The following is a 52,930-nucleotide window of genomic DNA, read 5'->3' as shown; positions in this document are numbered from 1 at the left end:
GCACCAGCGGCGGCGGCACCAGCGGCGGCGGCACCAGCGGTGGCGGCACCAGCGGTGGCGGTACCAGCGGTGGCGGCACCAGCGGTGGTGGCTCCGGCAGTGACCCTAGCTACAGCACTAAGGTCATCGTCGACAGCGATTGGCAAGCTGGCTATTGCGAGCGCGTACAAGTCACCAACAACGGCGGCACCGCCGGCAACTGGTCATTGACTCAGACGATCAGCGGCACGGTCAACAACCTGTGGAATGCCACTTGGACGCAGTCCGGTAGCACGCTCAGCACCAGTGGCCTGGATTCGAACAAGACCCTGGCGCCCGGTGCCATGACCGAGTTCGGCTTCTGTGCCAATCGCTGATGTCATGCGGTAACACCGTCACCGTGTGAATGACACGGTGACTTGCCAACGGCAGCGTCGCAAGACGCTGCCGTTGACGTTTCTGGTGATCGCAACGCATGGGCACCCGTTACAGCCACCGATCATCAGGGGCGTAGCGGTGCAGCCATGCCGGTCTGCATCCAGCGCAATGCGCGCGCGCTGACACCAGCCGTCACCGATATCACGCATCACTGGCAATCGTTGGCCAAGACTTGCAGTGAGACGCCCGCGCCGTGCGATCCGGTGATATTCCTCAATCGCGTCCCTGGCCTCTATGATGAAGCACTTCCATCATCGGACTATGCGCATGCTCCGACCACGATCGTTATTGATCTGCAGCATTCTCGCCCTCAGCACTGCCGGCATGCCCGCTGCGGCCATGGCCGCCGCCCCAGCACCGAGCTTGCCGGACATCGCCTACACTCGCTTCACTCTGCCCAACGGCCTGACCGTGGTGGTACACGAGGATCACAAGGCGCCGATCGTGGCGGTGAGCATCTGGTATCACATCGGTTCCGGCGACGAGCCAACCGGCAAGACCGGCTTTGCGCACTTGTTCGAGCACTTGATGTTCTCCGGCTCAGAGCACCACAAAGGCACCTATTTCCAACCGTTCGAGAAAGTCGGCGGCACCGACATCAATGGCACCACTTGGTTCGACCGCACCAACTACTTCGAAACCGTACCGACCACCGCGCTGGATACGGCACTGTGGATGGAATCGGACCGCATGGGGCACCTGCTCGGCGCAATCGGGCAAAAGGAACTGGATACCCAGCGCGGCGTGGTCGAGAACGAAAAACGCCAGGGCGAAAATCAACCCTACGGCCGTGTGGAAGAAAACATACTGGCGCACATCTTCCCGGCCAATCATCCCTACCAGCACACCACCATCGGCTCAATGGCCGACATCGATGCGGCCTCGCTGGACGACGTCAAACGCTGGTTCCACGACAACTACGGCGCCGCCAACACGACCTTGGTGCTGGCCGGCGACATCACCGTGGACCAGGCACGCGCCAAAGTCGAACGCTATTTCGGCGATATCCCGGCGGGCCGGCCGGTGCCGCACCAGCAGCCATGGATCACACCATTGGCCAAGCAAACCCGCGGCGTGCAGCACGACCACGTCGCGCAACCGCGCATCTACCGCACTTGGGTGGCACCGCAACTAGGCACCGATGACGCTGTGCAACTGGATCTGGCAACGACCATGCTCGGCGGCGGCAAAACCAGCCGTCTGTATCAGCGCCTGGTCTATCGCGACAAGCTGGTCGATGACGTCTCCGCCGACGTGGAGACGTTCGCGCTGGCGAGTCAGCTGCAGATCACTGCCGACGTGAAGGACGGCGTGGACCCTGCCAAGGTCGAAGCCGCCATCGCCGAGGAATTGCAAAAGTTCAGCGCCGAAGGCCCCAGCGCCGACGAACTGCAACGCGCCAAGATTCGCTATCGCGCCGGCTTCGTGCGCGCCCTGGAAAAAGTCGGCGGCTCAGGCGGCAAGGCTACGATCCTGGCCGAGGGCCAGGTCTACCGCAACGATCCAGGTGCCTACCGGCAGGATCTACAACGCGCGCAAGCCGCTACTATCGACAGTGTGCGCAAGGCCGCTGCCACCTGGTTCGGCAAAGGCGACTATGTGCTGACCGTGCTGCCAGCACCAGAAGGTTTCGATGAGGCCGCCGAGGACAAGGCGGTCACGCCATTACCCACTGCGTCGGGCAAGCCCGCGACCAAGCTCCCGCCCAAAGCCACCTACAGCGTCGGCAAGAGCCAGGTCGATCGCGCCGCTGGCGTACCCAACATCACCGAGTTCCCTGGCTTGCGTTTCCCGCAGTTACAGCGCGGCAAACTCAAGAACGGTATCGAGGTGGTGCTGGCCGAGCGCCACACCATTCCGGTCACTCAGATCGAACTGCTGTTCGACGCCGGCTACGCGACCGACCAAGGCCACAAGCTCGGCACCGCCAACTTCACTGCGGCGCTGATGAACGAGAGCACACCTACCCTGGATTCGGTGGAAGTGGCGCAACGCCGCCAGCGCCTGGGTGCAATGACCAGCGTGTCCTGCGGACTGGACAGCTGCGACGCCTCACTGAATGCGCTCAACGACCAATTGGCACCGTCGCTGGAACTATTCGCCGACATCGTGCGTCACCCAGCATTCAAAGCAGAGGATATCGCACGCATCCGCAACCAATGGCTGGCCTCCATCGCGCAGGAAAAAACCCAACCAGAGGGGCTGGCGCTACGTATCCTGCCACCGCTGCTGTACGGTCCACAGCATCCCTACGGCGTGCCGCTCACCGGCACCGGGACCGAAGCGGCGATCAAGGACTTGAATGCCGCCGACTTGCGCGCCTTCCAGAACAACTGGCTACGTCCGGACAACCTGCGCATCCTGGTCGCCGGCGATACGACGCTGGCGCAGATCATTCCGCAGTTGGACACGGTCTTCGGCGACTGGCAGCCACCGAAGAGCAAGCGCCCAACCAAGTCATTGCCGCAGGTCGCCGCACAACCCAAGCCACGGGTGTTCCTGATCAAGCACGAGAACGCGCCGCAATCGTTGATCATGGCCGGCCTGCTAGCCCCCTCGACCAAGGCGCCGAACAATCTGGCCATCAGCGTGGCCAACGATGCGTTCGGTGGAAGCTTCACCTCGCGCTTGAACATGAACCTGCGCGAAGACAAGCGTTGGGCCTATGGTGCCAACAGCTTCATGCTCGATGCACAGGGCCAGCGTCCCTTCCTGCTCTTCGCACCAGTGCAGACCGATAAGACCGCCGAGTCCGCCGCCGAGATCCTGAAGGAATCCAAGGCGGTGATCGGCGAAAAGCCTTTGACCAGCGAGGAAATCACCAAAATCAAAAACCAACGCATCCGTGCCCTGCCAGGTCGCTTCGAAACCACCAGCGCGGTGCTCGGCGCGATGGAGAGCATCGTTCAATACGGGCGTGCGGATGATTACGTGCAGACCTTGAAGAAGCGCCTGGAAGCGGTCGATCAACCCGCTGCGGAAGCGGCGATCAAGGAAATCGTCGCACCACAGGCGATGACCTGGGTCATCGTCGGCGACCTCAAACAGATCCAAGCTCCAGTGCGCGCACTGAAACTAGGCGATGTGCAGGTATTGGACAGCGACGGCCAACCGATCAAGCATTGATCCACGACCACGTGCGCCGCGCCTGCGCGCAAATCGCAGCGCGGACACAGCGCCCGTGGAGATGGCGACAACCACGGAGCAATACATGGCGGGTGCAACATCACGACTGCGGGACGTCTATGACGTGCCGCAGTCGTGTGGGTTATCGTATGGTGTGTTACGCGATCTTTACCAAAATCGATGAACACCAGCGCCATGACCGACGAAGCAATGCGCCAGCAGGTGCTCGACCGTTATCGCATCGTCGGCAGCCCGCCCGAGGAGGCCTACCAGGACATCGTGCAGATCGCCGCGTCGCTATGCGATGCGCCTATCGCCCTGATCTCGCTGCTGGACCGCAACCGGCAGTGGTTCAAGGCACGGGTGGGCCTGGAAACACAGCAGACCGAACGCAGCCAGGCGGTGTGCGATCACGCCATCCGTCACCCCGGACAATTGCTGGAAATCCCCAACCTCGCCGAGGATGCGCGCTTCGCCGACATGCCTTTGGTGAGCGGCGACATCGGCGCACGCTTCTATGCTGGCATGCCGCTGGTCACCGGCGAAGGCATCACGCTAGGCACGGTGTGTGTATTGGATATCGCACCGCGCCGACTCAACGATACCCAGCGTGAGGGCCTGCACGCACTGGGACGCATGACCATGCGCCTGCTGGACGAGCGGCTGCACGCACTGCAACGTGAGCGCGAAGCGATCCTGCAATCGCACCAGCCAACCGATGTCCAGCACACCGACACCGATGGTCGTTACTGGGTGGTGATCCTGGAAGTGCAGGAGCTGGCAGCCCTGGTCGATCAGCAAAGCGAACGTCTGCTGGGTAGTGCCCTGCAACAGCTCGACCGCACCCTCACCAGCTACGTGCAAGACGGCGGAACCGACAGCGTGGATCGCGCGACCGAGAATGCAGAGTTCATCGTCATGCTGCACGGTGCAGATGCCGAGCGGAAATTGCACGGCTTACGCCAGATCGCAGCACGGCAGCGTGCACTGGGGCTGACCGTGCTGGTGGGTGATGCCGAAGCCACCTGTGCAGACGAACCAATCGGCCAAGTCTTTATCCGCGCCGAAGCCGCGCTCAGTGGCGAAAAGGACCGCTATCAGCAAGACACGACCTAGGCATTGGCCCCCCATCCGCAGATGCGGCGACGGCATTGGACTGCCGCAGGTATGAGGCCATCGGCCGCAAACGGCACATTTCTTGCATGCGATTCTGTCATAGGCCAGTGATCGGCCTGCATCCGTTCGTGCTCACATTTTGCTTCGGTCGTTTACCATGCCTCATGCATCCTGCTCTGAACCCGACATGAGCCATGCTGCTCCTGCTTCCTGTACACCGTTGCTGAGCTTGTCGCTCGGCCTGCTACTCGGCAACTGCGACGCGACTGCCGAAAAGGCCGTGCCGGTGCTCACACAGACCATGCAGGAACCGCCGCAAACGCCGGATCTGGCCTATCCGGAACTTTTCCAGGACGTGCAGGAACAGGCCCTGTTCGACGACCAGAAACACTTCGTCGATGCGACACCACGACGTGATCCCGCGCTCATCAATCACGACTATTTGGCGCAGCGCCAAAAACCCGACTTCGATCTGCACCACTTCATCGCTGCCAACTTCGAGGAGTCCGACCCGGCGCCGCCCGAGCCGATCCACCAAGACAGCGACCTGCGCACGCACATTGACGCACTGTGGCCAATGCTGGTGCGGCAGCAAACGCAAGTGCCGGCCCACAGCAGTCTGCTGGCATTGCCACACCCATACGTCGTGCCAGGCGGACGCTTCCGCGAGATCTACTACTGGGACTCTTACTTCACCATGCTCGGCCTGGTGCACAGCGGCCAGAGCGAACTTAGCCGGCAGATGCTGGACAACTTCGCCTATCTGATCGACACCTACGGACACATTCCCAACGGCAACCGCACTTACTACCTGAGCCGTTCGCAGCCCCCCTTCTTCTCGCACATGGTGCAATTGCAGGCACAGGTGGAAGGCGATGCGGCTTATGCGCGCTATCTGCCGCAGTTGCAGAAGGAATACGCGTACTGGATGGACGGCGCGCAGACACTGACTCCGGGCAGCGCACAGGCGCACGTGGTGCGGCTGGCCGACGGTAGCCTGCTCAACCGCTACTGGGATGCGCGTGACACCCCACGTCCAGAAGCCTGGCTACACGATGTCCGCACCGCCGCCGCCGCCAAGCACCGTGTCGCCGCGGAGGTCTACCGCGATCTGCGCGCCGGCGCCGAAAGCGGCTGGGACTATTCGAGCCGCTGGCTGGGCGACCGCAAGACACTCGCCAGCATCCGTACCACAGCCATCGTCCCAATCGATCTCAACAGCCTGCTGTATCACTTGGAACGCACGCTGGCCCTGGCCTGCGCGAAGAATCCAGGTGCTGCCGGCTGCGACACCGACTACGCAGCCCTGGCCTGCGCACGCAAGACCGCAATCGACAAGCATCTGTGGAGCAGCGCTGGCTACTACGCCGACTACGATTGGCAAAAGCGCCAGTTGCGCGAGCAGGTCACCGCAGCGGCACTGTATCCATTGTTTGTGGGCCTCGCCTCACAGGACCGGGCCAAACGCAGCGCCGACACCTTGCAGGCGCAATTGCTGCGCCCCGGCGGCCTGGCCACCACCCGCTTGCATACCGGCCAACAATGGGACGAACCCAACGGCTGGGCACCGTTGCAGTGGATCGCAGTGGATGGCCTGCGCCGCTACGGCCAGGACGCCATCGCTCAACGCATCGGCAGCCGCTTTCTGGCACGAGTGCAAGCACTCTTCGCGCAGCGGCATACGCTGGTGGAAAAGTACGCAATGGATGGCCAGACCAACGGCGGCGGTGGCGGCGAATACGCCCTACAGGATGGCTTCGGCTGGACCAACGGCGTGACCTTGTTACTGCTGGATCTGTACGCGCCAGGCAGTGATACATCGCCACAGACGCAGCACCGATCGATGTCCGAAGCGATGCTGGAACCGGCCATGCTCTGAGCACACACGCATACTGCGGCAGCACAGCTACATCGCGGTGCTGCTCATGCTCGATCAGCAACTGACGGATCAAGCGCCTTATCTCCCCACCCAACTCAGGCGCTTTCTCAAACCCAACCGACGAGGCCTTACAAGCATCGTCATTGGTATCGCTGCCGAGTTGGCTGCGCTCAAGGTCGCTTTGGAAAGCACGTCCGCAGACTGCATCGCTATCGCGCAGAAACCCGCTAAGGTAGTCCGCGTCGGCCGCACAATCGCCAGCGAATCGTCAGCGCGCACAGACATCCGCATGCCATCGAGGAGAATCCCATGACACGAGGCCTCGCCGTCGGCCTACTCGGCACCGTCCTCGCGCTGCCCCTACACGCCAGCCCGTCGCATCTGGATAACATCATGCACCGTGGCACGTTACGCGTATGCACCACGGGCGACTATGCGCCATACAGCGTGCTGCGCGCGGACGGCGGCTACGAAGGCATCGACATCACCCTGGCACAGTCGTTGGCGGCCAGCCTGGAGGTACGGGTGCAATGGGTACGCACACGCTGGCCGACGTTGCTGCCGGACCTGCTCGCCGACCGCTGCGACATCGCGGTCGGCGGCATCTCGGTGTCGTTATCGCGGCAGCGCCAGGCATGGTTCAGCGCCGTACTCGAAATCGACGGGAAGATCCCGCTTTTGCGTTGCAGCGACCGCGAACGCTACCGTACCGTCGCCGAGATCGACCAACCCAAGGTCCGCGTGATCGAACCGCGCGGCGGTACCAACGAAGCGTTCGCGCGCCGTGCATTGCCACACGCGCAACTGACCCTGTCCGACGACAACCCCGCGATCTTCCGCGAACTGCGCGAAGGCCAAGCCGACGTGATGATCACCGATGCCTCGGAAGCCCGCTTCCAGCAGCGACGCACGCCCGGGCTATGCGCGGTGAACCCGCAGCAGCCACTGCAGTATGGCGAGAAAGCGTTCCTACTGCCGCGCGACGACGTCGCCTGGAAAGCCTACGTCGATCAGTGGTTGCACCTGAGCAAGGCCAGCGGTACCTACGCACGAATCGTGGCCGCTTGGCTAGGGGAAACAGACACCTCGCCGGCCAAGCCAGCAACGCTCACGCCGCAAGAGTGAGTAAAAGAATGCCGAGATAATCAATCGGCATGCAACAGCCGATCATGCTGCATTCGCGCTGACCTACGCGCTCGTCGTGCCCCGTCGCCGTCGAACCGACCAGCCCCATCGCGTGCGACAAGCCACCCCGCTCGCCGCCCCGCGCCGCGCTCAGATCCAACCGCGGCGACGGAACCATGCCAGCGGCAACAACATGCTCAAGACAATCACGCCCAGAGCCCAGTAGTACGCGTTGTGCCATTTCAGTTCGGGCATGTGCGCGAAATTCATACCCCAAATACCCACCAGCACCGTCGGCGGAATGCCCACCACCGACGCCACCGCCATCACCTTCATCACATTGTTCTGGTCCACGTTGATCATGCCCAGCACGCTGTCGAGCAGGAATTCGATGCGGTCGTTCAATTGCTGCTCGAATTCGCTGAGCGTCACCAGATCTTTGCGCAGCAGGCCGATACGTTTGGCCGCGTCCGCGCCGAACCACTCCGGCGCGGCATCGTCCAGGTACGTGGTCAGGCGCAGCAATCCATGACCGGCGTTGTGCATCCCGCCAAGCCGCCGGCCCATGTCGCCGACATCGCGCAGCATTCGCTCCAGATGGCGCGCTTTGTGCCGCGCATGCGGTTTGTCGAATGCTAAACGCGTGGTCTCGGTGATCTGCACCTCCAGCGCTTCCAGTCGGTCGGCCAAGCGTCCGACGAGTTGATCGAGTAGACGCAGCAGCAGGTCGTCGCTGCTGCGGCACGGGCTGCGCTGCAACTGCGCGGCCACCGCCTCCAGCGAGCCCATCGGCTGCTCGCGCTGAGTCACCAGTACCCGTGGCGACACGGCAAAGCCGAGCGGCGCAGTCGGGCCGTCGTCGTCCTGGAAGCGCGGCACATTGAGGAACACCACATCGCCTTCGATCCGCACGCGGCTACTGAATTCGATCTCGCTGATCGCCGCACGCGTAGGCACGGCAAAGCCGACCTTGCGATCGACTTCTGCCAACTCCTCGGTACTGGGCTGGCACAGATCCACCCAGCACAGTGGTGCGTCGGTCGTTCCGCCAATGCGGTGGATCGTCATCATCGGGCGCGGCTCGCAGACGGCAAGAACGCGAGCATCCGCTGCCGGGCGCGCAGCGTCAACGGCAACCGCACGCGCACGGCCTCAAGCAGCCTCGTTGCGACACTTGAGCGCATACCCCACGCCGAGGATCAGGAACCACACCGGACTGGCCAGTAATGCCTGACGGGTATCGGCCTGCAGAGTCAACAACCCCACGACGAAGGCGAAGAACGCCAGGCAGACGTAACACATCACCACGCCACCGGGCATCTTGAAGGCGGACGCCGCATGCAACTGCGGACGCTTGCGTCGGTAGGCAATGTACGCGCACAGGATCAGCGACCAGACAAACATAAACAACACCGCCGCCAACGTCGTGACCAAGGTGAAGGCGGTGACCAGATTCGGGATCAGATACATCAACAGCGTGCCGCCGAGCAGGCATGCGCACGAAAACAGCAACCCACGCGCCGGCACCGCCGCGTGCGAAAGCCGAGCAAAACCACGCGGCGCATGCCGCTCTTCGGCCAGGCCATAGAGCATGCGGCTGGTGGAAAAGATGCCACTATTGGCTGAAGAGGTAGCGGAGGTCAGCACCACGAAGTTGATCAGACTGGCGGCGGCGGGCACACCGGCGAGCACGAACAATTCCACGAACGGGCTCTTGCCCGGCACCACCTGGCGCCACGGCGTCACCGCCATGATCGCCACCAATGCCAACACATAAAACACCAGGATCCGCACCGGAATCGAATTGATCGCCTTGGGCAGGTTGCGGCGTGGGTCGGCGGTCTCGGCGGCGGTGGTGCCGACCAGTTCGATGCCGACAAAAGCGAACACCGCGATCTGGAAACCAGCGAAGAAACCATCCAGCCCCTTCGGGAACAGACCACCATCGTTCCACAGGTTCGCCAACGAGGCCACGTGCCCGGACGGCGTGTGGAAACCCCAGGCGACCAAGCCAGCGCCGGTGAGGATGAGCGCGCAGATGGCGACGAGCTTGATCAACGCGAACCAGAATTCCATTTCGCCGAACAGCTTCACCGTCACCAGATTCAAGCTCAACAGCAACAACACGCACACCATCGCCGGAATCCACGGTGCCAGCGTCGGGAACCAGAACTGCGCGTAGGCGGCGATCGCGATCACGTCAGCGATGGCGGTGATGATCCAGCAGAACCAGTAGGTCCAGCCACAGAAGAACCCAGCCCACGGACCAAGCAGATCGGTGGAGAAATCGATGAACGACTTGTATTCCAAGTTCGACAGCAGCAGTTCACCCATCGCCCGCATCACGAAGAACAGCATCACCCCGATGATCAGGTACACGAACAGGATCGACGGCCCGGCCAGGCTGATGGTCTTGCCCGAGCCCATGAACAGGCCGGTGCCGATCGCGCCGCCGATCGCGATCAACTGCAAGTGACGGTTGGACAGGCTGCGCTGCAGGTGGTCGGGCTGAGCGGATGGATCAGTCATGGGCACAGGCCATCGCGAGGGAATGGCCTACCAACATAAAAGATGCCGACAGTGTTCGCCAGCGACACAGGCGAACACTGTGCCTCAGGCATCCCCAACGGCGTCGCCACCGGGAATGCTGAGGCAATCCGAATCAGGTCGGCGCACCACCCTGCCCGATCACCACGAAAGTGAAATCGCGGTCGGATTGGTTGCCAGCACCATCGCCGGTCTTGAGCAGCAACTGCGTCGCATCCGCCAGGATGATGACCGCGTTGTCGCACGTATTGCCGTCTGCGCCGTCGATCTGTGTGACCGAGGCGCCTTGCAGTGCCTGCAACGGCGGTTGAAAATTCACTCGGCAATGTCCGGTACTGACATGTGTCACCGAGAATCCGGACCCGTGACGCACCACGGCGTCCGCGCCAACCACACTCGCCACCGCACGCACATGGGTCATGGCCCATGTGTCGCATCGAGCAATTGCGCCATCGCATTGTTGCTCATCACACGCTGCTGTTCGATAGAAGGAAATCCATCCGATGGTCGTGACGGTCAGCAGACACGACGACCGTGCCGCAGCGCCGATGCCGCCGGCCCGATGCCGTGCCTCGCATGTGCCGCTGCCGCACTTCATCCTTGAATGCACAGCATCGACGTGCTGCGCATACGGACATATCGGCGATCCTGATCCAGGCCGGCCTGACGGCGGACATGCCCGCCCGTGTGCAGGCCCCGCATTGGCGCGCTCGAAGCGGTGAGACGATTCGCTTACACGATCTTGGTCCGCCGCCACCATTGGGTGACTTTTTCCTCACGCACGAGCGTGAACAACCCGGCACCCAGGATCAATGCAATCCCCACCGCCATCGGCCAATCCAGATGATCGTGAAACACCCAGTAGCCGAAGCCGATGGCCCATAGCATCTGGCTGTACTGGGTCGGCGCGACCGCGCTGACCGGCGCGGCGTGCGAAGCACGCATCATGAAGATCGCCGCCAGGCCGGCCAACGAACCGTAGCCGATCAACAACCCCCATTGCGTCAGCGTCGGCCAGACGAAGTGCGGCAACATCAACAACGCACCCATCAGCAACGGCCCAAACACGCTGGCACCGTAGAGAGTCAACCGCTTCTCGCCAGGCCCGGCCATACGCAGGCTGATGACCGATACCGCGCCCACCAATCCGCAGACGATGGCCGCGACATGCCCCTCACTCAGGTGCCGGAACCCTGGGCGCAACACGATCAGCACACCGATGAAACCCACGATCACCGCCAGCCAGCGCCGCCAATGCACTTCCTCCTTGAGCAGCAGCACCGACAATACGGTGACGAAGATCGGCATCAGGAAGATCAACGCGAACGCCTCGGCCATCGGCAACAAGGTAAACGCGGTGACCGCCGAGAGATTGCCAGCGGCACCGGTGAACGCACGCAGCAACCAGATACTTGGCCGCTGCGCCACCACCACTTCGCGCCAGCGGTCGCTCGGCTTTTTCAGGAACGGCAGCGCCGTGAGCATCAGCAGCGCACCGAAAAACACCACTTCATAGGCCGGCAGCGTACCGTCCAGGCCTTTCACGAACGCATCGCTGATCGAATAGGCCGCATAACAAGAGAAACCGAGCAGCACACCTTTGAGCATCAATGACCTTGGCCGCCGCGATACCGCGAGGCCCTGCAGATGGAGGAGCTGCAGTATCCCTCTTTTGCTGCGCGCCTGCCGCCACGGCTGTGGATACGAGTGCGTGGGCGGAACGGAATCGACCATCGCCGCCACCTGAAACACTCGCCTGAGTGGACGATCCCGGTGAAGTCGGCCTCGCCTGGAATCCTGATCGCGCACAAAGCGGTAGCAGCACGGTGACATGCCGATCGCGACCGCTGCGACGATGCCACGGACGCAGACGCATCGGTTACGATGCGCTCCCGCTTCCGAACAGCATGCCGCGCCGTCCGCGTCGGCAGATCCGACGTGACCCATTATTGCGGCCCCCTGCTGACCAAACCTCTCGCTGCGGCGCTACTGGCCGCGCGCGATATCGGCGCCGTCCTCTGGTCAGGATCGCTGGATCTGCAGCGCAGCGAACAACAAGCACAGCTCGCCGACGACCACTGGCAGTGGCGCGGGCACAACTATCCCTACCCACCCAAGCTCAAAGACCGCACGCTTTACTATTGGGATGGCGAGGACTTCGCAGCGGTCTCGCGTTTCGGCGACGCGCTGATCAAGCTGGTGCCGACCGAATGGGGGGCACCCACATTCGAGATCGATGGCATCAAGATGCTGCCCAGCGCGCAGTTGTCGCCGTTCGAAGATGCACGGCACAAAGTCGCACTGATCGAACCACGCGGCAAGCAAGTGCTCGACACCTGCGGCGGGCTGGGCTACTTCGCCGCCTGCGCGCTGGAGGCGGATGTGGCGCGGATGCACTCGTTCGAAAAGAACGCCGACGTACTGTGGCTACGCACGCTCAATCCATGGTCGCCTGACCCCGCCACGAGCGACGGTCGCCTACAACTGACCCATGCCGATATCGTTGAGGCGATCAGCGGGATCGCCGATGCCGCGATGGACGCGATCCTGCACGACCCGCCACGTTTCGGCATCGCCGGCGAACTCTACGCGCAGACATTCTACGATCAACTCGCGCGCGTGCTGCGTCGCGGCGGCCGCTTGTTCCACTACACCGGCAGCCCGAACAAGCTCACCAGTGGCCGCGACGTGCCGAGAGAAGTAGCCAAGCGCCTGGAGAAAGCCGGATTCACCACGCAACTGGCGCTGGATGGCGTGCTGGCGACACGCCGCTAAGCTCGCGGCACAGGGCATGGCGGTCTGAACGTGCAAGCGCAACACGTCAGTTGAATCGAGTGATCTCTTCTTCCAGCGCCTGATTTGGCGTATTCCAGCCGAGCGTGCGACGTGGTCGAGCGTTCATCAGGTCAACAAGGTTGTTGAGATATTCCTGACTTGCCTGGGAAAGTCCCGACCCTTTGGCATCAACCGGCGCAGCAGTCCGTTGATATTCTCATTGCTCCCCGTTGCCATGATGCATGCGGATCGGCGAATCAAAGGCGATGTTCAGTCGCTTCATCAGCTCTGGATAACCATTATCTCAGTACCAAGATCGCAGGTCAGGCTACCAAGCAGAAAATGAGGCAGTTTCTTCAATCTGTCGCGTAAAACCCTCCAACACAAGCGCTAGGATACTGCCGATAGCGCTTTGCCACGAGACTGGCAGTGTACACAGGCTCGTTCTGGCGTATCACTTCACGCGACAACGTGGATGCGCTTCGTCCGAGTCGGCGCGCAATGGGGCGGATGCTCGCACCGTTGCCGAGCTCGATCTGCAGCAACGCGCGTTCCTCGAAACTCATATCGCGATATTTTTCTCCCATACATACACCCTACGTGATTGCGGTGATTACGCGGCGTTGCTCTTGGAAGTTGAGTTTAAGCATGCATTGCGTAGCATCCCATGGTGCGCCTCTTGGCAGGCAGGAACAATGCGGCTGCACCTGGAAACCGTTGCAGCAGGTGCTTCACAATATATTTGTGAAGCTTACTCCAAATTTCCTATAAATATTTACTTTGCGGTAGACGCAATGGCAAGTAATTTAATAATAATTACCAGCACGTTTCATTAGTGCAGTGTCCCCAACAGTTGACAAACAAGCAGCATTCCCCCATCAAATTGAGCGCAATCATCATGACAACATATTCTGCCACTCGTCATTTCCGCAAAGCCGCGCTGTGCACCGTGTTCGCACTGGCGGCAAGTGCCTCCACATCGGCTAGCGCACAAGCTGTGCAGGTTCATATAAAAAACGACAACTCCAACGTGAAAGGCGTTTGGATACAAAACGAAAATAATCCTAACGGATGGGCGTGTATACCCGTGAAAAGCCCCGGTGAAAGCGATGGCCCAGCAATATTATACAACTATTATTACAGTGTGTATGCCTTGAGCTCAACCGACTGCACAGGAGGTGGCCAGCGTATAAACAACCTGTCCTCGCATTATTACAAAGTGCCTAACAAGAATATTACTAGTACAACTATTCATATTACCAACACAATGCTAAACATCTATCCGTAAAGTTAAAGACAACAACCGTTAATACGCGCGACTGCCAATCGCGTCACGGGCTGCCGCGTTGCCGATGTCAGTGCCACTACGCAGAATCCAACCGGCGGCGCAGTTTTGCTGTGCATGACGCGATTGGCATGCATGCATTACGTGATTGCGCGGCGTTGCACTTGGTGGAAGTTGAGTCTAAGCATGCGGATGACACAGACACAGCGCGGGCGGCAGGATCGCCCGCGCTGATGTCTGCGCTTGGTTCGCCAGCGCGGTAGGCAGCGCCGTGCGGCTAGGGTTCTGCAGCGCTGCGACATCCACGTCCAGCGCACGCAAGACTCACCGCCACGCCGGTGTGCACGCGCCCCCCCCCATCTCCCGCAACGCTGCGGACGAGCCCACGAGCTTGGCGCATGCTTAGCGGCCCTGCTCCATTACCGCCACGTCGTCAGGGTCCAGACGCACCACCTCGCTGGCGGCGTCCGCATGCAACAGCGAGCGCATCGGTACCGGCAGGCGCACCGTCTGCGCAACCGTACCGTGATTGATCAGCACCACGATACGGCGCGCGCCAGCGCTACGCACGCCCACCTCCACTTCCGCCGGCACATCCGCCAGCGGCGCACGCACCTGCGCCTGACGCAACCACGCAGCGGTGAGGCGATCCTGCGTGGCCTCGTCGAACCAAGCCCCGACATAGGTGATACGGCCCTTGCCGACACGCCGCGTCAACAGCGCCGGAGCACCATCCAACCAACCGTTGGCCGTGCCGTAGTGCATCGGTGCATCGGTGTCGGACCGGGTCGCCTGCAACTGTTCCGCCCAGATCTTGGCGTTGCCATCGGCGCCGTCGCCGACAACCGGAATCGCTGTCTCCAAGGCGTAGAACTGCTGCACACGGCCACCGAGCAACGTCGCCAGCGGACCGGGCTGGCGCTGCGGATACAGGCCGTTGTCGCTGTTTTTCATGCCGCTGCGCGGCCCCAACACCAAATGCCCACCGTGTTCGACATAGGCCTTGAGCCGCTCTATCTGCACTTGGCTGAGTACGTTGAGCGAAGGCGCCACCACCAGTTTGTAGCCATCCAGCGGTGCCAGTGCCGAAACCACGTCGACCACCTGCGCCTGCTCGCGCAGCGGACGATAAAACGCTTTCATCTGCGCGACCGGATCGAAATCGGCCGCATGCTTCTGGAAACCGATTGCCCAACGGCTGTCGAAGTCGTTGATCAAGGCCACCTGCGCCTGCGGTGTGGTCCCCGCCAGCGCGGCGCCGGCCTTGGCGAACTCGGCACCGATCTGCTGGATCTCGGCATACACCGGCACCGGCTCGCCATCGGCGCCGACCAGCGTGCCATGGTATTCCTCCTGCCCGTTGGGCGCGGAGCGCCACTGCCAGTACGACACCGCATCGGCGCCATGCGCCACCGCCTGCCATGCCATCGCCCGCACTTCGCCCTTGTGCAAGGCCATGTTGGTCGGACGCCAGTTGACGAAACCCGGCTGGGTTTCCATCACCCAGAAATTGCGCCGCTTGTAACCACGGGCGAGGTCGTGACGCACGGCATTGTCCACCCAATCGTAGCGCTCGCCAGCGACGTAATCGTCCCAGGCGGCAATATCGAGCGGAGCATGCACGGTGTAGGCATCGAAACCAGCGAACCAGCCCATGGTATTGGTGGTGATGAACTGGCGCGGATCGGCATGCGGACGGATCGCATCGATCTGGTTGCGCGAATAATCGGCCCAGGTGTCGCTGACGAAGCGCTTCCAGTCCAGCAGCAAGGCCGGGTTCTCCTCGTTTTCGCGCACCGGAATCTGCCCGAAATCGTTGTAAGTCTGGCTCCAATACGCGGTCGCCCAGCGCTGGTTCAATGCGTCGATGCTGCCGTACTTGCGTTGCAGCCACGCGTGGAACTGCGCCTTGGCCTCGGGATCGAACGAGGCCTGTGCATACTCGTTATCCAGTTGCCAGCCGACCACATTGGCAGTGTGACCATAGCGCTGCGCCATCTGCTCGGCGATGGCGTGCGCGAAGCGACGGTAGCGCGTACTGGCAAAGGAGAACTGCTGACGGTTGCCGTGTTCGTCACGCACACCGTCCTGGCTCACCCGCAAGGTCTCCGGATAGGCCTGAGTCAGCCATGCCGGCGGCGCGGCGGTCGGGGTTCCCAGCACCACCATGATGTGATGGCGGGCGGCGGCGGCAATCGCGCGGTCCATCCAGGCAAAGTCGTACTGCCCCTCGCGCGGCTCCATCCGGCTCCAGGCGAACTCGCCGATCCGCACCATGCGCACATGCGCGGCTTCCATCAGCGCCAGATCGTGCTCCCATTGCGGCTCCGGCCACTGTTCCGGATACCAGGCCGCACCGAGCAGCAGCGGCGGCGCCTCGCGATAGCGCGTGGCCTGCGCGTGCAACGACCGCATCGGGCACGCCACGAACAGCAGCGCAAGGAACAACACAACGCCCACGCGTTGCGGAAACCGGGACTGGGGCATAGAGCACTCGTCAGATGGCGGAAAGCCGCACGTCATCGTGCGACGCGCAGCGCCCAGGCATTGTGCGCGCCCGCACCCGCAGGCACTTGTGCATATTGCCGCAACCCGATGCGCAACTACGCACAATCACCGCATCTGCCGCGGCATGCGGACAACCACGACATCGCATCGTGGCAATGGTGGCCGTCTCGTGTCGATGCGAGGCAGACGCTGTCCCATGACAATCCGCACCCCGGCCAGGGAAATACCCGTGTCCACTCGACAACGAGAACGCCACTGCCACGGACAACCACATGCCAGCGGCGACGGCCTAACCCCAATGGCGCAGAGATCGCGCACGCTTTGTCACGCCCTGTCGCGGCGACCACACTAAATCGGCGCGTGCGCATCGCCTGCGCACGCGCCGATCATGACGGCACCTGGACCGAAACACTCGGCGCAGGTGAACCGAGGAGCCGGCAATGCCCGATACCCGAGGCCTCTCAGACCCAGTCGTCGCCGCCCGTGTCGGTATCGTCCTGATAATCCTGGCTTACGTCCTGATCATCTTGCATCGGTGCGTCGTAGTAGTTGTTGGTGACATTCTCGACCACGACCTCCTGCTGTCCACCACCACCACCGCCGAAGAAGCCACCGTGGCGCCCACCGAGCAGGCTCTCCACACCTTCGAACAAGAACATGCCACCCGCCACGCCGGCGGCGGTGGTGGCGGCCGTGCTGAGGAAGCTTGGACCACGGGCCGCCGCAGGCGCAGGCGCAGGTTCGGGCGTCGCCGCACCACCACCGAACAAACGCTCCCGCCACCCAGGTGCCGCAGGCGCAGGCGCGGACGGCAGCGGCGGTGGCGCGGCATTGAAGCCCTGGCCCAGGAAACTGGTCGCTGGCGGCGGCGGTGGGGTGGCTTGCTGCAACTGCGCGATCTGCGCCTTGGCGGCCTCCAGCGCGTGTTCCAGTAACAATGATCGCTGTACCAGCAAATAAGCCGCATCGGGCTGATCTGCCAGACGCGCATGGATCAACGCGTCGGCCTGCGGGTCTTTGGCCACCCCGCTGGCGCTGCGCAAGCGCGCCAGGAAGTCTTCGAGAAGCTGCTGCTCTTGCGGAGTCATACGCGTATCCGGATGTGAGGACCGGCCCACTGCCGGCACCGCACGGTATGGGGATCACCTCGCCAACGCCAAGGGTGGCGCTCCACGTCGGTGCGATGGCATTCATCCAAGCAGCAGATGTCCGCTTGACAGACGGATGAATGCGGTCTCGGCAAGCGCTGCGGTTAACGCCTTCCCTGCAAATTTACGACATCCCCACCCGGATCCTGTCGCTTGAACATCTGCAACTCGCAGCGCTGCCGCCAGGACGGCGATGCTGAGGAGCATCGATGGTCGAAGCCACGACACACCACCTCACCAGCCTCAAACCCACGCAGCGGCTAATAAAAGCAACGCACTCTCCCGATAAATCATTTGACTGTTACTACGCCAACGCGGTGGTCATTGAGCATCCACAACAGGAAAAACCCGGTCATCATCGATCCGATGCAAGCGTGCCGTCTTGTTCGACCGTTTCATCTGCAATGTCTTCAGAAGCCTGAGCACCACTGCATGGATAGACTGTTGCGGACCTGACCCATGCCACCTTGGCTCCCGAGCATGCCTGTTACATCTAGCGGCGGGCATATATGGCGTGTTGTACTGTGACAGCGCGCAAGTCCGGCCGCAGCGTTTGCGTGCTTGTTGCGCGGCGATGACTCTTAATCTTCAGTAGACCACGACCGATGACGTCTTCCGATACTCCCACTGCCACGATGGATGCTTCACCGCATGGCGCCGCCGCAGTGTTCCGCGTGGTCACCGGCAATTTTCTCGAGATGTACGACTTCATGGTCTATGGCTTCTATGCCACCGCCATCGGTCATGCGTTCTTCCCCTCAGACAGCGCATTCGCCTCGCTGATGATGTCGCTGGCAACGTTCGGCGCCGGCTTCCTGATGCGTCCGATCGGCGCTTTGGTGCTGGGCGGTTACATCGACCGGCATGGGCGTCGCAAGGGTCTGATCCTGACCCTAGGCCTGATGTCCTTGGGTGTGTTGCTGATCGGCTTTATGCCCGGTTACGCCAGCATCGGCATGCTCGCGCCGGTGCTGGTGTTGATCGGCCGTTTGCTACAGGGCTTTTCCGCTGGCGCGGAACTAGGCGGGGTGTCGGTATATCTGGCCGAGATCGCCACGCCGGGCCGGCGCGGTTTTTATGTGGCCTGGCAATCGGCCAGCCAGCAGGTCGCGGTGGTATTTGCTGCGGCACTCGGCGTCGGCCTGCATACGCTGTTGCCCGAGAGCGCGATGGACAGTTGGGGATGGCGCGTGCCGTTCTTCATCGGCAGCCTGATCGTGCCGTTGATCTTCCTGATCCGTCGTTCGCTGCAAGAAACGCCGGAGTTCGCCGCGCGCCAGGCACCGGACATGGCTGGCATCGCCCGGTCGCTGCGCGCCAACGCCGGACTGGTGATGGCCAGCGTCGGGCTGGTGCTGATGACCACGGTGTCGTTCTATCTGATCACCGCTTACATGCCGACCTACGGCCGCTCGGAGCTGCACTTGAGCGAGCTGGACAGCCTGGTGGTCACCGGCTGCATCGGTCTATCGAACTTTCTGTGGCTGCCGGTGATGGGCGCGTTGAGCGATCGCATCGGTCGCAAGCCGTTGCTGGTGTTCGCCACAGTGACCATGCTGCTGACGGTGTGGCCGGCGCTACGTTGGCTGGTCGATGCTCCTTCGTTCGCGCGGCTGCTGCTGGTCGGCGAATGGCTGTCGCTCCTGTATGGCACCTACAACGGTGCAATGGTGGTGGCCTTGACCGAATTGATGCCGACAGAGGTACGCACCACCGGTTTTTCGTTGGCCTACAGTCTGGCCACGGCGACGATGGGCGGTTTCACACCGGTCGTGTGCACGTGGCTGATCCACACCACCCACAGCCCGGCCGCGCCAGCGTTGTGGCTGTCGTTGGCGGCGCTGATCGGCCTGAGCTGCACGTTGCTGCTGTTCCGCCGCCAGCGCGGCGGGGTGAGCATCAGCGCAGGTTGAGCCGGCTCTGCTGCTACACCACTGCCGCGCTACACCACTGCCGATGCAATACGCCGCATGCAGCACGCTCGCAGCGGCGTGCTGCTGCTCGCAGGGTGGCCTCGACCTGGCTTAGCCGAAGTCCAGCGCAGCGGTCAGATCGCCCGGGACCACGCCACTGGCGGCCTGCATCGTCCGCTCCCGCTCGGCCAGACCAGGTAGTTTCTCCAGCCCGAAACGGCGGCTGATGAAGCGCAGGATCGAGCCAGTGTCGTACACGTTGTGATCGACATGACCACGCTTGGCGTAAGGCGAGACGACCAGTGCCGGGATACGCGAGCCGGGACCCCAACGGTCGGCTTTCGGTGGCGCTACGTGGTCCCACCAGCCGCCGTTTTCGTCGAAGGTGATGAAGACGACGGTCTTCTCCCACAGCGGACTATTGCGCAGGGCATCGATCACCATCGCGATGTGGCGATCACCTGCGGCCACATCCGAATAGCCGGCATGCATGTTGAGGTTGCCCTGCGGCTTGTAGAAGGTGACGGCTGGTAGCGTGCCGGCCTGCACGTCGGCGAGGAAGCGGTTCTCCGGAGCACTGTCGCCCAGCCCGCCGTCGCGCAAGCGTTGCGCACGCGCAGGCGTGCCGGGGGCGAGATTGGCAAAGTAGTTGAACGGCTGGTGGTGAATCTGGAAATTGGGACTGGTCGGGAACTCGCTGGTGTCGCCGGTGTCGCCCTTGCCTTGCACTGCCAGACCCCAGCCGCCGGCGTACCACGCCCACTCCACGCCCTTGGCGTCGAGTGCGTCGCCGATGTGGCGATGGGTCTGCGGCGGCAAGGTGTTGGGGCTGTCCGCTGCGGCGTAATCCCGGCGCGTCGGATCCTGGCTGGTGCTGGGTTGGAACGGCGGACTCATGGTGTTGATCGCCCAGAAGTCCGGGGTCAACGCGCCACTGCGCACGAAGCGCGGTTTGCCGTTGAGGGCGGAACCGGGCGAATCTTCCTGCTCCGCCAGATGGATTTCGTCGGGCCGGTCGCTGGCCAATTTGCTGATTTGCAGCCGCGCCGGGCTCTTATCGGCGTTCGGGTAATACGGTGCTTGTGCGGCCACCAGGTATTGGTGATTGAGGAACGAACCGCCGAACGCGCCCATGAAGAAGTTGTCGCACAGCGTGTACTCGCGCGCCAGGCTCCACAGCCGCAAGGTCGCCGGGGCATCGCCATAGTGGCCCATCACCAAACCACCGGCATCGCTCCAGGCCGCGAAGCGGTCGTTGCGGCCACCGTTGATCTGCATCTGATTCTCGTAAAAACGATGGACCAGATCGCGGGTCACCACGCCATGCGGCAAGGGCTTGCCATCGGCCGTGCGTAGTGGATAAGGCGCGTTGGGCAACGGCCCAATCGCATCCTCGCCGATCTTGTAGCGACGGTGCTCCACCACTTGTTCCTCTGGTGCCAATCCGCCCCAGATCGGCGGCAGGACATCCAGGACATTGCCATCGCGGTCGACCTGCCGCGCCTGCGCTGGCGTCACCTGTGACATTGGGTGTTGCAGTCCGGGGAAGTCCGGGAACAAGTTGTTGAAACTGCGGTTCTCCGCGTAAATCACCACGACATGCTGGATCTTTTCCTGCAAGTGCCGGTCCACCGCAGTCGCCGACAGCGCACGCTGGGGCTTGTGCCGCGCAGTGTCGGTGTGCGCCTGGGCCGGACCAATCGCCAGCGCACCGCCGGCCAAGGCCATGCCACCGAGCAGGCGCCGGCGTTGCGGGTTCTCGGGAGTGGGGTCGGTGGGTGTGGACGTCGGGTCCTGAGGCGATTTTTTCACGATGTCACGAACGGCGGGAAAGGTCACCCTCCAGTGTGGGCTGGGTGAATGACAATCGGAAGCACATGGAGCGAGAGATGTATGACGCGTTCAGCATGCGTCTCGCCGGCTCTTGGGATCGCGTCATGCGGGTTCAGCCGCGCGACGACCGCCGGCTCTCCCTGGCCCGCATCACGCCGTCGGCACGGCGGACTCGGCTTCCTCGGCATCGCCCAGCGCATGCTGGACGTACAGGCGCTTGATCAGCACGTAGATCACAACCGTGAGGGGCGCTGCCAGGACCACGCCCATCGGCCCGAACAGCATGCCGATCCCGAACAACGAGAACAGCAGCAGCGCCGGGGGCAGATCCACCGCGCGTGCCTGGATCAGCGGTTGCAACACATGCCCCTCCAGTTGCTGCAGCACCACGAACAGCAATAACGCACCCAGCGCCACCTGCGGACTGACGGTGAAGCCCAGCAGAATCGCCGGGACCGCCGCCGCGATCGGGCCGACAATCGGGATGAAGTCCAGCAACGCGGTCAGCAAGCCAATCCCAAGTGCCACTGGCACATCCAGCAGCCACAAGCCCACTCCGGTCAACGTGCCGATCACCGCCATCGCCAGCAGTTGACCGGCCAGCCAGGCACGCAGGGCCTGGCCGCTGGCTCCCAAGGCCGCATCAGCGACACCGCGCTGGTCGCGCGGCAGCAGCCGCAGCAACCCTTGCCGATACAGCCGTGGTTGCGCTGCCAGATAGATGCCGCCGACCATCATCAGCACCGCGTTGGTGACGCCGCCGCCCGCGGACATGACGATGGCGCCGGCATGCGCGGCCAGGGTCGATGCACCATTGCGCAATTGTTCGGGGATACGATCAATCTGCGGCCCCAGCGGGCCGGATTGCAACCAGGCATGGAACTTGTTCCAGGCTGCCGGCAGGGTGGTACGGAAAGCATCGATCTGCGCTGCGACTTCCGAGCCGAACAGCAGCACGATTGCCGACAACGCCAGCAGCAACGACAAGATCACCAACGCAAGCGCTACCCATTCCGGTACCGGCAGCCGTTTACATAGTACGGACGCCAGGCCGTGCAACAGCACACCGACGACGATGGCGCCGAACACGATCAACAGCAATTCGGACAATTGCCAGGCCAACAACGCCAACCCACCGAGCGTCATGACAACCAGGACACGGGCCACGAATAGCCGTAGAGGAGATGCAATGCTGGGGGCCGTGGTGTTCATATGGGTACAGATCGAAGTTGATCGTGATGGACACAGTAACGCCACGCCTGTGGACGATGGTAGAAGATTACCAGTGTGGCAGGTGGCCTCGCTGGTTTGATAGCGCAATCGCGCTGCTCGACCAGGTCAACCCATCGCTGTGGGGCAAGGGCCGGAGTCTGGGTCGCGGCCCGATTGTCGACGCTAGGATCATGACCGCGCCCAGCTCGATCCATGCCGAGGACCGTAAGTGAGATCGGGAAATGCACCAGACGAAAGAGCTGCAACCCGTGCTCCTTCGCGATGAAAACGCACATTGATATGCGCCATACATCAGGCCTGGAGTCACTAAGAATCAAACGAAGCGATTTTCGTCAAGCACCGTATTTCGGATGGGACCAATAAACCACAAGATCAAGAAACGCCATCAACATGATTTTGAGGCGTTTCTCAATGTGTGCTGCACATGCGCGTTGGCGTTGGCGTTGGCGTTGGCGTTGGCGTTGGCGTTGGCATTGGCATTGGCATTGGCATTGGCGAAATTTCAACATTATTTTGGCGATGACGAGCACGCTGTCCTATTCGTCGACGAGCAGAACGCCAGTAAAAGCAATGACCTCATCTCCATGACCTCATCTCCATACGTTGTACGCAGCAGCATGTCGTGCGGGCCAGTGCGATGCGGCCCATGCGGAGATCGACCACAGCTTCCGGTCCCGATCGAGTTTGTGGCGCAACATCATGGTGTCCACGAGGGGAGCCGATCTGCGGGGTGTTGCGCCGACATGCGAGCCAACGCAGTCGATCCGATGCGGCAGCGTAATCGACGTCACCCCTCCAGCATTGCCCGATCCCGCACGGCTCCCTTGTCGGCACTGGTGGCTAGGAGCGCATACGCCTTCAGCGCGGTGCTGACCTTGCGCGGACGCGGTTCGGCCGGTTTCCAGCCACGGGCATCCTGATCGGCGCGGCGGGCAGCCAGCACCTCCTCGGAGACCAGCAGATCGATGCGGCGCTTGGGGATGTCGATGAGGATCCTGTCGCCGTCGCGGACCAAGCCAATGGCACCGCCAGCAGCGGCTTCGGGTGAGGCGTGGCCGATGGACAGACCGGAAGTGCCACCGGAGAAACGGCCGTCGGTGAGCAGGGCGCATTGTTTGCCCAGACCCTTGGACTTCAGATACGAGGTGGGATACAGCATCTCCTGCATGCCGGGGCCGCCTTTGGGGCCTTCGTAGCGGATCACCACCACGTCGCCGGCCTGTACTTCGTCGGCCAGAATGCCTTTGACCGCCGCCTCCTGGCTCTCGAAGACCTTGGCGTTACCTTCGAAGACGTGGATCGATTCGTCCACGCCAGCGGTCTTCACCACGCAGCCGTCGCGGGCGATATTGCCGTACAGCACCGCCAAGCCACCTTCCTGCGAATAGGCGTGCGCCACCTCGCGGATACAACCGGCGGCGCGGTCGGTATCCAGGCTCGGCCAGCGCGTGGCCTGGCTGAAGGCAATCTGCGTGGGAATCCCTGCCGGACCAGCCTTGTAGAACGTGTGCACAGCATCGTCGTTGCTCTGGACAACATCCCATTGAGCGATGGCGTCAGCCAGAGTGCGGCTGTGCACGGTGGATTGATCGGTGTGCAGCAAGCCGCCACGCGCCAGTTCACCGAGGATGGCGACAATGCCGCCAGCGCGGTGCACGTCCTCGATGTGGTACTTCGGCGTGTTCGGCGCGACCTTGCACAGCTGCGGCACGCGCCGCGACAGGCGATCTACGTCTTGCAGGGTGAATGGCACCTCGGCTTCCTGCGCGGCGGCGAGCAAATGCAAGATGGTGTTGGTGGAACCGCCCATGGCGATGTCCAGGGTCATCGCATTTTCAAAGGCTTTGAAGGTCGCGATGCCACGCGGCAGGGCGGTCGGATCTTCTGCACCGTACCAACGGTGACACAACTCGACGGCGGTGCGTCCAGCCTTGAGAAACAACTGCTCGCGATCGGCATGCGTGGCGACCACGGTGCCGTTGCCGGGCAGGGCCAGACCAAGCGCTTCGGTGAGGCAATTCATCGAGTTGGCGGTAAACATGCCCGAGCACGAGCCACAGGTCGGGCAGGCGCTACGCTCGAATTCGGCGACTTTTTCGTCCGAGGCATTGGGATCGGCGGCGATCACCATCGCATCGATCAAGTCCAGGTTGTGATCGGCCAGTTTGGTCTTGCCCGCTTCCATCGGCCCGCCGGAAACAAACACAGTAGGAATATTGAGGCGCAAGGCGGCCATCAACATCCCGGGCGTGATCTTGTCGCAGTTGGAGATGCACACCAGCGCATCTGCACAATGCGCATTGACCATGTACTCCACCGAGTCGGCGATGATCTCGCGGCTGGGCAGCGAGTACAGCATGCCGTCGTGACCCATGGCGATGCCGTCGTCCACGGCGATGGTGTCGAACTCCTTGGCCACGCCGCCGACACGCTCGATCTCGCGCGCGACCAACTGGCCGAGATCCTTCAAGTGGACGTGGCCCGGCACGAACTGGGTGAAGGAATTGGCGATGGCGATGATCGGCTTGTGGAAATCGGCGTCCTGCATGCCGGTGGCGCGCCACAGTGCGCGGGCGCCCGCCATGTTGCGGCCGTGGGTGGAAGTCTTGGAGCGATAGTCGGGCATGGCGGGCGTTGTGTGATCGAAGGTGGGCCAGGTGCTGGCGGAAGCAGGCGGTGCGGCGGATTTTATCGACATGCACCGCCACTGCCGTAAGCGCAGGATACGCGGCTATTGCGACGTTATCATGCGATCCACCGAGGCTGCGCTTGCCGGTCCCCAGCGGGGAAAAAGCGGGCGACGGACCGCCTTGCATTCATCCGTATAACGCTTGCTGCGTATGGACACCTCCGGATTCAGTATTTTCCATGGACATGAGATGTCTAGGAACGACCTGATCTCAAGGATGCACTGCGAAAAAGATGCGGCGGCGTGGCTAGCTGATTTTGAGCGTTGCGTAGCCTGAGCCTGGGCAAGCCGCAATCCCGGACTGCGCGGTATCTGACCATGCTGACGACTGAGACCCCAATCGCCCACTAGCGCGCACGCATGGGCCTATCTCAACGCGCCGTTGCTGACGCGCTGGGCATGAGTCTGTCAGGCTATCAAGAGCAAGAGCGTGGCGCGAGGTTCGACGGCAAGCAGCGCCAAGTTACACGAGTCCTGCTTCTCGCCTGCACCGCGCTAGAGCATGCTCTAAAGCCGATAGCCTGAAATGAGAGTCACACTCCCGTCTGCGCACATCTTTCATTGCGCCGATCGGCTTGCTGTATCTGTGCGTTCACCACACGCGCCGCAAAAAGCGTCGCAAAATTACGATCATCTGCGCACTTAGGGCGCGAGTCGTTTTATGTGTGATTTTAGGTGATCCACAAAAATCACTTACATCTCGCGATGTAAGTGATTGAATTTATTGGTGCCGCTTGTCCGAATCGAACGGACGACCTACTGATTACAAATCAGTTGCTCTACCGACTGAGCTAAAGCGGCAATAAAGAACCACACGGGCATGCGAGGTGGCGCAGTATGCACCGTTATCGCTCGGTGACCAGTGCATGCAAGCGCTATTCTAGCGCAACGTGGCGCAATCCAACGGGTGTTGCCGCACATTGCCAAGGTGCCGGCGCAGCGCCGCCGCCTGTGCTGCCGAGTCAACGCGCAAGTCCAGCCACCAGTGCGTGTGGCCAGTACCGGGAATCAGGTCGGCATTGACGCCAGCAAGGGCCAGTTCGGCGATGCGGCGCTGGGCACCTTCGCGGCTGCGGTACTGGCCTAGGGCGATGGCGCTGCCGGTCTCGCCCTGGTGAATCGGGTAGTAATCGCCAATGCCGGCAGCAGCGATGCGCTCGGTGGCGACCCTGAGGCCGTCCTCACCACCGATGACCGGCAGCAACACACGGAACGTGGTGGTACCGCTATCGGTAACTTCGCGCGGATGCGCCTGCGTCGCCGGCACTGCGGCGAGCGCGGCCTCGGCGGTCGCGCGGTCCGCATACGGCCCCAAGCTCAGACAGACAGGTGCGGCGGGCGCAGGCGTCGCGACTGGTTGTTGTTCCGTCGCGACAGCGGCCGAAGGCGACGGAACCGCAGCTGCGCCAACAGCAACCGCCTTTTCGGTACCAGCAGGCACCGACGGCACCTTGGCTTCCGCAGCCTTTACGTTCTCCGCAGGGGCGTCGTGAGGCGGTGGCGGTGCCTCAGCGTATGGTGGCTGCACCAATTGCAATGTCGCCACCCCGACCGGCAATGCCGGCAACGGCGTGGTCAGCGGGGCCGGCGACTGCATCGCCCACCACAACGCGACGCCGAGATTGAGTGTCGTCAGGACGACGAGCAGAGCACGAACGAGCATGGCCAGAGTCTACCGAGCATCCCCGGGTACAGCATGCGCCTGCGCCCACAGCGCCAAGCCCTCCAGGACCAGCGAGGTACGCAACTCCGCCGTCGGCAGCGCGTGCAACAGGGGTGATACACCGCCGCCATGCAACAGTAGCCGCGGCCACCGCCCCAGCAACGCATCGGCTTGCTGCAGGCTGCGCTCGATCAGCGCCAGCGCGGCGCCATCGCATCCCGACGCCAAGGCATCGGCGGTGTCGGCGGCGAATTCGTGATACATGCCACCCTCGGCCGGCAGTTGCGCGGCGCGGTGTTGCAGGGCTTGGCGCATCGTGGTCGGGGACGGCGCGATGCGACCCCCACGGTGCAGGCCATCGCAATCGAGCAGGTCGATCGTCAACGCGGTACCGACACCGACCACCAGCACGTCGCCTTGACCATGCGCGGCGAGCAATGCCAGAAAACGGTCCACCCCGAAAGAGTGCGGCTGCACATAGGCAATACGAACGCCGGCGCAGACGGCCGTGGTCCGTACCAACTGCACCTGTGCAAAGCGGGCCTCCAGCGCCTCCAGCACCACGGCCGTCAGAGTGGGTGCGGCGACGCTGGCGACATACGCGGTAGCGCCGCTCGGCAAGGCCGCCATGGCTGCCATGTCCATCGCTTCGGCGCCGTGCGGCCACGCCTGCACCGGCCCTAGCTGGCCGTGCTCCAACGCGGCGAATTTGAAACGCGAATTGCCCAGGTCGAACAACCAATCGCTCATACCGGCCTCACGCTGACGTCGCCGGCATGCAGCGGCCGCTCGCCATCGGCGAACGCCACCCGTAACGCGCCATCCTCGGCCAGTCCCAGCGCCACTCCCTCACGCACCACACCACCGTCGTCGATACGCACCGCGCGCCCGGCCAACAGATCCAGCGCGGCATAGCGCGGCAGGAACGGCGACAGTCCCTGCTCATCGAACAACGCCAGCGCTGGCAGCAGATGCGACAGCACTACCGCAGCGATGGCGTTGCGCGATACCGTCGTGGCGGCCAGCGTCGTCAGGTCGGTCCAAGGTTGATCGATCGCCCCAGCGCTGGCCGCAGGCATGCGCACATTCAAGCCCAGGCCGATCACCGCGCGCGCCGGCCCGGCGAATTCGCCCCCACCTTCCACCAGCAGCCCACCCAGCTTGCAGCCGTCGGCGAGCAGGTCGTTCGGCCATTTCAGCCCGACCGTGGCGAAACCGGCGGCGTGCAGTGCCTCGGCCACCGCCACGCCGGCGGCCAGACTCAAGCCGCCCAGCCGCCCCAGCCCCCCCTGGAAACCACGGGCCACGGACAAATACAGATGCGCCGCCAGCGGCGAGGCCCAGACCCGGCCGCGACGCCCACGGCCACCGGTCTGGCGCTCGGCCAGCAACACCTCGCAGCCATGCGCCGGGACCGGCCGCGCCAGCAGGGTCGTGTTGCTGGACACCAGGGTCCAGGCAACCTCCAGGCTGGCCAGCGCTTGGCGTGCCGCCGGAACCAGCCCGGCGCGGATGGCCTGGACATCGAGCAGCTCCAGCGGCCGCACCAGGCCATAGCCTTCGCCGGCGCGGCCATCGATCTCCACGCCAGCCGCGCGCAGCGCCTGGATCCGCTTCCACACCGCGGCCCGGGTCAACCCGCACGAGCGGGCCAAGGCATCGCCGGACAGGCGACCTTGGCTGAGCCGGGCCAGTAGTTCGCGCTCGTCCAACGCAGGTTCCATCGCCTCGTTTCAATCCTGGCACCCGTCAGGGCGCGACCTCGGAGCGGAAAAGTATGCGGGAACACACAGCGCACGCCCAGCGCTGTTACATGCAGCACCTGAAAATCGCGTTAGAATCCAGGGTCACCGCCGCCCGCACCAGATGCCGACGATGCGCCGTCTCCTGCCCTGCCTGCTCTTGCTGCCGCTTCTGCTCGTTGTCGCTCACGCGTCCAATGTGACGGCCGACAAGCAACACAGCGACTGCGCCTACAACGACGCGACCGAGATGGACGAGGCACGGATACGCCCGACACCCGCCTCGCGCACGCACGCCTCCACGGCCAAATCCGACAACGCACCCGATGTCGGTGGCGGTGGTGGTGGCGACAGTGATCTGGCCCCGCACATGCGCATGCCCAAATGGCACAGCTTCCTGCCAGGAATGTTCCGCTGATCTCACGCTGGCTGCGTGCGCTATGGCCGGCGCCTGCAGCCATAGACGACAGGCTCTGGAGGGAAGTCCGGCGTCGTTGTGCATGGGTGGCGTCGCTGGATGCCCCGCGCGAACAACGTCTGCGCGCGCTCGCCGCCGAATTCCTGCATCGCAAAACCATCTCGCCATTGGCTGGCCTGCAATTGGATGCGGCCCAGTGCGGCGTACTCGCTGCGTTGTGCTGTCTGCCGCTGCTGGAATTCGGTGCTGGCGGCCTGCAAGGCTGGTCGCAGTTGCTGGTGTACCCGGATGCGTTCCGGGTGCAACGCAGCCACATCGACGCCACAGGCGTGCTACACGAATGGGAAGACGAATTGATCGGCGAAGCCTGGGAGAGCGGGCCGCTGATTCTGTCCTGGGCCGACGTGCAGGCGGACCTGGACGATCCGCGCGCCGGCTACTGCGTGGCGGTGCACGAGATGGCCCACAAACTCGATGCCCTCGACGGCGTACTGGATGGCACGCCACTGCTGCCACACGCATGGCAGCGACAGTGGGCGATAGATTTTCAACGCAACTACGACGCCTTCTGCAAACGTGTGGACAGCGCTCGCGCAAGCGAGATCGACGCCTACGCCGCCGAGGCACCGGAAGAATTCTTTGCCGTGGTCAGCGAATACCATTTCTCGGCACCGCAACGCTTGCAGCGCGAGATGCCCGAGGTGGCCGCGCACCTGCAACGGTTCTATGGCCCCTCCCCGTTCGCCGCCGACTAGGCGCACGGCCGGCATCGATCAAACCAGCCCCAGATCCCGCACATGCGCCTGCGGGAACACCGTCTGCAATTGTGCCGGCGACAGCCCCCACATGCAGGCAAGTAGTCCGGCGAACAGATCGCGATAATTGGTCAACACTGGATAATCGCGATCCTGGAATAACCTATCCTTGCTCACCGCCACCTGCTCGCCGGCGATGCGGCCGCCGTTGATCGCACCGCCCATCACCCAATAGGTGGTGCCGTGACCATGATCGGTCCCCTTGTTGCCGTTCTCGCGGAAAGTGCGGCCGAATTCGGACAGCACCACCACCACGGTATTGCGCCATTCCGAGCCAAGCGTGTCGGCGTAGACGGTCAAACCTTCGGACAAATTGGCCAGATTGTCGGCCAGCGCGCCATCGGTACTGCCCTGGTTGACGTGCGTGTCCCAGCCGCCAACGTCGACGAAGCCGAGCCGGTAGCGCTCGCGCATCAGCGTGGCGATGCGGCGCGTTTCCTCGGCGAAGGTGCGCGCACTAGCGGCGCCACGGTTGGCTTGCTGCATCTCCTCGCCCAGTGCCTGGGAAACTTGTTGACGCAGTACCAGGCCATCGTGCGCGGCGCTGGCCAGCGGTGTGCCGTGGTACATCCCGGCCAAGATGTCGGCCTGACGCTGGTCGAAAGCAGGCATCGGATTGCGCTTGAGCGAGAGATTGGGAATATCGCGCCCTCCCTGAAAACTCAGCGGCAAGGAATCGGTGAAGGCGATCGACGGCGTACCCGTGGCCACCTGCGATAGACGCGCCAGAAATCCGGTCCGGTAGTCGCTGCGCAATCCCGCCGGCTGTCCGGCCTCGATACTGTCCTGGGTTTCGAAATGACTGCGCGACAGATCGTCGGTACCGGCAAATGGCACGAATGCCAGGTGCTTATCGTTCCACAGCGGCAGCAAGGTGTCGCGCAAGCGTGGATTCAAGCCCCATTGTGTATCCAGTGCAATGGCGCTTTGCAGATTGGCCGGGTCCGGCCGTGCGATCGCCAGACTCGGTCGCGAAGCGTAATAGAAGTCGCTGGCATACGGCACCAGCAAGTTATTGCTGTCATAACCACCGCGCAGGAACACCACCAGCAAGCGTGGCGAAGGTGCTGGCGCAGCGAACAAACGCCCAGCGAACGGCAGGCCCGCCGCAGCGGTGGCGGATGCGAGCAGGAAATGGCGGCGGTGCATGACGAATCTCCGTGCGACGTTAGCTGCACATCAACGGTAATTGAAATCGGGTGAAGCCAGCAGGTACGCATTCCATTCCTGCGCAGAGCGCGCCTGTGCCAGTGCCTGGCGCGTGGCAGCGCTCAGTTGCGGCTCGATCGCCTGGTAATACAGCGGCGAACTCAGTTGTGGAAAGCCGCCGCCCTGCTGTCCATCGCGAGTGAACAACTGCGTGTTGCCGTTACCAATCGCGCGTGCGATCTCAAAGCGCTGTGCCATCTGCCCCGAACTGTTCCAGGCACTGGACTGCAATGGCCAGCCATCGGGAGTAATGCGCCCGAAACTCGGCTCGCCCATCTGATTCAACCATCCCAGCAACGGCTGCGGATTGAGAATGATCTGCCCGTCGTAAGCCAAGCGCAGCGCCGACACCAGGAAACGATATGGATCCTTGAACTTATGCGGCGCTCCGGCCGTCATCTCTGGAGCAGTGAACATGACCTGCAGCACCGCTGCGATATCGCCATCGCTATGTTGAAAGGTCCGCGCCATTTTCTGTACCAGCGCCGGCGGCGGATCGTCGGCGACGAAGGATTCGGCCAAGCGTCGCGACACGAACTGCGCACACGCAGGCTGACGCACAATCAATTGCACCGCACGTTCGACTTCATCGAAACCACCACCGGCGATGCGTTGACCGAGCAGCGTTTTATCGCCTGGTTGGTGTCGCGCCGGATTGAACTCGAATGCACCGCGGCGCAGGTACTGCGTCTGCAAGAGCGGCGGTAACTTCGGCGGTGCCGCGCGGTCAGCAGGAGCGATGCCGACGCCTGTGAGGATCAACGCTAATTGCTGCACGTCATGTTGGGTGTAGCCACCATTCACGCCCAGCGTATGCAACTCCATCAATTCGCGCGCGTAGTTTTCGTTGATACGCCCTTTGGCGTTCTGGGCGTTATCCAGATATTCCAGCATCGCTGGGCTCTGCAACGTTGCCAGCAACAGATCGGAGAACTTGCCCAACGCATGCGGACGGATTGCGTTGTCTGCATAGTCGGCGACGGTCCAGCGCAGTCGGCCCTTATTGGCGAATACACTGAAATGGTTGAGCCAGAACCACACCATCTGTTCGCGCAATTGGTCAGGTGCATAGATCGCGCGTAGCACCTGCGCCTGTCGGGCCTGCATCAGCAGCACATCGGCGTGATGCTGAGTCGCCTTCTTCGCCGCGACCTTGGCCTCGCCGTCAGGCATCGCCTTAATCGCTTCCTGAGCGTTGGCCTGCTGCCGAAGCAACTCCTGCACTGGCGTGTGCAATGCCTCATAGCCGTCCAGTTCCGCACGCACTGGCGCAGGCAAGGTCGCATCGCCATCAGGTGCCTGCAATTGCGCGCGAAGGAAGCGTTTGCGTCCATCGCGCTGGAACTGTGCCACGCTGGGGCCATCCAGACCGTTGGTCATCGATTGCAACCAGCGCGCATCGTCGCGCTCAAGTAACTTTTGGCTGGCGGCGATGGCACCCACCGTAAACAGCACCAACAGCAGCGATAGCATCAAGCGCTGGGTCGTATGCAATACACGGCGACCATGCACGCGCAAGCGCGATGCGACAGGACGATGCCGAAACTCGGGCATGCGGATGCTCCTCGTCGGTAAAACGGGTTGAAAGTCGGCGCAGTATCCGCGCCTGGAAGCTTGCCGGGTTAAGTCGCCGTTGGATATTGCGCGTTCATTTCCACGGGATTCACCTCGGCCGGACCTACGGTCTGCGCGGCTACAAACCAGGCGGCAGGGTCGCCAGAAAACTGGCGCCGCCCAGTTCCTCGGAGCGGCTCACCTGCAACTCGCCACGATAACCCTTGACCAGATCCTGGACGATCGCCAGGCCAATGCCGTGGCCATGCACGCGTTCATCGCCACGTACACCGCGTTGCAGGATGTGTACCACTTCCTCCGGAGCGATACCGGGACCATCGTCCTCCACCACAATGACCAGGCCAGCACGGCGACTACCGGCGGCCGGTGTCGGGCGCACACTCAATAGCACCCGCCGACGCGCCCACTTGAACGCGTTCTCCAGCAGGTTGCCGAGCAATTCCTGCAAATCGCCGGGTTCGCCGTGGAACCGTGCGCTCGGCTCGATGTCGAACTCGCACAGCACGCCCTTGGCGGCGTAGACCTTTTCCAGCCCACGCACGATCTCCTCGGCACTGGGCTCGATCGGCAATGGCGCGGAGAACAGTTTGTGGCCACTGGAAGCGGCACGGGCGAGCTGATAGGAAACCAGGTTGTTCATCCGCCGCAGTTGCGCGTCCAGTTCCTCGCGCAGTTCCGGCCCTTGCGCATCGCTGTCGAGCTGGGTGCGCAGCACCGCCAACGGCGTCTTCAGGCTATGCGCCAGATCGGCCAGGGTGTTGCGCTGACGATCCAGATTCTCGCGCTCGCTCTCGATGAAGGCATTGATGCTGTCGGTCAGCGGCTCTAGTTCGCGCGGGTGGCGATCGCCCATGCGGACTGCCTCGCCGCGCTGCACTTTGGTCAGTTCGTTGATCACCCGCCGCAGCGGCCGCAAGCTCCACTGCAAGATGAAAGCTTGCAACACCAGCAGGATCAGGCCGGCACCACCGAGGTTGAACCACACCCGACCGCGGAACACACGCAACTGCGCACCCAACGCGCGCGTGTCCTCCATGATGTAGATGGTGACCGGGGTTTCCTTGTCTCGACGCACGTAAGCCAGGCCGATGCCGTAGCGATAGACCTCGCCGACGCTGCCGTCGATTTGGGTCATCGGCCAAGGGCCGTCGAAGGTTTCCTGGCGCGGCTCAAGCATGCCGCCACGCGGCGGCAATGGGCCTTCGCTGGACATCGAGATCCAGCGCTCGTTGGGCATCACGATCTGCGCATACAAACCGCTACCGGGGCGATCAAAATGCGGATCGGGCGGCGGCTTGTCGTTGTTGATGTACAGCGACCCGTCGCGGGCCACGTCGATATTGTTGGCGTAGGCGGTGGCGTAGCTTTTCAGGCGCTCGCGCAGGTTACTCAATGCCGTATCGGCGAAGGCCTGATCCAGCGCGTAGCCGGCTGCGGCCAGGAACGCCACCAGACTGAGACTGGCGGCGAGCAACTGGCGCGCCTGCAAAGAACGTGGGCGCCAGCGCTTATACCAACTGGATCGTGCCGCCACGCGGTCGCTTCCTTAGCTTGTTCGCGAGCGGCTGCGATCAGCCTTCGGTGCGCGGAATCGCGAACCGATAGCCGCGACCGCGCACGGTCTCGATCGGCTTCAACTCGCCGTCCGGATCCAGCTTCTTGCGCAAGCGCCCGATGAACACTTCCAGCACATTGGAGTCGCGGTCGAAATCCTGCTGGTAGATGTGCTCGGTCAAATCGGCCTTGGAGACCAGTTCGCCCGCGTGCATCATCAGGTACTCGAGCACCTTGTACTCGTAGCTGGTCAGGTCGACATTGCTGCCGCTGACACTGACGGTTTGCGCCGCCAGATCCAGCGCGACAGGGCCGCATTCCAGGGTCGGCTTGCTCCAGCCAGCGGCACGGCGTAGCAGCGCGTTCACCCGCGCCAGCAACTCCTCGACGTGGAACGGCTTGACAAGATAATCGTCCGCGCCCTGCTTGAGCCCTTCGACCTTGTCCTGCCAGCTAGAACGCGCGGTAAGGATCAACACCGGGAACTTCTTGCCTTCGTCGCGCAAGGCCTTGATCAGCTCCATGCCCGACATCTTCGGCAAACCGAGGTCGATGATGCCCACATCGAAGGGCACCTCACGGCCCATGTACAGGCCTTCCTCACCATCCTGCGCCGCATCCACCGCAAAGCCTTCGCGCTTCAGGCGAGCAGCAAGGGTCTCTCGCAACGGAGCTTCGTCTTCGACCAGAAGGATACGCATGAACTCTCCCTAGTAACTGACAAATGGCCAATGGCCGGAACGGTGTGTAACAGGCTGAACGGACTATCCATACTCACGGGTGATCGTGGTGTGGTGATTAGTCAGGCTCGTTGGGCCTGGTCGGCTGCGGCGGCGCGTGAGCGGGCTGCGGGTCGTCCATGTAGCGCACACGTCCTCGTCCGTCCATATACTTGATCCGGTTGATATCGTGGCCATCGAACGGCACGCGCTCAGCACCCAGGATCTGCCCGCCGGTGGACCGCTGCACGCGCCGCACCGCATCAGATAGAGAATTGCCCGCCGATTCGCGACCGCGCGCCGGCTCCGAGGGAGCGACTGGTCCCGGAGTGGATTGCGGCGGCCCCCGGTCGTGACCAGCCGCAGCCGACGCGAGCGCAAGCGCAATCACGGCGGCAAAACGACAATGGCGTAGAACGGAGAAGATCACGACGGGCATCCTAACGGACTGATCGGGGATGTTCAAAATTTGTGAAATTCGGCACCTTTCAGGAACGCGATGGCGACGTCAAATTTGAGCCAAATTGTTGATTTTTCGGGGTGAATCCGGTCTGAACTTTCCCATCCCGCCTCCAGCCGGTTCAGTGAAATGAATTTCACTCGCCACGACTGAACAGCACCGTCAGGCCGCCAACGCCCCTCTGCGCAGGGGTTTGCGGGCACAGAGGACAGGATCGCCAGACACCGCAGCAACCTGAACGCAGCAACGTAATAGGGGGCGAAAAGACCCCACAGGGCGCGCGGAGAACACAGCCACGACAGCCCAGGGATGCACCATCCGCTCACCTGGCCCGAACAAACCCAGGGTTTAGCCGCTGCGCTCAGGCAGCCACGCGGCGCACGCCTTGCGTGACCTGGATCGCCTGCTCCAGCAGCCCCCAATCCGCGCCAGAGCGATGCGCGCCCTCGCTGAGCACCTGACGGAAGGCGCGGCCACCTGGCTGGCCATGGAACAACCCGAGCAAGTGCCGCGCGATATGCTTGAGCGCCAGCCCCTCGGCCAAACGCGCCTGCACGTAGGGCTGTAATGCACGCAGTAATTCCACGCGCGGTCGTGGCGTCGCGCCGGTCAGGGCGGCGTCCAGCCGATGCAAGACGTAAGGGTCGTGATAGGCCGCCCGCCCCAGCATGACCCCATCGACCGCCGCCAACTGCGCCTGCGCCGTTTCCACGTCGGTCAGACCGCCGTTCAGCACGACCTGCAATTGCGGACGTTCGCACTTGAGCCGATATGCCCAGTCGTAGCGCAACGGCGGCACCTCGCGGTTCTCCTTGGGCGACAAACCCTGCAGCCAGGCATTGCGCGCATGCACGACGAACAGACGGCATCCCGCTGCCGCCACGTGATCGACAAACGCCAGGAATGTGGCGTAGTCGTTGTCCTGATCGACACCCAGCCGGCACTTCACCGTCACCGGCACGTCCACCGCCGTCGCCATGGCCGCCACACATTCGGCCACCAGGCCCGGCTCACGCATCAGGCAGGCGCCGAAACGCCCGGCCTGCACCCGGTCGGACGGGCAACCGCAATTCAAGTTGATCTCGTCGTAGCCCCAGTCCTGGCCAATCCGCGCTGCTTGCGCCAGCAGCGTCGGATCGCTCCCCCCCAACTGCAACGCCAGCGGGTGCTCGGCCGCATCGAAATCCAACAGACGTGCGCGATCGCCCAGCACCACCGCATTGGCATGCACCATCTCGGTATACAAGCGCGCCGACGGCGCCAGCAGCCGGTGGAATACTCGGCAATGGCGATCTGTCCAATCCATCATGGGGGCAACGGATAGGCGCAGCGAAGCGGCGTAGCGCGCGGGCAGGTCGGCAGCGAGGAGCGGGAGCGTGGTCGGCACGGCAGGGCAGTGGTGTCGGCGGCACGCCGCAGCACTAGGGCTTTGACTTTGGGATCAATAGCTTACACCTTCGCCACGGACGTTGCCGGTGCGAGCGCGCATTCCTGCCGGAGATTGCCGCAGCCGGATCGACTGCGGCCTCAAGGGCTCCCTCCCTACTTGCGCAGGTAGAGCGTCTTGTTGCCAAAATCGATAACCGCCCCTGCGTTTACCAGGAAATCCGCTCCCAGCATTCCTCCCAGCGCCTCCCCGGCTGGGCGAGGCTTGCTCGAATACGCATACTGATCCTCGATCCATGCATCCTGCGTGGGCTTGGACGACCAGTCGCCAATCCGCACAACAACCGGATGCTTGGTCAGATAAGCGTAATTTTGCGCCCCCTTGGGGCCCGACATTAGCTTGCTCTCCTCGGACTTTTCCACACCGGCCTGACTCGCGAATTCCGGGTCGATGTCGACTTCCCCGACCGTGCTGACGGTCATCGACCGCTCCACCGAGCCAAGCGCCGCTCTGACGGTATAACGCTCTTGCTCCTTGTCGAACTGCATGGGCACGGCCACATATCCCTTGGCCAACAAGCTTGCACGCAGGGTCGACGTCTGCATGGCATCGGGACTCACCAACACACGCTTGCCGGGATAATCCAGCACCACGCGATTTGCGGCGATCCATTTGATCCCCAGCATCCCCACGCCGTTTTTAGGCTCTGGCGTCTCGAAAACAGACACCGGCACGTTCACAGCGTTGGCCTTGCCCATCGTGAGCAGGTTCAATCTACCGCCGTCGAGTCCGAGCGGACTGAGCTTGCCCGGCTCTTGGATTCCGTAAGTACCCCGATGTTGCAGATCTCTAACTCCCACCTCGTTAGCGACGTGATGGACCAACTGCATGTAGAACGACGCATTCGAATGCACCATCATCTGGTAAGGATGCCCGTTCAACTGCACGTTGATAACCGGGCGCGTGGCCCCACCGAGTTTGCGGTACACGAATGGCACCGTCGCGGACTTGTCCGCGGCTGGATCAGCCGTCGTGGCACCTGCGGTGATGACCGCAATGAGAAGGGACACACACACGCCGGAGCGAAGGAAAAGCGCATTAAGCATGAAAGGTTACCTGGGTTGGAAAGACGCACCCGCGCGGCGCAACCACAGGTGGTAGGTGCCGCCCGAGACAGCCCCCATCCGTGCGCCCGCCCATCGCGGCACTGCCAACATATCCCATGGAATACATGGCTGCCCTGTGCCAATCGACCTATCGTCTCAGGCCTTTTCACTGCCATTCCATGCGCATAACAGTGCAACAGACTGCCCGATTGCAGAGACATCGCGTTTGACCCGGGGTGTTTTTCCTCCGCCAACTCTCAACCAATTCTTCAACCTTGAACAAACGCATGCCGCCGCCAACCGCAGCGCAACGGCGCGCAACCGGATCGGTCGGCGCGCGCATCGCCGGGCCACCATTCACCATCGCGGCAGACACACCGGCAATGCCGCTTGACCGCCAGCCAAATTCAGCCTATGGTGCGCTCGCCGAAGGTATCCATCGCTTCATTCGGATGAAGGGATGGATTTAAACGGGAATCCGGTGAAGGCTGGCGCCGCAAGCGCCCTCCCATTCCGGAGCTGCCCCGCAGCGGTGAATGGAAACGACCTCCGTCAATGGCACAGGGTGGCGCATGCCGGCCTGGGAAGCGACGGATAGTAGGCGCGCAGCCGGCACGGTGCGCATGTCCATCAGCCCGAATACCGGCCCCGGCCGGAGGACAGTGCGTCCTCTGATTCGACCTGGCACCTCCGCGGGGAGGCGGCTGGAACCGTGACGTGGCCTCGCGCTGCGCCACGTTTTCTGCCTGCCCGCAGGGTATCGGTTCGCCCGCGGGGGCGAAGGTCGCTGGTGTGACGAGCGTTCCGTGCAAGCGGGCGCGCGGCGCGCGGTTCCTTCGTTCCTCAATGCCCTTGACCGCAATGAGGAAACGCAACATGACGATCGTGACTAATCTCGGCTTCCCGCGCATCGGTGCGCGGCGTGAGCTCAAACGCGCGCTGGAACGCTACTGGCGCCGCGAAACCGACAGCGCGCAACTGCAAGACACCGCGCGCGAACTACGCCAGCGTCACTGGCAACTACAATGCGAGGCCGGGGTGGATGTGCCGCCCAGCAACGACTTCAGCCTGTACGACACAATGCTGGATACCGCATTCCTGTTCGATGCGATCCCGCAGCGCTATCGCGCGCTCGCCGATGCCGACCCGCTGGCCGGCTACTTCGCGATGGCGCGCGGCACGCAGGAAAACGGCCTGGATCTGCACGCGCTGGAAATGACCAAGTGGTTCGACACCAACTACCACTATCTGGTGCCGGAGCTGGCACGCAATCAGCATTTCCGTCTGCGCGGCGACAAGCCGCTGGTCGAGTTCCTGGAAGCCAAGGCGCAGGGCGTGCTCACCCGTCCGGTACTGATCGGGCCGGTGACGTTCCTGGCACTGTCCAAGACCGTGGACGGTAGCGACCGTTGGGCGCTGCTGGATAGCCTGCTGCCGGTCTACGCCGAACTGCTGCAGAAACTGCAAGCCGCCGGCGCGCAATGGGTGCAGATCGACGAACCTGCGCTGGTGCTGGATCTGGACAAGGCGACACAAGACGCCTACCGCCGCGCCTATGCCTTCCTGGCGCAGACACCGCGACCGAAGCTGCTGTTGACCACTTATTTCGGCGAGCTCGGTGACAACCTGGAATTGGCGATGGCGCTGCCGGTGGACGGCATCCATGTGGATCTGGTGCGCGGCGTGGCGCAGTTGGATGCCGTGCTGCAGGCGCTGCCGGCAGACCGCATCCTGTCCGCCGGCTTGGTCAACGGCCGTAATGTGTGGCGCACGCCGCTGGACAACGCGCTGACCCTGGCGCGCTATGCCAGCGGCCATCTCGGCAGCGAACGGCTGTGGCTGGCACCGTCGTGCTCGCTGCTGCATGTGCCGGTGGATCTGCAGCAAGAAACCCGCCTGGATCCGGATCTGTTCAGTTGGATGGCGTTCGCCAAACAAAAACTGCAGGAACTGCGCACGCTGGCCGATGCGCTGGATGACCTGCCGCAAGCGCAGACGGCGCTCGCCGCCGCGCGCGATGCCCTGGCGGCGCGGCGCGCTTCCACGCGCGTGCATCGCCCCGAAGTGGCGCAACGTCTGGCCGCGCTCAACGAGAATGCCGGACACCGTCAAGCACCGTATACGCAACGCAAGCAAGCGCAACAGGCCGTACTGCAACTGCCGGCTTATCCGACCACCACCATCGGCTCGTTCCCGCAGACCGAGCAGGTGCGTCAGGCGCGTGCGCAGCACAAGTCGGGCAAGATCAGCGATGCCGAGTACGACGCGTTCATCGCCGCAGAGACCGAGCGTTGCGTCCGCATCCAGGAACAACTCGGTCTGGACGTGCTGGTGCACGGCGAGTTCGAGCGCAACGACATGGTCGAATACTTCGGCGAACAACTCGACGGCTTCGCCTTCACCCAATACGGCTGGGTGCAGAGCTACGGTTCGCGCTGCGTGAAACCACCGATCATCTACGGCGACGTGCAGCGTCCGGCACCGATGACGGTGCGCTGGTCGCAGTATGCGCAGTCGCTGACCGATCGGCCGATGAAGGGAATGCTGACCGGCCCGGTGACGATGCTGCAGTGGTCGTTCGTGCGCGACGACCAGGAACGCGCGCAAACCTGCCGGCAGATCGCACTGGCGCTAAGCGATGAGGTGCGCGACCTGGAAGCCGCCGGCATCAACGTGATCCAGATCGACGAACCCGCGTTCCGCGAGGGCCTGCCGCTACGCAGCGCCGACTGGCAGGCGTATCTGGACTGGGCGGTGCAGTCCTTCCGCATTAGCGCGGCGGGCGTGCGCGATACGACCCAGATCCACACCCACATGTGCTACTCCGAATTCAACGACATCATCGAATCGGTGGCGGCCATGGATGCGGACGTGATCTCGATCGAAACCTCGCGCTCGCGCATGGAATTGCTCGAAGCATTCGTGCGCTACCGCTATCCGAACGGGATCGGCCCGGGCGTCTACGACATCCATTCCCCGCGCGTGCCCAGCACCCGGGAAATGGTGGACCTGCTGGACAAAGCCCGTGCGGTATTGGATCCGCAGCATATCTGGGTCAACCCCGACTGCGGCCTAAAGACCCGCGGCTGGCCGGAGACGCGCAGTGCGCTCCAGGCAATGGTGGAGGCGGCGCAGCAATTGCGCACGCAACACGCCCAGGCCGCGTGAAGTAACGATGCCCGGCGCAGCAGTGCGCCGGGCATCATCGAACAGCTCGCTATTTTCATGATGAAACAATGACGGCACAAGATATTTGCCCGTGACAATCAGACTGCTATAACGAGTCCGAATTGCGTGGCGACGGGCATGACGGCGTCCTCGCAGCCGTGCAGGCAGCACCCTACTCTCTGCATCCACGTGTGATTCACACTCATATGGAGAGTGCATCATGCTAATCAGACGTCCTAAACTTTACGCAGCTTGCATCCTATGTCTGGTCATTCCCGCCACTGCGTTGCAGGCGGCAGAACTGATTCCGAAACAATTGGCCGGCCCGCCGGAAGAATTCGCGCAGATGCGCGCACCAGCGCCAGCAGAGACCGCGATCCTCTCCAGAAGCGCGCTACTGCCAGTGGAATTCTCAGCTGCGCATAGCGGCAGCCCCGCGCAGTGGCATGCCACGCTCCCGGTGGAGAACGGCAAATTACATTTTTTGGTCCTGTCCAACGGACACGATTGGCAGCCACGCCTGAGCACGCCAGCAGCAGCCAACGCGACCACCACTGTGCTCACTCCCAGCGCCCAGACAGGTCGCCTGGGGTCTGGCAAAGCCGCCGTGCAGACGCTCGATTACCAAGTGGACAGCGCCGCCAACGGCGACTGGACCCTGACCCTTCAGGCGGACAACAACACCGCCCAACGCGGCTACGTGCTGATGGAGGGCGACGCGCGCACCCAACTGGCCTCGTATCAGAGTGACCGGCGGCAACTGCAGCGTGGTCAACGCATCGGCCTGACGGCCATGCTCAGCAGCATCGATGCGCAGGGCACTATCACGCTTGGCAAGGCCGGCGCTGGTCGCATCGACAACGCACAACTACGGGTGATCGCGCCAGATGGCACAGTCAGCCAATGGCCAATGGCCGATGACGGTCGCCACAACGATGGTGCCGCCGGCGACGGCGTGTATGCCGGCGATTTCGCGGCGACGGCGACCGGCACCTACGTCGCGCAAGTGGTGGTGCACGGCCACGACACCAGCGGTCAGGCTTTCGTCCGCACCAGCGAGCATGTGCTGCCGGTGCTGGACACGACCCTGCGCATCGCGACCGATGCGGTGGTCGCCAACGCGCAACCTGGCACCCGGCTGACCTTGCCGATTCCGGTGCGCACTGGCGGCAGTCAAACGCCGGCGCACTATCGCGTGCTCGGCGAACTGTGGGGCACCGGCCGCAACGGCACTGCTGTTCCGGTCGCCTGGCTCGGCGGCATGATCGCACCGCAGGACGGACGCTTGCCATTGAGCCTGGACGAACGTTGGATCGTGCGTGCCGGTGCGCACGCGCCCTTCACCCTGCGTCATCTGCGTGTCGAGGATCCGGACAATTTCGTGCCTCTGGCCACGCGTGACACGCTGGCGCTGACGTTGCCGACATTGCGCAGCGACAGCATCGCCCGCGGTGGTGCCATCGACGAAAGCATGCGAATGGGCGAACGCCCGGCGACCGTGCGCACCCTGGACCGTACGGAACCGCAAGGAACTGGCCAGAAGTTGGTGCTGGTACACGGCTACTGCTCGGACGGCAATGTATGGCCGCTGCAGCAGTTCACCAATGCGGCGTTGTTTTTGGACATCGACCAGAATCGCAGCAACGACCAATTCGCGCAGTTGCTTGGGCAGTTCGGTAGCCAATGGCATTCCTTCGGCACCATCGCGCATAGTCAGGGTGGCATGGCCGCGTTGCAACTTTACGCCTATTACTGGAGCGGCCTAGACAACGCCAGCGGTGGCTTGGTGATGCAATCCGTGGGCGCGCCCTATCAGGGCACGAACCTGGCCGGCGTCATGGCCACGGCAGGCAAGTACTTCGGCAAGGATTGCGGCCCCAACAGGGACATGACCTACGATGGCGCCAAGGCATGGCTGGCCGGCATTCCCAATTCGGCACGCGCGCTGGTGCACTACTACACGACCTCGTTCACCAAGAAGCGGTGGTACGACAGCTTCTGCGACAAGAGCACGGAAATGGTGCTGAGCGATCCGAATGACGGCATCGTCGAAGAAGTCAACGGACAGTTGCCCGGTGGCGTCAACATGGGCCACACCACCGGCGAATGCCACAACACCGGCATGAACTATCCAGCGCAATATCTGGACGCCAACCGCAACGCGACAATGAACGCCAGCGCGGCACGCTAACCGTCGGATGGAATCGGCGTGCGCCATGCCGGCGCATTCCGATTCCCCGGCTCAGTGACCGACACACCGCCAGCGGACACTGAGCACAAAGCAGGCTGCGGGTGTTCGACATGTCCACACACGCACCGGCCAGATGCGCTCGAGTTCGATCCGTGCCAACCACCATGCCTGCCGCTCGACGCGAGCATGCACTCGATGTCGCCAAAAAGTGCTGGAAACGATGGCGCGTTACGCCTGCCCAGCACGGCGCGCAGCCACCTTGGCCAACGCCGACCAATCCAAGTCGCCATCGCCATGGGCAATCGCCTCGATGAACTGATCGCGCAATACCGCCGCAAGCGGCATCGGCACATGCCGGGTCTCGCCCGCGCTCAAGGCCAATCGCACGTCCTTCAATCCCAGCGTGGCCTTGAAACCAGCCGGGCTATAACGCTGCTGCGCGATCATGTCGGCATAGGTCTGGTAGGCCGGCGCGGCGAACACGCTGCTGGTCAACATGAGCAGAAACTCCGCCGCTTCCACACCATGACCGCGCACCAGTGCTGCCGCCTCGGCCATGGTGCCAATCGCGCTGGCCAAACACAGGTTGGCCGCCAGCTTGACCGCGTTGGCCTGCTCCGGCGCCGCACCGAAGTACCAGGTCTTGCGCCCGAGCACGTCCAGCAGCGGCTGCACCCGCGCCAGCGCGGCGTCATCACCGGCAGCGAGCAAATTGAGTTGGCCGGCAGCGGCCACCTCCGGACGCCCCAGCACCGGCACCGCCAGATACGCAACGCCACGCTCGGCATGCAACGCACTCAGTTCGCGCGCCAGCGCCACCGAGATCGTGGCCATGTTGACGTGGACGCTGCCGGCGGTCAGTGCATCCAGTGCGCCGCGTTCGAGTAGCGTCTCGCGCACCGCCGTATCGTCGGCCAGCATCGAGAACAGCACCGGCGCACGCACGGCCTGGGCTGGTTGCGCTACCAGTTGCGCACCCGCCTCGACCAACGGCTGCGCCGCGTCCGTGCTGCGGTTCCAGACGGTCAAGGCATGTCCGGCGCGCAATAAATTGTGCGCAATCGGCTGGCCCATCGTTCCCAGTCCGAGAAACCCGATATTCATTGCATGCTCCTTGAAGGAATCCACCGGCTGGCCACAATCGACATGCTTGAGTCGAAGCGCATCATGCATCGAACAGGCTGCGTGCCGCATAAGGCGCACAGCGCATGTACTGCGGTGCTGGACGCACGGTGGCGCCCAACGCCGCAGCGGCATGCCACGGCCAGCGCGGGTTGTAGAGAATGCCACGCGCCAAGGCGATCGCATCGGCGCGGCCTTCGACCAGAATGGCTTCGGCCTGCTGCGGTTCGGTAATCAAACCCACTGCGATCACCGGCATGTTCACCGCGCGATGCAGGGTCTCGGCCAATGGCACTTGGTAACCCGGCGCGACCGGAATCCGCTGGCGGCGGTCCAGTCCACCACTGGATACATGCAGATAATCGCAACCCTGTGCCTGCAACGCTTGCGCCAGCACCACGCTTTGAGCAGCGTCCCAGCCGCCTTCGATCCAATCGGTGGCCGAGATGCGCACACCCACCGCGACCGTGGACGAAACCGCCGCACGCACTGCCGCATGCACGCGCAGCAATAAACGCATGCGATTGTTCAAGCTGCCGCCGTAGGCGTCTTCGCGCAGATTGCTCAGCGGCGACAGAAACTGGTGCAGCAGGTAGCCATGCGCGGCATGCAACTCGATAAGCGCGAAACCGAGCCGCTCGGCGCGCTGCGCCGCAGCGACGAACGCGGCGATAATCGCATCGATTCCCTCCAGGTCCAGCGCCTGCGGCGGCACGTCATCGGCCGCGAAAGGCTGCGGCGATGGTGCCACCGTCTGCCAGCCATTCGGCTCGGTTGGCGCAATCGCAGCACCACCGTCCCAAGGCGTGTGCGTGGATGCCTTACGTCCGGCGTGAGCAAGCTGGATCCCCAGCGGCATCGGCGACCAACGCCGCACGGACGTCACCACCTCGCGCAGCGCCGCCTCGGTGGTGTCGTCCCATAGCCCAAGATCGGCAGGGCTGATGCGCCCGCGTGGCTCCACCGCCGTGGCTTCCAGAATCAGCAATCCGGCACCGGACTGCGCCAACTGCCCCAGATGTTGAAGATGCCAGTCATTGGCGCAGCCGGCATCGGCGGCGTACTGGCACATCGGCGCGATCACGATGCGATTGGATAGCGACAACGGCCCCAATGCGAGGGGCGAAAACAACAGGCTCACGATGGCATTCCGCAAAAGACGCCCGCACGATTCGGGCAGATAGCTATTGCACGCTTACCACGGCGGTGGATCAACCACTGCCGATGGATCAGTTCGTGTCCGGATTCGCAACGCATCGTGCTACACCAGGCCAGCAGGGGGCTGCAGGAATGCCAGCGCCTGCGCGCACGGCTGGGGCACTTTCAGATCCAGCAAATCGTCGGCGCGGGTACGGCCCAGATTGATCGCGGCAATCGGTATGCCCGCCTTGGCCGCCGCCTGCACGAAGCGAAAGCCGGAATAGACCATCAACGAGGAACCCACCACCAACATGGCGTCGGCCTGCTGCAGATGCGCGAATGCGCTAGCCACGCGCTCACGCGGGACGTTTTCGCCAAAGAACACCACGTCCGGCTTGAGCACGCCGCCACAATGCGGACACGCCGGCACGACGAACGCAGCGAAATCCACATCATCCAGATCGGCATCGCCATCGGGAGCCTGCCCGGCCTGCAGCGTCGCCCAGTGCGGATTGTGCTGCAGCAGGTGCTGCTGGAACGTTTCGCGCGGCATGCGCTGCTCGCACTGCATGCAGCGCACCACATCCAAGCGACCGTGCAAGTCGATCACCGCGCGGCTGCCGGCAGTCTGGTGCAGGCCATCCACGTTCTGAGTGAGCAGCAGCGCGACCTGCCCGCGCGCCTCCAGTTGTGCCAACGCGGCGTGCGTCGCGTTGGGCCGGGCATGGCCGAAGCGCGGCCAACCGATCAGGCTGCGCGCCCAGTAGCGCTGCCGCGTCGCCAGCGCGCCCATGAACGCTTGATAGGTGACCGGCGGGGTGCGCTTCCACTCCCCGGCGGCGTCGCGGTAATCGGGGATACCCGAATCGGTGCTGCAACCGGCGCCGGTGAGGATGAACAGGCGACGATGGCGCGCAACGAACGCCTCCAACGCGGTGACCGCCGCATGCGCGGAGTCGGACGGATCCTGCAGCAACTGGGGCATGGCGCAGCTCCCGGAAATGGTCTGGATGCGCCGCAACCGCTCAGCCGAGCCCATCGACGACGCTACACTCGCCTCTATCTTGGGCATGCGGCGCGTAGACGCAAGACCCCGTCGCCATCGCGGCAGACGCGCGAGGTAGCGCACAGGCGTGACGCGATCTCACCCCGGCATCGCTCTGCTACCGCCGCGGGGCGAGCGGCGACGTGCCGACGCGAGGCTGCTGTGCATCGCGCTGAACAGCGTTGGACGCAAGTGTTGACACCGGCATGCGCACGCCTTCACTGCGACCTCGTGCCAGGCGACTTACAGGGTACGCTACGGTCCTGATGGCTGCTGAGGCTGTGGTGGCGCGTCTTGCAGGACTCACCAGACCGTTGCTGACTAACCGCAGCGCGCACGCACAGCAGACTCAACCCAGATGCGCGCGTACTGCTTCATCGATCTTTGCAGGCGGCACGAAGCCGGGCACGCGCGCCACTTCCGCGCCGTGGCGGAACAGCATCAGCGTCGGAGTCTGGCGCAGACCCTGAGCACGGAAGAACGCTTCGCCCACGTCTTCCATTTTCACCTTGAGCAAGGTGACGCCTTGCGCGCTGTCGCTCTCGGCGAAGCGCTCCAGCGATTTGTCCAGCATGCGACAGCCGGGGCAATTGTCCTTGTTGAAATCGGCCAACACGCGCGGGTGTGCGGCGAGTGCATCGGCGAACTGCTCTGGGCTGGAAACAGTGATGGTGGTAAGCATGCAACAGAACCTCGTATGGCGCGTGACTCACCGCGCGGCAACGGCCAGCGCGAGAGCGGAAAGGAAAAAACGGCGCAATCAACCACTGCCATGCACGGGCAGCACCGCAACACCAGCCTGACCGACCGACGCAGGGCGCGCGGCGCGCAACGCCAACACCTGCGCGCACCAGGCATCGATCGCCGCCGTATCGCGATCTCCATGCGGCATCTGCTCGATCTCCAGCAGCGGATAGGCGCTATCGAAGAACCGCGCGATGCGCTTGACCGCACCACAATAGTATTCCAAACCCCACTGCGTCTCGCCGGTACCGAATACTGCCACCTCGGCATGCCGGCCTGCCGCTTCGACCAGTTCGGCGATGTAGCGCTTCATTTCCGAGGGCGTGCGGCCGGCGTTATCGGTCCAACTGCCGAGCAGATGCAGATCAAAGCCGGCGGCACGCGCCGGATCGCACAGTGCGCCGTGCAAGGTCTGCAGATCGGTGTGGATCCAGGTCACTTGATGACCAGCGGCCTCGCACTGCGCATGCACGCGGCGGGCGACGTCGCGGGTGTTGCCGCTGAGCGAGGCGTAGGCGAGCAGGATCTGCATGACGATGGATGTGTGCAACAAGCAGCGCGCGCGATGCGGATCGAACCGCGCGCGGTCTGCTTACAGGTCGTCGAAGCCGTTGTCAGAGTTGGTCTTCTTGTAACTGGCGTTACGCATTTCGAAAAAGTCGGTCTTGGTCTCGGTGAAGTTGTCGGCGTAGGCCTTGATCCACGGCATCACGTTGTCGCTGGCACCGGTGTACAGTTTTTCGATACCGAGCATGCCGGACATCTTGTTGGCGCGGTACTTCACGTACTGAATCATCTCGTCCACGTCGATGCCCTCGATGCCGTCGAGCACTTCCGAGGACCACTCGGTTTCCAGGCGGATCGCGTGCTCGAAAGCCTGGTGCACGTAGTCCGTCAGTTCGTTGGTCTGCAGCTCGGCGTTCTCGCCGATGATGGCGCGGATCAGTTCGCTGATGAACTTGGTGTGGGCCAGTTCGTCGCGGTTGATGAAGCTGATGATCTTGCCGGTGCCGGTCATGCGGTTCTGCCGCACGAGATTGTAGAAGTAGGCAAAGCCCGAATAGAAGTTAATGCCTTCCAGAATCGAGGACTGGATCAGTGAGCGCAGCAGAGTCTCGGCGGTCTTCTCGCGCATGAAGTCGTCATAGGCCTGCATGATCGGCTGGTTGCGCGCAATGATGGTCGGATGCGTGCGCGCGATTTCGAACACGCGGTTCTGGTCGGCCAGACCGGCGATCGACGCCAGGACGTAGGAGTAGCTCTCGTTGTGGATCACTTCCTGCTGGCCGATGATCGCGGCATTGGCGTGCGCGGCCGGGTCGGTGATGTATTCGGCAACGTTGTAGATGAAGCGTGTCTGCGGCGAATCCAGCGTGGCCAGCAAGCCGATGATCGAGTCGTAGGCATTCTTCTCGCGCGCCGACAGTTCGCTGTACTGCTTGGCATCGCCCTTCATGTCCACTTCGTCGGGAATCCAGAAGTTGGTCGACAACTCCTTGTACGCCCGATAGAAGGACGGATACGGGATGTCGTTCCAGTTGAGGATGCCGCTGGTGGTGCCGTTGATGATGCCGGTGGACCGGTTGGGGTGCAGCGGTTCGAGAATTTTGATGCGATCGAGCGCGATGGCCATGGTGTTTGCTTCGTAAATCGGGTGAACGGCGCCGACATGCGGCGCGACGGAACCGCGCGACGCGCACCGGGATATCCCTGGCGTGCGCGTCGCTGGGCGCTAGGTGCCGGCGATCAGCTGGAGCACCACTCGCATTCGCTGATATCGATGTCGTTGGAACGCACGTAGTAGGTGGTCTTCAGGCCTTCCCTCCACGCGGTCATGTGCAGGTCCAGCAGCGTGCCGGCGCGAATGCCGCTGGGCACGTAGAAGTTGAAGCTGATCGATTGATCGACGTGGCGCTGACGACGAGCATTCTGGCGCACGCTAGCGAACTGGTCGACCTTGTAGGCACCCTTTTCGTAGTACGGGTAGGTGTCCACGTTCAGCCCCGGCGCCACCACCGGACGACGGAAGTCCTTCTTCTCTTCGTAGTAGAACGCGCTGTAGATCGGGTCGATCGACGCGGTGGAACCGGCGATCTGTGCGGTACTCATGTTTGGCGCCACCGCCACCATCCAGGCGTTGCGCACGCCATGCACGCTCACCTGCGCGGCCAGCTCCTGCCACTGCGCACTGTCATAGCCGCGCTTGCTGAAGTACTCGCCGTTCTGCCAGTCGCTGCCCTTGAACACCTTGTAGGCGCCCTTTTCCTTGGCCAGCGCCAGGCTCGCCTGGATGGTCAGGTAATTGATGCGCTCGTACAGCGTGTCGCTGTAGTCCTCGGCCTGACGCGAGTTCCAGTCGATGCCCTTCTGCGCCAGCAAGTGATGCCAGCCGAAGGTGCCCAGGCCAATGGCGCGGTACTTCTGGTTGGTGATGGTGGCTTGCGGCACCGGCAGGTCGTTGAGGTCGATGACGTTGTCGAGCATGCGCACCTGGATGCGGATCAACCGCTCCAGGATGTCCGGCGACAGCAGATCCGGCTGTGCGGTGACCGCACGGCCCAGGTTGACCGAGGACAGGTTGCACACGACGAAGTCGCCAGCCTGTTTGGTGGTCACGATCTGATCGCCGCTGATCATCTCCTGGATGACCCGAGTCGGGCTCATGTTCTGCAGGATCTCGGTGCACAGGTTGCTGGAATAGACCATGCCCTGGTGCTTGTTCGGGTTCATACGATTGACTTCATCGCGATAGAACATGAACGGATTGCCGGTCTCCAGTTGGCTGACCATGATCCGCTTGAACATGTCGATGGCCTTGACCACCTTGCGACCGATGCGTTCGTCGGCCACCACTTCCTCGTATTTGGCGCGGAAACTGCCTTCGCCACGCTTTTCGTCGAAGAAGTCCTGCAGATACCAACCCTTGACCTCTTTCACTTCATACGGGTCGAACAGATACCACTCGCCACGACGCTCCACCGCTTCCATGAAGATATCCGGCACGCACACCGCGGTGAACACGTCATGCGCGCGCAGGCGCTGATCGCCGTTGTTCAGGCGCAGATCCAGGAACGCCTCGATATCGCGGTGCCAGATGTCCAGGTACACGGCGATGGCGCCCTTGCGCTGGCCGAGCTGGTCCACCGACACGGCGGTGTTGTTGAGCTGCTTGATCCACGGCACCACGCCGCCACTGGAGTTCTTGACCCCACGGATCGCCGAGCCGGAAGAACGCACGTAGCCCAGGTAGGCACCGACGCCACCACCATGTTTGGACACGCGCGCCACGTCGGTGTTGGAGTCGTAGATGCCTTGCAGGCTGTCGTCGACGGTGTCGATGAAGCAGCTCGACAACTGCCCGCCGATCTTGCCGGCGTTGGACAGGGTCGGTGTGGCGACGGTCATGTACAGGTTGGACAGCGCCCAATACGCCTCGCCGACCAGTTGCATGCGGCGCTCACGCGGTTTTTCGTCCTGCATCAGGTACAGCGCGATGGTCAGCCAGCGCTCCTGCGGCAGTTCGTAGACCTTGCGCGAGTTGTCGGTGGCCAGGTAGCGCGTGGCCAGCAAGTACAGGCCGTTGTAGGCGAACAACTTGTCGCGCTCGGGATCGATCATCCGGCCAGCCTCGGCCAGCTCTTCCTTGGAATAATTCTTGAGGATGTCGATCGAATACACACCGCGATCGGCCAGGCTTTCCTGCAGGCCGACGTAGGAGCCGTACTTCTCGCCGGCATCGTAGAAACGGTTCTTGCTGGCGCGCTTGTACAAGCGGTCCAGGTACAGACGCGCGGCGAAGTACTCCCACTCCGGGGTGGCGATGTCCACGCGCGATTCGGCTTCGCGAATCAGGTAGTCGACCATCTCGTCGGCAGACAGGCTTTCCTTCTTCTCGATGAAGGCGAACGCCTTGCGCTCGTAGTCGCTCACGTCCAGTTGCGGAAACTCGGCGTGGATCCGATCCAAAGTGCGCTGCAGGCGCGAACGGTCGAAAGCCATGCGGCGGTTACCGCCGTCCTTGACGATCCAAGTGACGGCGCGCTGATCGTTGCTTGGCTCGCTGCTGGCCGTGGTGGGCTGCGCGATGGCGGCGGCGGTCGTGGAATCGACGGCGTCGTCGATGGAAGCGGCAGCCGGCAGGCTGTGGGTCTGGCTCATGAAAATCTCTCCAAGCGTTATGCACACAACCACCCGCCCCCCCCTCAGGCAGCGGTCCGACCGAATCGGCGAAGGTGATGCGGTGTCACGGAAAACCAGCAGCACAGGCGGGGCCTGCGAGCGGTCATCTGCGTCACCAAGATCTCCCCCCGGAGACACAAGGTCGGCGCCACGCGGTGTGCTTCACGCGGCTGTCGGCAGGTCTTCGGGCTGATAGACCGCGGCTACTAGGCAGTTCCGAGCCCCTCGCCCGCCAAGGCGTAAGCCCCGGGCAGTGAAGGTTCGTTCCCAATGACCGCGGCGGCACAGCACCGGCGTTGGCGCTCACACGCCATACCGGCTTCCCTTTTGATCCCGAGGCGAGATGCCTCAGGAACCGACAACCCCAAGATAGTGGGGTGTCATAGTGGCGTCAACGCTAAATGTAGGTGTAATCACGAAAAGCTAAGCCCGCCAATGGTTTGCCTACGCAACCGGCCTCCATCACCGGGATCGAGGCCGTGATGGCCTTGTGAAACAACCAAGGCGCGCGGCCAAAACGGGGGGGGCGGCGGGCTGTCGGCACAACGCAAACGGGCGGCCGATGGCCGCCCGCTGCGGGGGATGCGCTTCTGCCCGGCGCCAATGCCACGGGCAGAGGACATCACAGTGCCGGACACCGCCGTCGTGCGGCGGGTCGGGCACTGCTGACTCAGGCGACCACAACCAGATTCACATCGATGTTGCCACGGGTGGCATTGGAATACGGGCATACCTGATGGGCCTTGTCCACCAGCGCCTGCAGCGCCGCATGCTCCATACCTGGCACCGCGATGCGCAGTTCCACGGCGATGCCAAAGCCGCCGGGGATCTGGCCGATGCCGACCTGGCCTTCGATGGTCGGCTCGGCCGGCAGCTTGAGCTGCTCCTGACCGGCGACGAACTTCATCGCGCCGAGGAAACAGGCCGAATAACCGGCCGCAAACAGTTGTTCCGGGTTGGTGCCGTCGCCGCCGGCGCCGCCCAGTTCACGCGGAGTCGATAGCTTGACGTCCAACGCTTTGTCAGGGGTCGCGGCGCGGCCGTCGCGGCCCCCGGTGGCGGTGGCGGTGGCGGTGTAAGCAATGGTGGTCGGTGAAGC

Annotated in this window: 40 protein-coding genes, 1 tRNA gene, 1 pseudogene and 2 riboswitches (1 of these 44 only partly in view); of the genes and pseudogenes, 12 read left to right on the top strand and 30 right to left on the bottom strand. The window is 63.0% G+C overall.

The window, feature by feature from the left end; translation table 11 throughout:
- From XALGPE39_RS01220 to XALGPE39_RS01195, 5 genes are all read left to right on the top strand, one after another.
- Positions 1–356, top strand: a 356-nt coding sequence (locus XALGPE39_RS01220; RefSeq protein WP_045726654.1) for a cellulose binding domain-containing protein, incomplete at its 5' end; no start/stop codon positions are given.
- A 328-nt stretch (positions 357–684) separates the two neighbouring features.
- Entirely contained in the window at positions 685–3,543 is a 2,859-nt protein-coding gene (locus XALGPE39_RS01215) for a pitrilysin family protein (protein WP_045728864.1), read from the top strand.
- A gap of 180 nt (positions 3,544–3,723) precedes the next feature.
- On the top strand, positions 3,724–4,659 hold the full coding sequence (locus XALGPE39_RS01210; RefSeq protein ID WP_045726653.1) for a GAF domain-containing protein: 936 nt from the start codon (positions 3,724–3,726) through the stop codon (positions 4,657–4,659).
- 187 nt (positions 4,660–4,846) lie between these two features.
- Positions 4,847–6,538, top strand: a complete 1,692-nt coding sequence (gene treA, locus XALGPE39_RS01205) for an alpha,alpha-trehalase TreA (protein ID WP_045726652.1) — start codon at positions 4,847–4,849, stop codon at positions 6,536–6,538.
- A gap of 309 nt (positions 6,539–6,847) precedes the next feature.
- Positions 6,848–7,663: a transporter substrate-binding domain-containing protein gene (locus XALGPE39_RS01195; RefSeq protein WP_045726650.1), complete on the top strand. Its 816-nt coding sequence runs from the start codon at positions 6,848–6,850 to the stop codon at positions 7,661–7,663.
- Positions 7,664–7,813: 150 nt separating this feature from the next.
- Here XALGPE39_RS01195 and XALGPE39_RS01190 read toward each other — a convergent pair whose 3' ends face one another.
- The 4 genes from XALGPE39_RS01190 to XALGPE39_RS01175 all read right to left on the bottom strand — a co-directional run bounded on the left by XALGPE39_RS01190 (position 7,814) and on the right by XALGPE39_RS01175 (position 11,818).
- Positions 7,814–8,734 carry a CorA family divalent cation transporter gene (locus XALGPE39_RS01190; protein WP_045726649.1) on the bottom strand — a complete coding sequence of 307 codons (921 nt, stop codon included), beginning with the start codon at positions 8,732–8,734 and terminating at the stop codon, positions 7,814–7,816.
- Between the two features lie 81 nt (positions 8,735–8,815).
- Positions 8,816–10,192, bottom strand: coding sequence for a D-serine/D-alanine/glycine transporter (gene cycA / locus XALGPE39_RS01185; protein WP_045726648.1), 1,377 nt, complete (start codon positions 10,190–10,192; stop codon positions 8,816–8,818).
- Between the two features lie 133 nt (positions 10,193–10,325).
- On the bottom strand, positions 10,326–10,631 hold the full coding sequence (locus XALGPE39_RS01180) for a hypothetical protein (RefSeq protein ID WP_045726647.1): 306 nt from the start codon (positions 10,629–10,631) through the stop codon (positions 10,326–10,328).
- Positions 10,632–10,942: 311 nt separating this feature from the next.
- Positions 10,943–11,818 carry a DMT family transporter gene (locus XALGPE39_RS01175; RefSeq protein ID WP_045726646.1) on the bottom strand — a complete coding sequence of 292 codons (876 nt, stop codon included), beginning with the start codon at positions 11,816–11,818 and terminating at the stop codon, positions 10,943–10,945.
- Positions 11,819–12,094: 276 nt separating this feature from the next.
- Here XALGPE39_RS01175 and XALGPE39_RS01170 point away from each other — a divergent pair, with 276 nt between their 5' ends.
- The gene (locus XALGPE39_RS01170) at positions 12,095–12,985 is read left to right on the top strand and encodes an SAM-dependent methyltransferase (protein ID WP_200893846.1); all 891 of its coding nucleotides are present in this window, start codon (positions 12,095–12,097) and stop codon (positions 12,983–12,985) included.
- Positions 12,986–13,079: 94 nt separating this feature from the next.
- On the opposite strand, the pseudogene XALGPE39_RS16320 reads toward XALGPE39_RS01170, so the two are convergent.
- The 4 genes and pseudogenes from XALGPE39_RS16320 to XALGPE39_RS01160 all read right to left on the bottom strand — a co-directional run.
- Positions 13,080–13,251, bottom strand: a pseudogene (locus XALGPE39_RS16320) (IS30 family transposase); the annotation flags it as partial.
- A 90-nt stretch (positions 13,252–13,341) separates the two neighbouring features.
- On the bottom strand, positions 13,342–13,551 hold the full coding sequence (locus XALGPE39_RS16315) for a helix-turn-helix domain-containing protein (RefSeq protein ID WP_235429848.1): 210 nt from the start codon (positions 13,549–13,551) through the stop codon (positions 13,342–13,344).
- 1,121 nt (positions 13,552–14,672) lie between these two features.
- Positions 14,673–16,757, bottom strand: coding sequence for a beta-galactosidase (locus tag XALGPE39_RS01165; RefSeq protein ID WP_045726644.1), 2,085 nt, complete (start codon positions 16,755–16,757; stop codon positions 14,673–14,675).
- Positions 16,758–17,239: 482 nt separating this feature from the next.
- Positions 17,240–17,866: a DUF2076 family protein gene (locus XALGPE39_RS01160; RefSeq protein WP_045726643.1), complete on the bottom strand. Its 627-nt coding sequence runs from the start codon at positions 17,864–17,866 to the stop codon at positions 17,240–17,242.
- A 269-nt stretch (positions 17,867–18,135) separates the two neighbouring features.
- Here XALGPE39_RS01160 and XALGPE39_RS15395 point away from each other — a divergent pair, with 269 nt between their 5' ends.
- Positions 18,136–18,348, top strand: a complete 213-nt coding sequence (locus XALGPE39_RS15395; protein WP_152624792.1) for a hypothetical protein — start codon at positions 18,136–18,138, stop codon at positions 18,346–18,348.
- A gap of 183 nt (positions 18,349–18,531) precedes the next feature.
- The gene (locus XALGPE39_RS01155) at positions 18,532–19,839 is read left to right on the top strand and encodes an MFS transporter (protein WP_152624791.1); all 1,308 of its coding nucleotides are present in this window, start codon (positions 18,532–18,534) and stop codon (positions 19,837–19,839) included.
- 111 nt (positions 19,840–19,950) lie between these two features.
- On the opposite strand, the gene acpA is transcribed toward XALGPE39_RS01155, so the two are convergent.
- From acpA to birA, 7 genes are all read right to left on the bottom strand, one after another.
- Positions 19,951–21,651, bottom strand: coding sequence for an acid phosphatase (gene acpA / locus XALGPE39_RS01150; RefSeq protein ID WP_045728863.1), 1,701 nt, complete (start codon positions 21,649–21,651; stop codon positions 19,951–19,953).
- Between the two features lie 171 nt (positions 21,652–21,822).
- Entirely contained in the window at positions 21,823–22,818 is a 996-nt protein-coding gene (locus XALGPE39_RS01145; RefSeq protein ID WP_045726641.1) for an AI-2E family transporter, read from the bottom strand.
- Between the two features lie 874 nt (positions 22,819–23,692).
- Positions 23,693–25,531: a dihydroxy-acid dehydratase gene (gene ilvD, locus XALGPE39_RS01135; protein WP_045726639.1), complete on the bottom strand. Its 1,839-nt coding sequence runs from the start codon at positions 25,529–25,531 to the stop codon at positions 23,693–23,695.
- Between the two features lie 788 nt (positions 25,532–26,319).
- Positions 26,320–26,395: transfer RNA gene (locus XALGPE39_RS01130), tRNA-Thr, on the bottom strand.
- A 79-nt stretch (positions 26,396–26,474) separates the two neighbouring features.
- The gene (locus XALGPE39_RS15015; RefSeq protein WP_045726638.1) at positions 26,475–27,257 is read right to left on the bottom strand and encodes a hypothetical protein; all 783 of its coding nucleotides are present in this window, start codon (positions 27,255–27,257) and stop codon (positions 26,475–26,477) included.
- A 9-nt stretch (positions 27,258–27,266) separates the two neighbouring features.
- Positions 27,267–28,007 carry a type III pantothenate kinase gene (locus XALGPE39_RS01120; protein ID WP_045726637.1) on the bottom strand — a complete coding sequence of 247 codons (741 nt, stop codon included), beginning with the start codon at positions 28,005–28,007 and terminating at the stop codon, positions 27,267–27,269.
- Positions 28,004–28,969, bottom strand: a complete 966-nt coding sequence (gene birA, locus XALGPE39_RS01115) for a bifunctional biotin--[acetyl-CoA-carboxylase] ligase/biotin operon repressor BirA (protein WP_045728862.1) — start codon at positions 28,967–28,969, stop codon at positions 28,004–28,006. Before birA ends, XALGPE39_RS01120 begins: the two co-directional genes overlap by 4 nt.
- 163 nt (positions 28,970–29,132) lie before the next feature.
- Here birA and XALGPE39_RS01110 point away from each other — a divergent pair, with 163 nt between their 5' ends.
- The gene (locus XALGPE39_RS01110) at positions 29,133–29,417 is read left to right on the top strand and encodes a hypothetical protein (protein ID WP_235429724.1); all 285 of its coding nucleotides are present in this window, start codon (positions 29,133–29,135) and stop codon (positions 29,415–29,417) included.
- Entirely contained in the window at positions 29,384–30,172 is a 789-nt protein-coding gene (locus XALGPE39_RS01105) for a M90 family metallopeptidase (protein WP_045726635.1), read from the top strand. The genes XALGPE39_RS01110 and XALGPE39_RS01105 overlap by 34 nt, the downstream gene beginning before the upstream one ends.
- Before the next feature lie 18 nt (positions 30,173–30,190).
- Here the strand turns inward: XALGPE39_RS01105 and XALGPE39_RS01100 are convergent, their stop codons facing one another.
- The 7 genes from XALGPE39_RS01100 to XALGPE39_RS01070 all read right to left on the bottom strand — a co-directional run bounded on the left by XALGPE39_RS01100 (position 30,191) and on the right by XALGPE39_RS01070 (position 38,242).
- Positions 30,191–31,381, bottom strand: coding sequence for a DUF1501 domain-containing protein (locus XALGPE39_RS01100; RefSeq protein WP_045726634.1), 1,191 nt, complete (start codon positions 31,379–31,381; stop codon positions 30,191–30,193).
- Positions 31,382–31,411: 30 nt separating this feature from the next.
- Positions 31,412–32,995, bottom strand: coding sequence for a DUF1800 domain-containing protein (locus XALGPE39_RS01095; RefSeq protein WP_045726633.1), 1,584 nt, complete (start codon positions 32,993–32,995; stop codon positions 31,412–31,414).
- 139 nt (positions 32,996–33,134) lie between these two features.
- Positions 33,135–34,505: an ATP-binding protein gene (locus XALGPE39_RS01090; protein ID WP_200893894.1), complete on the bottom strand. Its 1,371-nt coding sequence runs from the start codon at positions 34,503–34,505 to the stop codon at positions 33,135–33,137.
- Between the two features lie 82 nt (positions 34,506–34,587).
- The gene (locus tag XALGPE39_RS01085) at positions 34,588–35,271 is read right to left on the bottom strand and encodes a response regulator transcription factor (protein ID WP_003469280.1); all 684 of its coding nucleotides are present in this window, start codon (positions 35,269–35,271) and stop codon (positions 34,588–34,590) included.
- A gap of 97 nt (positions 35,272–35,368) precedes the next feature.
- Positions 35,369–35,719: a hypothetical protein gene (locus tag XALGPE39_RS15390; protein WP_152624935.1), complete on the bottom strand. Its 351-nt coding sequence runs from the start codon at positions 35,717–35,719 to the stop codon at positions 35,369–35,371.
- A 391-nt stretch (positions 35,720–36,110) separates the two neighbouring features.
- Positions 36,111–37,136, bottom strand: coding sequence for a tRNA dihydrouridine(20/20a) synthase DusA (gene dusA, locus XALGPE39_RS01075; RefSeq protein ID WP_045726630.1), 1,026 nt, complete (start codon positions 37,134–37,136; stop codon positions 36,111–36,113).
- A gap of 155 nt (positions 37,137–37,291) precedes the next feature.
- Complete coding sequence (locus XALGPE39_RS01070) at positions 37,292–38,242, bottom strand: hypothetical protein (RefSeq protein ID WP_045726629.1); 951 nt, start codon at positions 38,240–38,242, stop codon at positions 37,292–37,294.
- A gap of 413 nt (positions 38,243–38,655) precedes the next feature.
- Positions 38,656–38,908, top strand: a riboswitch (cobalamin riboswitch).
- 210 nt (positions 38,909–39,118) lie between these two features.
- Here XALGPE39_RS01070 and metE point away from each other — a divergent pair.
- Positions 39,119–41,410: a 5-methyltetrahydropteroyltriglutamate--homocysteine S-methyltransferase gene (metE, locus tag XALGPE39_RS01060; protein ID WP_045726627.1), complete on the top strand. Its 2,292-nt coding sequence runs from the start codon at positions 39,119–39,121 to the stop codon at positions 41,408–41,410.
- 220 nt (positions 41,411–41,630) lie between these two features.
- On the top strand, positions 41,631–43,601 hold the full coding sequence (locus XALGPE39_RS01055; protein WP_045726626.1) for a choice-of-anchor X domain-containing protein: 1,971 nt from the start codon (positions 41,631–41,633) through the stop codon (positions 43,599–43,601).
- Positions 43,602–43,829: 228 nt separating this feature from the next.
- Here the strand turns inward: XALGPE39_RS01055 and XALGPE39_RS01050 are convergent, their stop codons facing one another.
- The 8 genes from XALGPE39_RS01050 to XALGPE39_RS01015 form a co-directional block, all read right to left on the bottom strand.
- A complete protein-coding gene (locus XALGPE39_RS01050; RefSeq protein WP_045728861.1) occupies positions 43,830–44,705 on the bottom strand; it encodes an NAD(P)-dependent oxidoreductase in 876 nt (291 codons plus the stop codon).
- Between the two features lie 61 nt (positions 44,706–44,766).
- Positions 44,767–45,864 (bottom strand): NADH:flavin oxidoreductase/NADH oxidase, encoded by a 1,098-nt coding sequence (locus XALGPE39_RS01045; RefSeq protein WP_045728860.1) that lies wholly within the window; start codon positions 45,862–45,864, stop codon positions 44,767–44,769.
- 120 nt (positions 45,865–45,984) lie between these two features.
- Positions 45,985–46,848, bottom strand: a complete 864-nt coding sequence (locus tag XALGPE39_RS01040) for an NAD-dependent protein deacetylase (protein ID WP_045726625.1) — start codon at positions 46,846–46,848, stop codon at positions 45,985–45,987.
- 409 nt (positions 46,849–47,257) lie between these two features.
- The gene (locus XALGPE39_RS01035) at positions 47,258–47,590 is read right to left on the bottom strand and encodes a thioredoxin family protein (RefSeq protein ID WP_045726624.1); all 333 of its coding nucleotides are present in this window, start codon (positions 47,588–47,590) and stop codon (positions 47,258–47,260) included.
- A gap of 78 nt (positions 47,591–47,668) precedes the next feature.
- Positions 47,669–48,184 (bottom strand): flavodoxin, encoded by a 516-nt coding sequence (locus XALGPE39_RS01030; protein WP_045726623.1) that lies wholly within the window; start codon positions 48,182–48,184, stop codon positions 47,669–47,671.
- Positions 48,185–48,244: 60 nt separating this feature from the next.
- On the bottom strand, positions 48,245–49,285 hold the full coding sequence (locus XALGPE39_RS01025; RefSeq protein WP_045726622.1) for a ribonucleotide-diphosphate reductase subunit beta: 1,041 nt from the start codon (positions 49,283–49,285) through the stop codon (positions 48,245–48,247).
- Positions 49,286–49,398: 113 nt separating this feature from the next.
- Positions 49,399–51,810, bottom strand: a complete 2,412-nt coding sequence (locus tag XALGPE39_RS01020; protein WP_045726621.1) for a ribonucleoside-diphosphate reductase subunit alpha — start codon at positions 51,808–51,810, stop codon at positions 49,399–49,401.
- Positions 51,811–51,988: 178 nt separating this feature from the next.
- Positions 51,989–52,206, bottom strand: a riboswitch (cobalamin riboswitch).
- A 295-nt stretch (positions 52,207–52,501) separates the two neighbouring features.
- Positions 52,502–52,930 carry the 3' portion of an organic hydroperoxide resistance protein gene (locus XALGPE39_RS01015; RefSeq protein WP_045726620.1) on the bottom strand. Its footprint extends 3 nt past the window's final position, so only the last 429 of its 432 coding nucleotides appear in the window; its start codon lies beyond the right edge, outside the window — the gene reads right to left on this strand; the stop codon is at positions 52,502–52,504.

This window comes from Xanthomonas sp. GPE 39 (genome assembly GCF_000963005.1).
Classification (GTDB): Bacteria; Pseudomonadota; Gammaproteobacteria; order Xanthomonadales; family Xanthomonadaceae; genus Xanthomonas_A.
Note: the sequence above shows the minus strand (reverse complement) of the source record. Positions and strands in the feature narration are given on the sequence as shown.

What these genes read in the sequence shown, in the direction of transcription:
- XALGPE39_RS01195 (WP_045726650.1), top strand. Translation starts at nt 6,848, where the DNA reads ATGACACGAGGCCTCGCCGTCGGCCTACTCGGCACCGTCCTCGCGCTG.
- XALGPE39_RS01050 (WP_045728861.1), bottom strand. Translation starts at nt 44,705, where the DNA reads ATGAATATCGGGTTTCTCGGACTGGGAACGATGGGCCAGCCGATTGCG.
- XALGPE39_RS01095 (WP_045726633.1), bottom strand. Translation starts at nt 32,995, where the DNA reads ATGCCCGAGTTTCGGCATCGTCCTGTCGCATCGCGCTTGCGCGTGCAT.
- XALGPE39_RS01030 (WP_045726623.1), bottom strand. Translation starts at nt 48,184, where the DNA reads ATGCAGATCCTGCTCGCCTACGCCTCGCTCAGCGGCAACACCCGCGAC.
- XALGPE39_RS01100 (WP_045726634.1), bottom strand. Translation starts at nt 31,381, where the DNA reads ATGCACCGCCGCCATTTCCTGCTCGCATCCGCCACCGCTGCGGCGGGC.
- XALGPE39_RS01105 (WP_045726635.1), top strand. Translation starts at nt 29,384, where the DNA reads ATGGCACAGCTTCCTGCCAGGAATGTTCCGCTGATCTCACGCTGGCTG.
- XALGPE39_RS01120 (WP_045726637.1), bottom strand. Translation starts at nt 28,007, where the DNA reads ATGAGCGATTGGTTGTTCGACCTGGGCAATTCGCGTTTCAAATTCGCC.
- XALGPE39_RS16315 (WP_235429848.1), bottom strand. Translation starts at nt 13,551, where the DNA reads ATGAGTTTCGAGGAACGCGCGTTGCTGCAGATCGAGCTCGGCAACGGT.
- XALGPE39_RS01175 (WP_045726646.1), bottom strand. Translation starts at nt 11,818, where the DNA reads ATGCTCAAAGGTGTGCTGCTCGGTTTCTCTTGTTATGCGGCCTATTCG.
- cycA (WP_045726648.1), bottom strand. Translation starts at nt 10,192, where the DNA reads ATGACTGATCCATCCGCTCAGCCCGACCACCTGCAGCGCAGCCTGTCC.
- XALGPE39_RS01160 (WP_045726643.1), bottom strand. Translation starts at nt 17,866, where the DNA reads ATGACTCCGCAAGAGCAGCAGCTTCTCGAAGACTTCCTGGCGCGCTTG.
- XALGPE39_RS01020 (WP_045726621.1), bottom strand. Translation starts at nt 51,810, where the DNA reads ATGAGCCAGACCCACAGCCTGCCGGCTGCCGCTTCCATCGACGACGCC.
- XALGPE39_RS01215 (WP_045728864.1), top strand. Translation starts at nt 685, where the DNA reads ATGCTCCGACCACGATCGTTATTGATCTGCAGCATTCTCGCCCTCAGC.
- XALGPE39_RS01165 (WP_045726644.1), bottom strand. Translation starts at nt 16,757, where the DNA reads ATGCCCCAGTCCCGGTTTCCGCAACGCGTGGGCGTTGTGTTGTTCCTT.
- XALGPE39_RS15015 (WP_045726638.1), bottom strand. Translation starts at nt 27,257, where the DNA reads ATGCTCGTTCGTGCTCTGCTCGTCGTCCTGACGACACTCAATCTCGGC.
- XALGPE39_RS01210 (WP_045726653.1), top strand. Translation starts at nt 3,724, where the DNA reads ATGAACACCAGCGCCATGACCGACGAAGCAATGCGCCAGCAGGTGCTC.
- metE (WP_045726627.1), top strand. Translation starts at nt 39,119, where the DNA reads ATGACGATCGTGACTAATCTCGGCTTCCCGCGCATCGGTGCGCGGCGT.
- ilvD (WP_045726639.1), bottom strand. Translation starts at nt 25,531, where the DNA reads ATGCCCGACTATCGCTCCAAGACTTCCACCCACGGCCGCAACATGGCG.
- XALGPE39_RS01155 (WP_152624791.1), top strand. Translation starts at nt 18,532, where the DNA reads ATGACGTCTTCCGATACTCCCACTGCCACGATGGATGCTTCACCGCAT.
- treA (WP_045726652.1), top strand. Translation starts at nt 4,847, where the DNA reads ATGAGCCATGCTGCTCCTGCTTCCTGTACACCGTTGCTGAGCTTGTCG.
- XALGPE39_RS01025 (WP_045726622.1), bottom strand. Translation starts at nt 49,285, where the DNA reads ATGGCCATCGCGCTCGATCGCATCAAAATTCTCGAACCGCTGCACCCC.
- XALGPE39_RS01145 (WP_045726641.1), bottom strand. Translation starts at nt 22,818, where the DNA reads ATGACGCTCGGTGGGTTGGCGTTGTTGGCCTGGCAATTGTCCGAATTG.
- XALGPE39_RS01035 (WP_045726624.1), bottom strand. Translation starts at nt 47,590, where the DNA reads ATGCTTACCACCATCACTGTTTCCAGCCCAGAGCAGTTCGCCGATGCA.
- XALGPE39_RS01040 (WP_045726625.1), bottom strand. Translation starts at nt 46,848, where the DNA reads ATGCCCCAGTTGCTGCAGGATCCGTCCGACTCCGCGCATGCGGCGGTC.
- XALGPE39_RS01180 (WP_045726647.1), bottom strand. Translation starts at nt 10,631, where the DNA reads ATGACCCATGTGCGTGCGGTGGCGAGTGTGGTTGGCGCGGACGCCGTG.
- XALGPE39_RS15395 (WP_152624792.1), top strand. Translation starts at nt 18,136, where the DNA reads ATGGTCGAAGCCACGACACACCACCTCACCAGCCTCAAACCCACGCAG.
- XALGPE39_RS01055 (WP_045726626.1), top strand. Translation starts at nt 41,631, where the DNA reads ATGCTAATCAGACGTCCTAAACTTTACGCAGCTTGCATCCTATGTCTG.
- XALGPE39_RS01190 (WP_045726649.1), bottom strand. Translation starts at nt 8,734, where the DNA reads ATGATGACGATCCACCGCATTGGCGGAACGACCGACGCACCACTGTGC.
- XALGPE39_RS01070 (WP_045726629.1), bottom strand. Translation starts at nt 38,242, where the DNA reads ATGCTTAATGCGCTTTTCCTTCGCTCCGGCGTGTGTGTGTCCCTTCTC.
- XALGPE39_RS01110 (WP_235429724.1), top strand. Translation starts at nt 29,133, where the DNA reads ATGCGCCGTCTCCTGCCCTGCCTGCTCTTGCTGCCGCTTCTGCTCGTT.
- XALGPE39_RS01170 (WP_200893846.1), top strand. Translation starts at nt 12,095, where the DNA reads ATGCGCTCCCGCTTCCGAACAGCATGCCGCGCCGTCCGCGTCGGCAGA.
- XALGPE39_RS01085 (WP_003469280.1), bottom strand. Translation starts at nt 35,271, where the DNA reads ATGCGTATCCTTCTGGTCGAAGACGAAGCTCCGTTGCGAGAGACCCTT.